This is a genomic window from Roseivivax halotolerans, from assembly GCF_900115815.1.
GTDB lineage: Bacteria > Pseudomonadota > Alphaproteobacteria > Rhodobacterales > Rhodobacteraceae > Roseivivax > Roseivivax halotolerans.
Genome location: NZ_FOXV01000012.1, coordinates 56,881 through 102,984, shown reverse-complemented (window position 1 = coordinate 102,984; position 46,104 = coordinate 56,881). Strand labels below are relative to the sequence as shown.

Here is a 46,104-nt window from a genome sequence, read left to right as displayed (position 1 = left end):
CGGGCTTGTCTCGCTTTCCAGCCATCTCTCTGGTCCTCCTGACATCGGGATAAAACTATCCCAGTTCGTGGACCACTTCAGTGGGGGCACTCCAGTAGTGCCGCATCGAATGGGCGCAAAGCTTTTGGGGGTTGCCGTCCAGCGTGATTTTCAGGGATTTCGACCACTGGTAATCGATGCTCTCGCCAAACTTTTCGACAGCCAACGCGGGGTCGAGAAGTTCAGAACGGGGCGAATCCTTTCGCGGTTTGGGGACCACGTCGGGAAACAGCAAGCCGTCTCCACATTTCATATGCCTCGCCGCATGTTCGAGCAGCCTGAGCTCGATCAGATGCGAGTGGATCGACACGGTGCGCGTCTTCTTCGGCCGCTCGTCCGTCTCGTTCGGCTTTTCACCTTTAATTCCGCGATCCCCGCCCGCCGCGTGCCGGTGTACCCCAGATGTTACCCTGCCCGTTTTGTTGCTAGGCGCAAGAAACAAAAAAGCCCTCTAGGTCACTGACCTAGAGGGCTTTTTATGGCTCCGGCGGTAGGGATCGAACCTACGACCAATTGATTAACAGTCAACTGCTCTACCGCTGAGCTACGCCGGAACACGTGGGCGCGTATAGCAAGTGCGATTCCGGGCGTCCAGAGGGTCGGGAAGAAAATGTATCGGTTTCACGAAAGCTCGAAGATGGCTCCGGCGGTGAGGGGGCCGCGGGGCTGCGCCTCAAAGGTTTCGTGCAGCTCGATGAGGTGGGCGAGGACATTGCGGGCCGCGGCGGGCAGGAGCGCGGGCGGGATATCGGTGTAGAGGCGGCGGGCGAGGTCTTCGGCGGTTCCAGGCGCATCGGCCAAGGCCGTGCGAATCTGGTCGTGGCGCATCCGGCGGTGGGCGATCAGCTCCGCCATGCGGGCGCGGGGCTCCTCGATCGCTGCGCCGTGACCTGGGTGGAGGCGGGTCCAGTCGGTGCGAGAGAGACGCTCAAGCGAGGCGAGGAAAGCCGACAGCTCGCCATCGGGCGGTGAGACGAGAGAGCTCGCCCAGCCCATGACCAGATCCCCGACGATCAGCTCATCCCCGACCGCGAAGGCCAGATGATTTGCCGTATGGCCCGGCGTGTGAAGGCTCGTGATCTCTTGCCCGTCGATCCTGAGACACGCGCCCTCCGTCAAAACCCCGTCCGGCTCGAAGCCCGCATCCTGTCCTTCGCCGCCGCCCAAGGCGCCCTCGGCGGCAAGACGCGCCATGACGGGGCTGCGGCCGGCTTCGGCACCCCCGAAGGCGAGCACCTCGGCGCCGGTGCGCCGCTTCAACTCGGGCACCAGCGCGGTGTGGTCAATATGCGTATGGGTGAGAAGAATGGTCGAGACATGCCCGCCCTCGGGCACAGCGGCCAGGATCGCCTCGAGATGTTCGGGCGCTGCGGGTCCGGGATCGACCACGGCGATCTCGCGCTCCCCGATGAGATAGGTGTTCGTTCCGTGATAGGTCATCGGCGAGGGGTTCGGTGCGAGGATGCGCCGCAGCCCGGGCGAGAGCTCGATGATCCGGCCGTAATCGGGCGAGGGCGCGTTCATGTCCATTTCCTTTGCTCTCCGCAAGCGCCGTGCCACCATATCAGCAGAGGCGCGCCGGGTCATGACGGGGCGGGCCGCAGCCAGCCCGGCTCAAGGCGCAGATCATCCGCGCCGACAAGCTGAGACAGCCGGCGCAGTTCCGCCATGATCCCTTGCTCACGGGTCTTGCCCAACGCGATCCCGGTCTCGGGCCAGAAGGCGCGCACGGCGATACAGGATCCATCGCGACGCGCATCGAGCCGGCCGATCAGCCGGTCGCCCTGCATCACCGGGAAGACGTAGTAGCCGTATCGCCGCTTGGCCTCGGGCACGAAGATCTCGATCCTGTAGTGAAAGCCGAACAAGCCCTCTGCGCGCGCCCGATCCCTCAGTGCCGGGTCGAACGGGCTGAGGATGCGGATCCGCGAGGAGGGCTGCGGCAGATCGCGGAGGCCCTCCAGCGCCGCCTCGCTCGAGAAGACGCGCCGGGTGCGCCCATCGGCCATCTCGACATCGACCTCGATGAGGTGGCCCTCTTCGAGCGCGGCGGTGCACCACGCTTTCGCTTCGTCACGTCTGACGATTTCGAAGAAGGCCGCGATCTCTCCGCTCGTGCCGAAGCCGAGGCGGTCCAGCGCGGCGGACATGGCCCAATCGACGATTTCCCCGTCGCTCCGCCGGGCGTTCAGGTATTCGGGCGGGATGACCCGTTCGGCGAGATCGTATTGCTTGCGGAACCCCTGCCGGTGACAGATGGCGAGCCGCCCGGAGCGCCACAGGAATTCAAGCGCGGTCTTGGAGGGGTGCCAATCCCACCAGCCCGAAGAGCCTTTGGCTTCGCCGGCGCCAACATCCAGTGACGAGGTCGGGCCACGCTCCGCGACATGGGACAGCACGGTGTCAAGTTCGTCCCGCCATCCCTCGCGTCGGCAGGCAGGCCAGCGGGCCTGCATCCGGGCTTCGTCCCGTTCGAATTTCAGCCGCCACATCGGGTAGAACTTCATCGGGATCACGGCGGCATCGTGGGTCCAGTGCTCAAAGGCGCTTCGCCTTTTGGCAACCAGGCGTTCGAGTGCGGATGGGCGGTAGCGGCCACGCCTGGACCAGAGGATCAGATCATGCGCGCGGGCCAGCGTATTGACGCTGTCGACCTGAACGAAGCCAAGCTGCCCGAGGACGTGTTCCAGATCCTCACTCCGGCCCGAACCCGTGCCAGGCGCGAGCAGAAGATGCCGGTCGAGGAAGAGACGCCGGGCGGTCTTGTTGTCGAGGCGCGGGCGGGACATGCGCAGACCCTAGAGGCCCACGTCGCAAAGGGCACGTTCGAAATGCGCGGTGCGGCCTGGACCCAGGACGAGCGCGCGGTCTGCGTCACTCCACCGTGATGGTCACGGGATCGCTCGTCACCGGCGGGTCGTGCGGCACGTGGTTCGCATCGCCGAGCAGAAGCTGCAGCCTGTGCTCGCCCGTCGGGAGTTCGGTTGTGACCTGCGTTTGCCCACCGCCGAAATGCACGATCTGATCCGTGGCCGGCAGGTTCGCGTCAAGATCGACGCTGTCCAGTTCGGTGTTGATCAGTAAATGGTGGTGGCCGGTATTCTCGGCCTCGGTTCCAGCCGGGGCGATGCCCATCCCCTCGAGGCCAAAGACGATCGTGACCGGGTTGGATACGGTTTCCCCGTCCGAAGGCGAGATGATGTAGGCGCGGGCATCCTCGGGTGCGGGTGTGCGGTGGTCCGATGCGTGCGCGGCACTTGCAAGTGCAAGCCCGGCTCCGAGCATGAGAGCATGCGGTTTCATGAAAGCCTCCCTGATTGGTCAGGCTTCCATCCTAGCACGGTGACGGCCGAGTTGCTGTGACGCTTGCGCGAGCGATGAGAGGACGCGCCTCCACGACTGTGTGTGCACCCGCCACGCAATTTGATGACGGATGCACGGGATGGTTGAGATCAAGCCGCTTTCTTGCGGCGCGGGCGACGCGCTCGACCACGCCCACCCGGCGCCTGCGCGCTCGGTTTACCAGCGCCGCCGCCCTTGCCACGCCGCGAACGGCCCGGTTTGCTGCCGCCCGGCGCGCGCCCGTCGATGAGCGGGGATGTGCCGCTTGCGACAGGTACCTCGATTTTCATCAGGCGCTGGATCTGCGCCAGAAGGTCGGCCTCGTCGCTCGCGCAGAACGAAATCGCTTCGCCTTCACGGCCCGCACGCGCCGTCCGCCCGATCCGGTGCACGTAATTGTCCGGCACTTCCGGCAGATCGTAGTTGATGACATAGGCGACGCCCGGAATGTCGATGCCGCGTGCCGCAACGTCGGTCGCGACGAGCACGGTGATGTCTCCGTCCCGGAAGCCCTTGATCGCGCGGTCGCGTTGACCCTGGCTCTTGTTGCCGTGGATCGAGGCGGCATTGAAACCGTCGGCGCGAAGTCCCTTCATCAGCTTCTCTGCGCCATGCTTGGTGCGTGCGAAGACCAGTGTCAGCGCGTTCGGATCCTGGCTCAGGATCTCGCGCAGCTTGCGGGGTTTCTCGGGCTTTTCAAGGAAATGCACCGATTGGGTGATCTTGTCGGCAGCCTTGCCCGGAGGCGAGACCTCGACCCGGCGAGGATCGGTGAGATAGGCGCGCGACAGCTCTTCCATCTGTTTCGGCATCGTCGCCGAGAAGAGCATGGTCTGACGCGGCGTACCGAGCTTCGGCGCGATCTTCCGCAAGGCGTGGATGAAGCCCATGTCGAGCATCTGGTCGGCCTCGTCGAGCACGAGATGCCGGACCTGGCCAAGATCGACCGCGCCGCGATCCATCAGGTCCATCAGGCGGCCCGGCGTTGCAACGAGGATATCCGTGCCGCGCGACAGGATCGAGATCTGCTTGCCGATGGATTGGCCGCCGACGACGGTCGTTACTTTCAGTTTCGTGCCTTCGGTGAGACCGCGCAAGCTCTCGGCGATCTGGTTCACCAGCTCACGCGTCGGTGCGAGGATCAGCGCCTTGGAGGTCTTCGGCAGCGGTTTGCCCGGCTGCGCCAGGAGGTGGTCGATGAGGGGCAGGCCGAAAGCCAGCGTCTTGCCGGTGCCGGTCTGGGCGAGCCCCATGATGTCGTGACCGTCAAGCGCAAGCGGAATCGCCTGGTTCTGGATCGGTGTGGGTTCGGAAAAGCCCGCGCGCTCGAGGGCCGTATTGAGTGCCGGCGCAAGGCCGAGCATGTCGAAATCGAACAATGTATATCCTTTACCAGCCACGCGCGGAAGAAACCCGGCACGGCCGTGATGACAGCCGCATCCTGCGCGGCCAGAGGGTTGACGAAGGCCAATGCGAGTCCGGGCGTATCCCGGGCCAACCGGCCGTCGCGTCAGGAACCCTGCGTGATGGGGAACTGAAATTCGGTATCGCTGATGGCCCGAACGGGCGCGGCATGCTCACGCGGCAGCGCAGCGATAACAGGCAGATGGGCGAGCGGAGGTGCAAAGTCAATGAAAAAGCTTTGCGGCACCGCTCGGCCGCAGGTGAATCACGTCGAGATGAAGCGCACCTCGCCATCCGCCACGATGCCCGCAGTCAGGCGCCCGGTAGCGTACGCGCCGGTATCGAGCGCAATCCGTCCGTCCTCGGCCGAAGGCGCGTCGACGATGGTGTGACCATGCACGACCCAGATGCCGTCGCGCCGGGGCGTCTGCAGGAAGTCGCGATGCCCCCAGATCAGTGTCTTTTCCGGTGCGCTGGCGATTGGCTCGGAGGGATCTGCGCCGGCATGAAGAACCGCGACATTCCCGGTCTCATGCAGCACGGGCAGGGCGCGCAGCCACGCGACGAGGTCGTCGCCCATCGCGGTTTTCATCTCGTTGCGCGCCTCGCGCAGCTTCATGCCCCGCGTCATCTCGTTGAGGCCCGTGATGCCGATATCGGCAAGCGTCTGAAGGCCGCCATTGCGGAGCCAGCGCGGCCCCTTTTCCTCGGGATTGTCGAGAAAGCCCACGAGCATGTCCTCGTGGTTGCCCTTGAGGCTAAGGATCTCCGGGCGCGCCACGAGAAAACGCAACGTGTTTACCGACGAGGGCCCGCGATCAACGTAATCGCCAACGCAGATGACACGCAGATCCGCGGGCAGTTTCGCGAGCAACTCTTCAAGAAGATCCAGCCGTCCGTGAACATCCCCAATCGCCGCGAAAGGTTCATCCGGAGCGGGAGGAGCGAATTCAGGTTTTGATGGTTTGCGAAGCTTCTCGATCAGCGACTTGAACAACAGGGACCTCGGATCTGGAAAGGTTGCCGATGCTCCTACCAAGATCGGCTGACCTTGGCCACGTGGCGCGTCACACGTCTCTGTCACCCTGCATCTGTGGATAAGTGCCGTATTCAGTGCAGCCTGTGGCCGACGCGCCACATCATGCCCCGTGCTTGGCGGTTGTGCGCCGACCGCGGGATGCTGTGCTCACGCGAATGATCTATGCATCCCTGAGAATCCGGGGGAGTTCTTGAGTGAAACGTATCGCGGTCATCGCGTTTGTCTCGCTTGCTGCAGGCAGTGCCGTCGAAGCGCAGGACAGCTTCGCCGTTCGCTACTCGACCTATGGTTTGCCGGGCATGGTCGACATGCCGACGGCGCTCAGCTTTCCGGACTCCGATCTCTCGGTGACGGTATCGGACTTCGGCGGCACGAGCCGGATCACCGGCAGTTTCCAGGTGTTGCCACGGGTCACTGGCTCGTTTCGCTACTCGCGGATTCGGAACGATTTGGGTCCGAATAACGATCGATTTGATCGCAGCTTCTCTCTGCATGTCCGCCTGCTCGAGGAAACGCGCCGTCGCCCGGCACTGACGCTCGGCATAAACGATCTTATCGGCACGGGCGTCTACGCATCCGAGTATCTCGTTGCGACGAAGCATCTGACGCCGCGTCTTCGGGTCACGGGCGGCCTGGGATGGGGACGGCTGGGATCGAATAACGGCTTCACCAACCCCTTGGGCTTCCTGAGCGAGACGTTCGAGACGCGGCCCAGCCGCGATACAGGGCTTGGCGGCGAAGCCGAACTCGACCAGTTCTTCCGGGGAGACGCCGCTTTCTTTGGCGGCGTCGAGGTAAAGGCCACCGACAAGCTCAGCTTCGCCATCGAATATTCCTCCGACTCCTATGCGCGGGAAGACGGTCCGACCTTCGATTATCGCTCGCCGTGGAACTTCGGTCTGACCTACAAGCTGCGCGAGAACGTGAATGTCTCGGCCGCTTATCTTTACGGGTCCGCGCTGGGGGTTCAGGTCACGTTTACCACCAACCCGACCGAGCCGCCTTATGATGGCGGCGGCGATCCTGCGCCATTCCCCGTCACGCCGCGCGCGGATGTCGATGTCGCCGCGCTCGGCTGGACGCAGCCCAACGGGGGAGCAACTGCGGTGGGGCAGCTCGAAGAGGTGCTAGAGGCGGAAGGCGTGCCGCTCCACGGCTTTTCGATCGAGGGTTCCGTTGCGCGTGTCGAGATCGAGAATACCCGCTGGCGCGCCAACGCCCAGGCGATCGGACGCACGGCGCGCGTTCTGACCGGCGCGATGCCGCCGCAAGTGGATACCTTTGTTATTCGTCCGGTCTCCAACGGCATCGCGGGCGCCGAGGTCACCATCCGCAGGGCGGATATGGAGGAGCTGGCCTCCTCCCTCGACAATTCGTGGTCGAGCTATGCGCGCGCGCAGATCGAACCGACGACGACACCGTCGCAGCCACTCGCGCGGGTCTATCCGCGGTTCGACTTCGGTCTCGCGCCCTACGCCCAGCCGAGCCTATTCGACCCAGATGCCCCGGTCCGCGCGGATTTCGGCGTTCAGCTCAACGCACAGTTCGAGCCCGCGCCCGGATTCTTGTTTCGGGGTTCAGTCCGCCAAAAAGTCTTCGGAAATCTAGACGAATCCGATCGTGTTTCAGACTCGGTGCTGCCGCGGGTTCGCAGCGAGACCAACATTTACGAGCGGACAGGTCCGACGGACCTAATGAACCTGACTGGGAGCTATTTCTTCAAGCCAGGGCGTGATCTTTATGGTCGCGTGACTGTTGGCTATCTTGAACGTCATTTCGGTGGGGTTTCGACCGAAGTGCTGTGGAAGCCGGTGGACAGCAATCTCGGGATTGGGGTTGAGGCAAACTACGTCAAGCAGCGCGCGTTCGATCAGGGCTTCGGCTTCCGCGACTACGAAGTCGCGACGGGGCACGCCTCGCTCTACTACGATTTCAACAACGGCTTCGAGGCTCAAGTCGACGCTGGTCGCTACCTTGCCGGTGATTGGGGCGCGACACTGACGATCAACAGGACCTTCAAGAATGGCTGGAAGATTGGTGCGTTCGCCACGCTCACCGACGTGCCTTTCGAGGAGTTCGGCGAAGGATCATTCGACAAGGGGCTCCTGCTGACCATCCCGCTCGATTGGGCTCGCGGCGATCCGACCCGTCAGAATTTTGGCTACGCGCTCCGGCCCATTTTGCGAGACGGCGGCGCGCGGTTGTCGATCCGCGACCGGCTCTATGAGAAGGTCAATCAGTCGCATGAGCAAGAGCTTCGCGACGGTTGGGGGAGGTTCTGGAAGTGATCCGTGTTCTCCCCATCTGCGCTTTGGCTGCGCTCGCCGCCTGTGCCAGCACGCCGCCCTTCGGGTCTTTTCGGGCCGGGCTGACGCCAGAACTCGTGGCCACCGTGGACGCGCCGCTCCTCTATGTCGGCGTTGAAGGGCTCGGCCGTGAATCCACCGTCCAGCCGATTGAGACACTGGACGGGGTCACCACATGGCGCACGCCGGACGGCACCTCGGCGATTTCGACCCGCGACGGGCTTGTCGTCGCGACTCGCTCGCTCGGCGACGATTTGATGTCGGCCGATCTGGCGGGCTCCATTGCCGCTTCGAAGGGGCAGGGGGGAGACGGGTATTACCCGCGCTTCCACACAACCCTGGACGGTGAATACCAGACGGAATTCCGGAGCTTCCAGTGCATCGTGACGGCGCGAGAGCCGGAAACCCTGAATATCCTGGGAACAGCGCTCGCCACGATTCGCACCGACGAGACATGCGCCACGCCAAGTTTCGACGTCACGAACAGCTATTGGCGCGGGACGGATGGGGAACTCGTGCGGTCCGAGCAGTGGATCAGCGAAGGCACTGGTGTCATCATTACCGAACGACTGAATTGATCCGCAGGCGGCGCCATGCGGGAGGAAAGGGAACAGCTATGAGGAAAGCGCTCATCGGATCGGCGTTGATCGTCGCCGCAATGACGCTCGGTGCGTGCGGAGTGAGTTACAATAGTCCGTCCGTCAGCCAGCAGGCTGGCGGAGCGGATGTGCGGGTGGTGGATATCGATCCGCAAACGCTGCTCGTTGCCAACCGCGCGCCTTACACGCCCAAATCCCTGCCGGAAGTCTTCTATGCCGCGGCCGGTGGTGGCCAGCTGCGAGGCGTTGGCGCGTTGCCCGAAGAGCCGTTCCTGCCCGACGAGCGGCGCCAGCCGCTGGAGTTGCGCGTGCCGCCGCAAATCCCGACCGAGCCCTACCGCATCGGCGTTGGCGATGTTCTTCTCCTCGCGACGAAATCCGCCGGGTCGACGGTCGAGGAATTGTCCGGTCTTCTTGCCGCCCAGAACGCGCGGCAGGGCTACACTGTTCGCGACGACGGTGCGATCGCCATACCTGATATCGGCCCGGTGCAGGTCGCTGGCATGACCATCGAGGAAGCTGAAGCGATGCTGTTCGACGCGCTCGTGTCGAACCAGATCGACCCGGCCTTCTCGCTTGAGGTGGCCGAGTTCAACTCCAAGCGCGTCGCGGTCGGCGGGGCTGTGGGTGATCCGACAATCGTGCCGATCACGCTCAATACCCTGGATCTCGGTGAGGCGATCACCGCCGCCGGCGGCATTCAGGTCTCCAACGAGGAATTCGCCTCGATCCGCATCTACCGCGATGGATCGCTCTACCAGATCCCGTTCGAGGACTTTCTCTCGCGGCCGGACCTTCAGCGCATCCGCCTGACGAACGGCGACGCGGTCTACGTCGATACGAGCTACGATCTCCAGCAAGCGCTCGAGTTCTATCGCGCCCGAATTGACGTCATCAACATTCGCCGCGATGCGCGCCAGTCGGCTATTCAGGAACTTCAAGCTGAAGTCGGCCTGCGCCGCGCTCAGCTGAACGAGCTGAGAGACAACTTCAGATCGCGGCTGGAGCTGGATGCCGAGGATCGTGACTATGTCTATCTTGCCGGCGAGGTAACCGAGCAGAGCCGCTTCGTCATGCCGTTCAACCAGCAGACAACCTTGGCGGATGTCATTTACGGCAATGGCGGGTTCCCGACGACAACCGGCGATCCTTCGGAAATCTACATCTTGCGGTCGTCCTCCAACCCGGCAGAGTTCGGCGCCGTCACGGCTTGGCACCTGAACGCGCGGAATGCGGCGAACCTCACGCTCGCGACGCGCTTCGAGATGCGCCCGAACGACGTGGTGTTCATCGAGGAGCAGCCGATCACCAAGTGGAACCGTGCCTTGCAGCAGGCCCTCCCGACGCTGATCAACACCGCCGCATCTGCCGCGCGGCAGGGGTTGGCGAACTAGGCTGACGCTTGGAAATCAAGGCCGCGCCGACCTCGTTGGCGCGGCTTTATTACTTGCATAACTGCAATCCCGAATTTTACGAGTTGGGCGGAATCGGGCGCCTCTGACCCGATTATCGCCTTAATTGCATCACGATTGAGCTCGACACTCACAGGGCATGAGACGGGGATCCGTCCCTCAATAGCCTGGGAGAGCCTGATGCGTATTCTTGCGGTAGACGACGATCCGATCATCCTCGAACTGGTGACCACGGTTCTGAGCGATGCCGGTTACGAGGATGTCGTGACCGCTGGCTCGGCGGAGCAGGCGATGACGGTGATTTCCACGGTCGAGCGCCCGTTCGAATGCTTCCTTCTGGATATCTTGATGCCGGGCATCGACGGCGTCGCGCTTTGCGGCGAGATCCGTGCGAACCCGCTCTACAGGGCAACGCCGATCCTGATGGTCTCGCGTCTCGATGAGAAACACCATTTCGACCGTGCTTTCGCAGCGGGGGCGAGCGACTATGTCACCAAGCCGTTCGACGCGACCGAGTTCCGCGTGCGCCTTGGCCTGGCCGAGCAGATGCAGCGCCAGCAAGCGCAGCTGGCCGCGGCGCAGCACGGCAAGCCGGACCGCGAGAAGCCGCGCCTCTCCGAGGCCTTCATGCTGGATGACGTGCCCTTTTCCATCGCGAACCATGCGCTGGAAAGCTACCTGCAAGGTGTCCCGGGCGGTGTCGGCGGCATGCAGTGCTTCGCGCTCAAGCTCGCCAACGCGGTCGAAATCCATCGGAAGGCTTCGGGCAACGATTATGAATTCGTGATCAACTCGCTGGCCGATGCGGTCACCGAAGTGCTGGCGGGCGCGAACTACTTCATTTCCCATTCCGGCAACGGGGTCATCAGCTTCGTCGTTCATGGCGCGATCGACATGACCGAGGAGGAAGTGGCCCGGGCCGTGATGACCGAAGTCGGGATGCTTGATCTGCGTCTTGCCGATGGATCGCAGGTCAGCCCCGATGTCGTCGTCGGCTCCAGCAGCGTCTCGCGTCTCACCTCGCGGTCCGCGCGCATCGCCACGATGCGCGAGGCGGTGATGAACGCGGAAGGCATCGCCGACGCGGTTGCGGGAGGCAAGATCGTTCTTCAGGAACAGCCGCGCGACTCGCTGCTTGATCGCCTCTTCGGAGGTCTGGCAGCGTGAGTTCCATGGCCAGTGAACGAAACCTTCAGCCCGCCCTCGACGCGATCCGCGTGAAATTCCTCGCAAGCCTCGAAACCCGGCTTGCGGAGCTCGATGCGCTCACGACCATGATAAAGTCTGGCGACAAGGGCTCGCGTGTCTGGGAAGAAGTGCGCCTTCGCGTTCACCGTATCGCGGGTGTCGCGGGATCATTGGGCTTTCCCGCGCTCGGGGCACGTTCTGCGCGTCTCGATACCGCGATCGAGCAGTACATCGCCGAGCCGAGCAGCGCCGACGAGGCGACGATCCTCGCCGCTCTCGATGATCTTCTCGACGATATAGACGCGATCCTCGAAGACGGAAACTAGGTGTCATGCTCCGCCAGCATGTCCCGCAGCTGGTCGGTCAACGTCATCGGATCGAAGGGTTTGGTCACGAATCCGATCGCATCCGTGCGCGCCATCAGGGCGTGCGAGCTGTCCTCTGTCTGCGCCGTCATGAAGATCGCCGGCACGGTTTTCAGATGGTCGAATTCTCGCAATTTGCCGAGCGTCTCTTCCCCGCTCATCTCCGGCATCATCTGATCGAGAAGCAGAAGATCGGGCGTCAGCGACGGGGCCGCGTCGAGGGCGGCCTTGCCGCCGGCATATTGATCGACCTGCAGGCCGCCGATCATTTCGAGCGCCAAGCGCGCGATCTCTCGAATGTCGGCATCGTCCTCTACGTGAAGGATGCTGGAAAGCTGCGTCACGCCGTGCCCCTTTTGCCAAAGTCGTGGGATGCTGCAACCACCCTGACGGGCAAATGCGGCAGAAATTCGTTGTATGCCGGCAACATTCGAGCTTCCATCGCACGACACAGGACTGTTTCGGAGCTGTCCTCGTCACACAATCTACCGAAGCGGGCAAGTCGCAACGAAAAAACACTATCAGGCAGGCGACAGTGAACCTTCGGAACTTGATCTGGCATCGGCGGCACATCGTGCTTGCGGTCGCGATCATCGCCGCAGTGGGCGTTGCGAGCAGTTTTTCCGTGTATCTCATGGCCAAGCAGGAACGCGCGGAAGCGATCCTTGAGACGCATGAGCGCGCCGAGACGATCTCTGCCGAGCTGGAAAAGGGATTCCAACAGGTTCTGCTTGTCGCCCGCGGCGTCGCCGCTGCACTCGCGCGGGATACGAGGGTTGATGAGACGCTTTACGCCGATATCGTCGCGCGGGTGGCTCCGAACTCCGACGATGCGGTCGTCGAGTTCCTCAACATCGCCTTTTCGCGCGACCTCATCGTGCAGCAGGTTTATCCCCGGGCAGCAAATGCGGAGGTTCTTGGCCTCGACTACCGCGATTATCCCGATCAGCTGAGCCATGTCCGGCAGGCGCTGGACAATGCGGATGCCGTGATGATTGCACCGGTGGATCTCGTCCAGGGCGCGAAGGGCGCGATTGCGCGGATGCGTGTGGAGGATGTCCGGACGGAGGAGATCACGGGCGTGGTCTCGGTGGTGGCGACACTGGATTCGCTCTTTACGAAGGCGAACGACATCGCAGAACGGGACGGCCTCAATTTGCAGGTCATTAAGACCGGCCCGACCAGTGAGCCGATGATTGTCTTCGGTGACGCGCCGCGAACGAATGCAGAGCCGGTCGTGATCGACTTCGATGTCCTGGATGAAACCTGGCAAATGCGGCTCGTCCCGCAGGAGGGCTGGGCGATCGCGCCTGCCGATGCGGCCTTCGTGTTCATTTTCTTCGGTGCGCTCGGCGGGTCGGTGTTTCTGCTTTTTTTGTATATCGACCGGACCGAAAGCATCCGCAGAAGTGCCGAGGAGAACCTGCATACCGCGATTGATGCCATCAATGACGGCTTTGCGCTCTACGACAAGGACGACCGTCTCGTTCTGTGCAACGATACGTACAAGAGCTTCTATCCCCGCAGCGCCGACGCGATCGTGCCGGGCGCTACCTTCGCCGAAATACTCGAAAAGGGGCTGCGGAACGGCGAGTACCGCGATGCCTATGGCCGCGAAGGTGAATACACGGCAGAGCGCATGGCCGCCCATACCGGCAGCAATTCCACCTTCGTCGAAGAGCTCGATGACGGTCGCTGGCTGAAGATCTCGGAGCGTAAGCTCTCTGATGGAAGCCGGGTCGGGTTCCGGGTCGATATCACCGAACTCATGGAGGCGCGCCGCGCCGCCGAAGCGGGAAGCCGGGCCAAATCGGCTTTTCTCGACCGGATGAGCCACGAATTACGCACGCCGCTTTCCGTTCTCATGGGCTACGCGGCCTTCCTTTCGAAGCCCGAGCGACTGGCGGGCCGCCGCGCCCTGGAAGACCACGCCCCGGACGCGGAGCTTGCCGCCTATGATGCCGAGATCACGTCCCACGCGGAACACATCACGCGCTCGTCGCGCCAGCTTCTGTCGCTGATCGACCGCGTTCTTCAAGTAAGCCGGGCCGAGCAGGAGAGCTTCGAAGCTGGAGGGCAGCTGTCTCTCGATCTGATTCTCGACGATCTCGTGCGTGCGTTCGAAGTGCGTGCCGGGGATCGGTGCACCCTTGAGCTGCACAAGGCCGGATCGATTGCGACGGTCGATCACGGCGACACGGTACGCAAGGCGCTTAGTGAGATCTTGCGCCATTGCGTCGACGGGTTCCTCTCGGCGCATGTCGAAATGAGCGTCGCTGCACAGCCCGATACGATCAAGATCGCAGTCGAGATTGCCGGCGAACGGAACGCGCAAACGCCAGACGAAACTATCGTCGAGCCGTTTCCGAAGCAGAAGAGTCCATCGAGCCATCGCGACATGATGAGCCTCGAGCTGGCCATCGCCGAGCGTCTGGTCCTGCGACTCGGGGGGCGCTTCGAGTATCGCCGCGATAGTGCCGTGCGCGATCTTGTCGATGTGACGCTGCCAAAGCCGAAAGATCGGGAGGTCGAGAATGCGGCATGAGGTCGAAAACGGGTCAGGCCTCTGCCCAAGTCTTGTCAGAATTCGCCTGTAACAAAGTCACTGCATCCGGGAGAGCGCAAGTAAGGGGTTGTAATGATTAAATTTTCAAAGCGTATTGGCGCGCTAGGTCAGCGCAGGAATCTCGGTCTTGCGCTGGTTTTGGGCGGTATTTTCGGCGCCTTCGCCGCGCTCAGCCTGGCGGAATTCGGCTATGATGGCGGCCTTCCGCTCGATCTCTACCTACTGATGACCGCGACGCTGATCGTCTCGGCCGGGGCGTTCTTCCAGCTCCATCTCTACAACCGTCAGCAGGAACGGAAACTCGAGCTCGAGCGCAAGGAAAACGCCGTTATGCGTATGGCGCTCGACACCCACGCGATTGTCTCGGTAACGGATTCGCAAGGGCGTATAATCGATGTGAATTCCCGCTTCACGGAACTGACTGGCTACGAGCGCAACGAAATCATCGGTCGCACGCCCCGCTTCCTGCACGAAAGCGAAGAGGGCACGCAGACCTTCCACATGATCCGCGCTGCTCTCGATCAGGGCAGGACGTGGCATGGCGAGCATTGCTCGATCAGCAAAACCGGCGAGAAGCGCTGGTTCGAGGTGACTGTCGTTCCGATGATGAGCCAGCGCCGCGAATTGGTGAAGGCGATCTCCGTTCGAACCGACGTGACCGAACAACGTGCCGCGGAAGCCGACCGCCAGATGAGCGCGATTCTCGACAACATGCAGGACGAGGTGTTCATCTACCGGGCCCGCGATCTGCGTATGCACTATATGAACGAGGCTGCCTGTGCGCGGTTCGGCTGGAAAACGGCCGATGTGAAGTCCAAAACCATGACGGACATTCGCGGCGATTTCGACGAGGCGCGCTTCCGGCGTCACCTTGCCCCGCTTTTTTCCGGGTCGGTCACGACCACCTATCTTCAGGGCCAGCATTCCGGCGATCCGGTCGAGGTGTCGACCAGTCTTTTCGAGGCCGTCGACGGCGAGAAGCTGCTGATCTCGGTCCTGCGCGACATCCGGGAACGCGAAGCGCTCGCGCGGGCGAAACTGTCCTCGGTGTCGGTCGTCAGCCACGAGCTCCGCACGCCGCTCACCGCGATTTCCGGCGCGATCAAGATGCTCAAGGGCCGGTTCAGCGACGAATATAGCAAGCAGGTCGGCGGCATTGTCGATATCGCCGAGCGGAATTGCGAACGTCTTCTGTTCATCGTGAACGACATTCTCGATCTGGAGAAGATCGAGGCCGGCAAGATGTCCTTCGACAAGAAACCCCTCGCGATCGATGCCCTGGCGAGCGAGGCGATCAGCAGCCTGCAGCCTTATGCGTCGGAGCTGGGTGTGCGGCTTTCGCTCGAGACGCAGGTCGAGGACGCGATGGTCGAGGCGGATGCCTCCCGCATGATGCAGGTCATGTCCAATCTTCTGTCGAACGCGGCGAAGTATTCGTCCGAAGGCGATGTCGTGAACGTCGCCGTCACGGCAACCGACGGCGGCTGGCGCGTTGCGGTCAAAGATCATGGGCCCGGTATCGGTCCCGAAGATCAGGCGAAACTCTTCAACACGTTCGCGCAGATCAATGCGGCCGACGGCAAGAAGCGTCTCGGCACCGGGCTCGGGCTCGCGATCACCCGGCGCATTCTCGACAATCACGGGGCGCGGATCGGGGTGGACAGCGTCGTCGGCAAAGGCTCTACGTTCTACTTCGAAATCCCGAAATACGTCGAAAATGCCGAGGCCGAGACGGTAATCGCCGCCTGATCGGACCTGCGCCACCTGTGGCCGTGGACCAGCGGCGCGCGTTCTTGTAGAGGTCGGCCGACTGACCGCAAAGGACGAAGGCCATGACCGAAAACGCGTATCCGGATATTGTGTATACAAAGGTAGACGAAGCGCCGGAGCTTGCCTCCCACTCGCTTCTGCCGATCATCCGCAGCTTCACTGATGCCGCTGGCGTTACCGTCGGAATGAAGGACATCTCGCTCGCCGGCCGTATCCTCGCCGCCTTCCCCGAGCGGCTCTCGGACGACCAGAAGCAGAGCGACGATCTGGCCGAGCTTGGCCGAATCGTGAAGCAGCCGGACGCCAACGTCATCAAGCTGCCCAACATCTCGGCCTCCGTGCCGCAGCTCGTCGCCGCCGTGCGCGAGCTTCAGGGGCAGGGCTACGACATTCCCGACTATCCCGAAGAGCCGGGCACCGATGCCGAGAAGGACATCCGCGCACGATATGACGCGATCAAGGGTTCGGCCGTGAACCCGGTCCTGCGCGAAGGCAATTCGGATCGCCGCGCTGCGGCCGCCGTCAAGAAATACGCAATGGCGAACCCGCATTCGATGGGTGAATGGTCGTCTGACAGCAAGACGCATGTCTCCTCGATGTCGGAAGGCGACTTCTACTCGAACGAGAAATCCGCAACGCTCAGCGCCGCGCAGGCGGGCAAAGCGACGATCGAGCACGTCGCCGAGGATGGCTCCGTGACCGTGCTGAAAGAGGGCGTCGATTTCCCCGAAGGCACCGTGGTCGACGCGACGTTCATGTCGGCGGCCAAGCTCGATGCGTTCCTGGCTGACCAGATTGCGAAGACCAAGGAGGAGGGCATCCTCTTCTCGCTGCATATGAAGGCGACGATGATGAAGGTCTCCGATCCGATCATCTTCGGCCACGCGGTGAAGGAATTCCTCAAGCCCGTTTTCGAGAAATACGGCGACAAGCTGAAGGCCGCGGGCGTGAACCCGAATTCCGGCATCGGCGACATGATGAACCGCGTCGCCGAGATGGACGAGCGCGCCGAGATCGAAGCCGAGATCAAGCGCGTAATGGACGAGCGTCCGGCCATGTACATGGTCGACAGCGGCAAGGGCATCTCGAACCTGCATGTCCCATCGGACGTCATCATCGACGCGTCCATGCCGGCAGTCATTCGTGCAGGCGGCAAGGGCTGGGGGCCGGACGACGCGCAGCACGACACCAACTGCGTCATCCCCGACAGCTCCTACGCGCCGGTCTACGATGAGACGATTCGCTACTTCAAGGAGACGGGCGCTCTCGATCCGACGACCTCGGGCACGGTGCAGAATATCGGCCTGATGGCACAGAAGGCCGAGGAATACGGCTCGCACCCGACGACCTTCGCGATCCCCGCGAAGGGCACCGTGCGCCTCAAGACCGCCAATGGCGACATCCTGCACGAGCACGCGGTCGAGCCCGGCGATATCTGGCGCTCCGCTTCCGCCAAGAAGGCCCCGATCGAGGATTGGGTGAAGCTCGCCATCGAGCGGCAGAAGGCGGAAGGCTGCGAGGCGATCTTCTGGCTCGATGCGAACCGTGCCCATGACGCGGAGCTCATCTCTTTCGTGAAGCCCATTCTCGAAGCCGAGGGCGTCGCCGACAAGTTCCAGATCATGGCGCCGCGCGAGGCGACCCGCCAGACTCTGGAGACGATCCGCAAAGGCGAGAACTCCATCGCGATCACCGGCAACGTGCTGCGCGACTATCTCACTGACCTCTTCCCGATCCTGGAGCTTGGCACCTCGGCCAAGATGCTCTCCATCGTGAAGCTTATGAATGGCGGCGGCCTCTTCGAGACCGGCGCGGGCGGGTCGGCTCCGAAGCACGTCCAGCAGCTCGTCGAAGAGAACCACCTGCGCTGGGACAGCCTGGGCGAGTTCTGCGCGCTGGCCGAAAGCCTGAAGTTCCTCGCCGATCAGCGCGGAAACGACAAGGCGCGCGTGCTGGGCAAGGGCGTCGAGGTCGCAACCCAAGGCGTGCTCGACCACGACCGGTCGCCTTCGCGGAAGGTCGGCCAGCCCGATAACCGCGACAGCCATTTCTGGTTCGCGCTTTACTGGGCCGACGCATTGGCCGAGCAGACCGAGGATGCCGAGATCGCGCAGCATTTCGCGCCCATCGCCAAGGCGCTGCGCGAGAATGCCGATGCGATCGTGGCCGAGCTTGCCGAAGCGCAGGGTCAAAAGGTCGATCTTGGCGGCTACTATCACACGGACGAGGCCAAGACCTCGGCGGTGATGCGCCCGTCCAGGACGCTGAACGAGATCATCGGCTAACCTCCAGCCCGAATTTGCAAAGTTGCGCCCGCCGGTTTGCAGATCGGCGGGCGTTTTCATGCCCGGCAGCGGTTTTCGCGCCGGCGCGCTGCCGCTAGGCTCGACCCGTCCCACCTTCAGGAGCTGAGATGCGCGCCTTCTTCGACGACCGCCAGATGAAGCACGAACCCAAGGGCCGCCTCGTTGCGGGTGTGATGAAGCCCTCGCCCGAGGAACCCGAACGCGCCGTGCGCCTCAAGCGCGGGGCCGAGGCGGCGGGCTACATTGTCGAAGCGCCCGGCGATTACGGGCTTGGCCCGATCGCCCGGGTTCACGATCCGGCCTATATCCGGTTTCTCGAGACGATTCACGAGCGCTGGGCGCGGCTCGACGGAGCCTCCGAAGAGGTCATGCCGAACGTGCATCCGGCCAACCGCACGGACAGCTATCCGGCCTCGCCGGTCGGACTTGCGGGCTTTCACATGGCCGATACGGCGTGCCCGATCGGCCCCGACACATGGTTCTCGGCCTATTGGTCGGCGCAGGCCGCGCTGTCGGCGGCTGATGCGCTGATGACGGGGGAGCGCGGGGCCTACGCGCTGTGCCGCCCGCCGGGGCATCACGCGTTCGCCGATCTGGCGGGCGGTTTTTGTTATCTGAACAATTCAGCCATCGCGGCAGAGCATCTGACCCGCGCCGGCCGCCGTGTCGCGATCCTCGATGTGGACGTGCACCACGGCAATGGCACGCAAGGCATCTTCTACTCCCGAGGCGACGTGCTGACAGTATCGATCCACGCCGATCCAATGGGGTTCTACCCGTTCTACTGGGGTCACGCGCATGAACGGGGGGAAGGTGCCGGGCGCGGCGCGAACCTCAATCTGCCGCTGGCGCGCGGGCAGGGAGATGCAGAGTTCCTGGACGCGCTCAGCCCGGCACTCGCGCAGATCCGCGCCTTCGGGACGGACGCGCTGGTGATCGCGTTGGGGCTCGACGCATACGAGGGCGATCCGCTCAAGGGGCTTGCGGTGACGACCGAGGGGTTCACCCGCATCGGTGCAGCCATCGCGGAGGCGGGTATGCCCACGCTCTTCGTGCAGGAGGGCGGCTACCTGTCAGAGGCGCTCGAGCACAATCTGACCTCGGTCCTCGGTGGCTTTCACGGGGCCTGATCGCGCCGCGCGAGCAAAACCGAATGATAATCGCAGTCCGGGTCTTCTGCCAAGAAGGACACGACCGACAGTCCCGCCTCCGCAAGGCGCGTGGCATACTCGTCGCGCGACAGGCTCGCATGATAGACGGGATCGGTGCCCACATGCCCGAAGGCCTCACCCGCAGAGGGGCCGACAGTCAACAATAGCGGTGCGCCGGGTTTCAGATGCCGGGCAAGGCGCGGAATGACGGATCGCTGCTCGGCCGCAGTCAGGTGGAAGAACGCGTCCCAGGACAACGCCCCGTCGAACACCTGCCCGAGTTCGAGATCGCGCATATCCGCGACGCGCCAATCGCCCTCCGGCGCGTGGCGCCGCGCGCGTTCGATCATGGGCGCTGCGGCATCGATCCCGGTGACGCACATTCCTTTGTCGCGAAGATAGGCGGCGATCGGCCGGCCTGTCCCGCAGCCGATATCGAGCACCTGACCGCCCTCCGGCACAAGCGCGAGGAAGCGATCGAGCCAAGCCTTCTCGAACAAGACTTGCGGCCGGGTCGCATCGAAGAAGGCCGCCTGACCTTCGTAGACGCGCACGGTATCGCGGGCATCGGCGCGCTTGGGGTGGTTTTCCATATGGCAAGCCTACATCGAAAGGCAGTGGCGCGACATCCGTGCCGCCTCGCATCTGTTGTGCCGCTCTCCGGCAGCACGTATAGGCGCGTCATGTGGGCTTTGTCTTTATAGGTTGCGGGCGATGCGCTTATCACGAACGCAGCTCCGCATCGTCCAGATCCTCGTGAGCCTCACATTGCTCACGCTGCTCTGGCTGGCGGTGGACGGGCAGCAAGCCCTCAGGATTCTGCGTCGCGCGGATTGGAGCTGGATCGTGCTGGCCTGGGGGGTGATGACCCTTCAGACCGTGCTTTCTGCGCTGCGCTGGAAGCTCATCGCGGCCAAGCTCGGGCAAAGCTTTTCCTATATTCACGCCCTGTCCGAATATTACCTCTCGCAATTCGTGAACCAGTCGCTTCCGGGCGGCATGGTAGGAGATGCGGGCCGGGCGTACCGGGCGCGGAAGCAAGCCGGCCTTTTGCGCGCGGCGCAGGGCGTGTTCTTCGAACGTCTCTCGCAGCAGGCGGGGATCTTCGCGGTCTTTGCCGTGACCTATGTGGTGACGATCGTGCAGCCGGGGGGATTGCGCTGGCCGGTATGGCTCACCTCGATCACCGCGCCGTTCCTCCTGATCTGCCTCGGGCTACCGTTCATCCTTTATTTCGGCTGGCTTCTGCCGGGCCCGCAACGACGCGCGCTCGAAGACCTGTGGTCATCACTCGAAGCCTCGCTCGTCAAACCGCGTATCCTGGCCTATCAGGCGCCCCTGGCGCTGGTCACGGCGGCCTGCAACATCTTCGCCTTCTATGCCTGTGCGCGTTCGATCGGGGTCGAATTACCCCTTGTGGCCGTGCTTGGCCTTGTCCCGCTCATCCTTTTCATGATGCTGGTGCCGGTCACGGTTTCGGGCTGGGGGCTGCGCGAAGGGGTGGCGGCCGCGCTCTTCCCGATCGTTGGCGCGAGCGGTTATTCGGGCCTCGCCGCGTCCATCGCCTTCGGGCTCGTGTTTCTTGCGGCGGTGCTGCCCGGCGTTCTTCCGATCCTTTTCCGAAGACGCCGCGTTGAGGAGGAGAGGGGAGCGAGCTAACTCCCTATCCGATAGCCGAAATCGAGAGTGTGATGCCAGTAACCGCCGGTCCCGTCCTGATCTTCCGCCATTTGACTGACCGCGCGCTGGAACTGGCGGCGCTCGTCCTGACGGATGACGCCACACCGCCCGAGCCGCTAGAGACCAGCGAGAGCAGGATCGCGCCGACCGAGCTTGCAATGATCGACGGGCAGGGTGTGTGGCGGTTCGACTTCGCGTTGCCGCGCGGCGGGCAGCACGGCTACAGCTTCGGCGGACAGAGCTACCCGGTCGCGACCGATTTCGAGGGCGATCTTCGGATCGGTTTCGTGTCCTGCAACGGAGAGGAGCATGGCGATCTCGGCCGCGAAGACGGCGAGCGCAACGCGATGTGGCGGCACATGCACGAGGCGCATCGCCGCGAGCCCTTGCACCTTTTGCTACACGGGGGCGATCAGGTCTATGCGGACGAAGTGACGGACGGCCACCCGCTGAGTGACGATTGGCCCGAAGACCTGCGGAGCGATGTCCCCGAGGCGGAGCTCGACGATCTTTCCGCGCATCTGCGCCGTGGCTTCCTCGATCGCTACACACGGACTTATGCGGGCTCGGGCTTTGCCCGGATGACCGCCGAAGTGCCGTCGCTGATGATGTGGGACGATCACGATATCTGCGACGGGTGGGGCTCGCTCGGTCCGGACGTGGAAAAGACGCCGGTGGCAAAACGGCTTTTCGCGGCGGCGCGGGAGGCTTTCCTGCTCTACCAGCACGCCGCGACCGAAGCGGATGTGCCCGACCTGTTTCTCGATCCCGAAGGGCGGAGCCTCGGCTTCCGCCGGGATCTGCCGGGCGTGACGCTGCTCGCCCCGGATCTGCGCTCCGAGCGCACGCTCGACCGGATCATGGGCGAGACGGGCTGGCGGCTCTTCGACGACACCCGCGCGGATGTCGCCGAACGGGTGCTGATGATCTCATCGGTGCCGCTTCTGGGGCCACGTCTGTCGATCCTCGAGAAGATGATGAACGCGATCCCGACGATGCAGAAATACGAGGACGATCTGCGCGATCAGTGGCAAAGCTACGCCCATCGCGAGGAGTGGAAGCGGATGTTGCGCGCCGTGATCGAAATGGAAGCCGCGGGCAGCGACGTGACCGCGCTTTCTGGCGAAATTCACCTTGCCACGCGCGCGACGCTCGCCAGCCCGCGCGGCCCTGTGCACCAGCTCGTCGCATCGGGCATCTCGCATCGCGCGCCGCCAAAGGCCTGGGCCTGGACGCTTGGAACGCTGGCGCGGCTTGGCGAAGCGCCGCTGCCCGAACACCCGATCCGTATCGTGCCGTTGCCGGGGCGGGGCACGAACTACACCGCCGAGCGGAATTATCTCGTGGTGGAGCGCCGAGGCGGTGACTGGCGCGCGCGCTGGGCGCTGGAAGACAGCGGCCTGACGCCGGAACTCTCGCTCTAGAGGCGCCGCGCCGAGGGCGCGGCGGCGAGGGCTCTGCCCTCGCGCTCCCGCGGTATTTCCGCCAACCCAAAGAGGGCGCGCGGTCGCTCAGCCCAGATAGACGCGGCCCTTGGGATAGCGCACGCGCGCGACGGAATGGGTGGCGAGGAAGAAGCCCAGCGTCAGCGGTCCGACGCGCCCCAAGAACATCACCACCATGATCATCGCGCGACCGACCGTGTCGAGGTCTCCGGTCGCGCCCATCGACAGACCGACTGTTCCGAAGGCCGAGACCACCTCGAAGGCGAGGGTCAGGAACGTGCCGTCATGTGTGATCGAGACGACGAACAGGGCGACGAAGACGATCAGGATCGACACCACGGTGAGCGCCAGGACCTTCATCACCTCTTCGAGGCCGAGACTGCGTCCAAAGGCGTTGAGCTCGGTGCTTTTGCGGAAAAAGGCGATGGTGGCGAGGACGAGGACGATGGCCGTCGTCACCTTGATGCCGCCCGCTGTCGAGGTCGAGCCGCCGCCGATCAGCATCAGCGTCATGGTCATGAGCGCGGTCGCGTCATGCATCTCGCCGGTATTGATCGTGTTGAACCCCGCGGTGCGCGGCGTGACCGCCTGGAACCAGCTCGCCGTGATCTTGCCCCAGAGGTTCAATTCTCCCAGCGTGGCGGGATTGGTCCATTCCAGGAGGGCGAAGGTGAGCCATCCGATGAGGATCAGGCAGACCGAACCGTAAAGCATGATCTTCGTATGCAGCGAAAGTTGCCGCCAGTTCCGGCTGTCATAGATATCGGCAAGGACGACGAAGCCGAGCCCGCCGACGATGAACAGGAGCGGGATCACGAAATTGATCAGCGGATGCGCGGCCCAAGGAATGAGGCTCTGGTCATCGAGCCCGAAGCCCGCATTGTTGAAGGCGGAGATCGCGTGAAAGATCGCGTACCAGGTGCCCTCGGCCCAGCCGAGATCGGGCACGAAGACAGCGAGCAGAAGGACCGCGCCGCCTGCCTCGCAGGTCAGCGCGACCACGAGGATCACGCGGACCAGCTTGATCAGGTCACCGATCGAGGATTGGTTGAGGTCCTCGCGCAGGATCAACCGCTGTCCGAGACCGATCTTCACCCCGATCGCCGAAAGGACGAAGACCGCAAAGGTCATGAGGCCAAGCCCGCCGAACTGGATGAGAAGCGCGATCACCACCTGTCCGATGAGAGTGAAGTCCTGTCCCGTCGAGACGACCACGAGCCCCGTCACCGTCACCGCCGATGTCGAAGTGAAAAGCGCATCATAAATCGACACGCCCCCGGTATTGGCAAAGGGCAGGCTCAGGAGAGCCGCGCCAAGAAGGATGACGATCAGGTAAAGGCTGGCCAGAAGTGCCGGCGGAGAGAGCCGGACAAGGCGGTCTAGAAGGCGCGTTCTGACGCCGATATTGGCCATGTCAGAGGCTCGCGGCGAAGCGGCGCAGATCGTTGCGCTGGCCGAGCAGGAGCAACAGATCGTCCGGTTCGAACGTGCAGGCTTCGCCGTCCTGCGCGAGGAACTTCGTGCCGCGCATCACGCCGATGCAGCGCAGATTGAACTCCGAGCGATGTTCGAGGTCATCGAGGCTTTTGCCTTCGAGGCTCTTGGGAATCCTGAAATTGACCACGTAATACCCGTTGCCGAGGCTGATATAGTCGCGGATCAAGGGGTTGTGCAGCACCTGCGCGACGTGCTGACCGACCTCGACCTCCGGATGCACGATCCGGTCGACGCCGAGCCGCGAGAGGATACGGTGATGGGTCTTGGTGCGCGCCTTGGCCCAGATCTTCTCGACACCGACGAGCTTGAGATTGATCGCCGATAGGATCGACGCTTCGAGATCCGAGCCCATGGCGATGAGGGCCACGTCGCAATCGCCCATGCCCGCCTCTTTCAAGGCCGCGTCGTCGCGCGCATCGACGATCATGGCCTGGCTCAGCTTGTCGGCATGGGCTGTCACACGGCCCTCGTCGATATCGATGCCGATCACCTGGTTGCCGAAGCGCGTCAACTCATGCGCGACAGTGGAGCCGAAATTGCCGAGGCCGACGACCCCGAAGATGCGTGCTTTGTCCGCCATGCTGAAGCGAAGTCCTTTCGCGAGGAATAAGATGCCGCGGCGATGAACGATGGCGCGATTTTGCTTCGTGACAAGGCCGGGGAGACAAACCGTTGTCTGGTCAGTTCTCGATTTTCTCGAGATACCGCGAGGACACCGAAACGCGGGCGGTCTGCCCCATGAGCTCCATCAGGAGTTCGATCCGGTCAGCTTCGCCGATCCGCTCGATCTTGCTCACGAGCTCTGCCATGGGCCCGCCGATCACGCGGACCGTGTCTCCGATCTCCAGCGACGGCGGCGCCGTCAAGGTGGCGGAGTCGTCGCAGCGCGCCATCAGCGCTGCCATGAATTCTCCGGGAAGCGGGCGCGGCTTGCGTGGATCGGAGAGGATGACTCGGGTGAGCCCGCGTGTTGCATTGAGCACACGCCAATCTGTCCGCTCCGGCGCTGTCTGTATGAAAATATATCCGGGAAACAATGGCTGCGCCCGATCGACGATCTTGCCCCGAATGCGACGGGCTTCCAAGCGGCGCGGCAGGAACGCCGCGAAACCCTGCCGATCGAGGTTACGCTCCGCGATTGCAGCGGCATTGGGTTTCAGCTGTGCGGCGAACCAGTTCGCCGCATCGGGCATCTCGCGATCAGGCATTCTACCTCGCCTATCGGACGTGAAATCCTGCGTCTTAACTGTTGTAGTAGCTCGCCCCGTAGGCGCCGTAAGAGCCGTACTTGCCACCATACCCGTAGCGTTTCATGCCTTTGGGGTCGATCTGGCTCAGCACGAGGCCGGTCACATGCACGTTGACCGTCGAGAACTGGCGCATCGCTTCGCGGACCTGCGCTTTGGTCGTCCGATCCCACGCGGTGGTGAACACGATGGCATCGGTGTGCTGACCGATCACGCGGGCATCGGGCACGACGAGCACGGGAGGGGTGTCGATAATGATCGTGTCGTAGGTGGCGCGAAGCTGGTCGAGGAAGGCGCGGAACTTCTCGGAGGAGAACACGTCCGCCGCGTTGAGGCCCGATTTGTCGCCCATGATGACATCGACGTTCTTGAGCTTCGGATCGCGAACGATGGCCTCTTCGAGCGTGCATTCTTCCATCATCGCAGCCACGAGGCCGGGATGATCTTGCGGGACATCGAAATATTCCTGGAAGGTCCGGCGCCGGATATCCGCCTCAACCAGCAGAACCTTGCGTCCGAGGCCTGCGAGATTGTGCGACAGCGAGATCGCCTGGGTCGTCTTGCCTTCGCCGGGCAGGGAGGACGTCGACATGATAAGCTGCGGCGGATTGTCGACATCCGACAAGAGGACGGACGTCCGCAGGTTTCGGATGGCTTCCGCCGCTGCCGATGTCGGCTTTTCGTTGAGGTACTGGATGAGGTCGCCGCGGCGCTTGATCGGCATCTTCGGAATCTGACCGAGGATGGTCCGTCCCGTATGGGCTTCAAGGTCTTCGGCGGTGCGGAAGCCTTGATGCAGGAACTGACGTCCGAGGACGATCGCGGCGCCGGCCATCAGGCCGAGGATCAGTGACAGGGCCAGGATCAGGCCTTTGCGCGGCTCGACCAGCCGGCCCGGAGTTGCCTCGGACAGGATCCGGCTGTCGGCGCTCATCAATCCGCGCTGCACGGACGCTTCCTTGAGGCGGGCGAGGAAGGTCTCGTAGAGGGTCTGCGTCGAGGCGATTTCCCGGTTGAGCTGTTCCAGTTGCGACAGATCTTCCGCCTGCGATTGCAGCGCTTCTTCCTGGCGGACCATCGACGCCTCGAGAGCCGCCGCCTGCGAGCGCGAACGGCGCAGGGACGTCTCGATACGCGAGGTCAAAAGATCGGTACGCGACAGGAAGGACTCTACGGCATCGGCGTCACCGTTCTGCACTTGAGGCAAGAGGTTATCGAGCGTCGGATCTCCGAGTTCCTGCGCGATGGTCTGGAAATCGCGGGCCTCGCGCGCGGTCTCAAGAGCGGCCAGACGGTCTTCCTGGGTCGCCACCGAGCTTTGGGTCTCTTCAACGCGATTTCGGACGTCGATCAGCTGGCGGTTCACGGCTTCGAGCGCCTCGGGCGTCACGAGATCCGTCTCCGTGCGAAGCGCCTGCAGGCGTTCCTGACCTTCGTCCAGCTCCGCCTCAAGCTCGGTAACTCTTTCCGAAAGGAAAGTGACGGCGGTTTCCAGGCTGTCGAATTTCGCGTCGATCTGGTCCTGGATATAAATCTGCGCCAACGTGTTCACGAGCTGCTGAGATTTCACCCTGCCAGTTGTCGTGGCGGACACGTTGAATACGAAGGTATCACGCTTGATGCTCGCGGAGATCGCGCTCCGAACGGCATCGACGGTGTCATTCAGCACAGCCGTTTCTTCATCGACCTCGGAGGCAGTTGCTTCACCGGGCGATCCGATCAGCGACCGAACGAGGCCGATCACGGGTGCCAGGGAAATGGCCGGCTCTGGGCGAAGGGACGCATTGAATTCCGGATCCTCAAGCAGATCCATCGTGTCGATCAGGTTCAGAATGACCGTACGCGACTGGAGGATCTCAAGCTCGGTGTTCAAGCTGGCATCTTCGGTAGAGACCCCAGAGACGACCGATTCGATATCGACGATGGAGGGTGCCTGCATCTCGATCGCGACCGTGGCTGTTGCCGTATAGCGCGGCACGGCCACCCCGAACGCGTAGAAGCTACCGATCAGGAGCGCCAGAATTGCCGCGCCCGCGAGCACCAGCTTCCCACGCCAAAGCGTCCCCAGCAATTCGAGGAGATCGATCTCGTCATCATCACTGGCAGGCGGGGCCGATTGTACGGAAACGTGGTTGCCGAGGGTGGAATAGCTTTTGTTCACGTCGCTCACTTAGCCTTAACGGTAGTTGTCACTTTGTATCAGGCTGGACCCCGGAGGAAAGCCTAGAGGGGTCAAGAATCGACGTAAGAGGCATCAATCTCGAGTCAGATACTCAGTGATCGGGACGCCTGAAATAAAAAAAGGTGGCCCAGAGGCCACCTTTTCAACGAAATCAGCCTTGCAGCAGATCAGTTGGTACCGGAGGTTCCGGACGTCGAAGAAGTCGACGATGTCGCAGAGGACGAGGAGCCGTCACCGCCGAGCGATGCGATGATCGCAACGAAGGTCAGGCCGGCCACTGCGGTGCCGGTAGCGCCGAGCGTGCCGCCGAGGTCACCGCCAGCCGCGGGACGCAGGCAAACGACGCGAACGTTGCCATTGGGCAGGAATTCAGCGGACTGAATCGTTGCAGCGGAGCCACAAGCGTTCTGGTTTGCTGCGATCTGAAGCGCTTCGGCATTGGTGCCTTGCGCAGAAGCCGCGCCTGCGGTGAGGGCGAGGGCGAAAGATGCGATGGTTGCACGGAAAGTCATATTTTAACTCCTAAGGTCGACGGGCCGACTAATGGATATTAGCGCTGCTGGATAAGGCATAGCTCAAAACGCCGCAATGTCTCAAGCCTGCAAAGAATTTTCCGAAATTTTTTTGCCCTTGGGTCAAGGCAGGCGGATATTCGCGCGACGTTCAGGTCACTCCGTAAGCAATTTCGCGTATTCGGCGCGCAAGGCCGCCTTCTGGACCTTGCCCATCGTGTTCCGTGGCAGCGCGTCCACCACGACATATCGCTTCGGCTGCTTGTAACGCGCAAGCGAATCGGCTGTCGCGCTTTCAATTTGCGCGAGATCAGGCTCGACGCCGGTTTCGGGAACCAGGATCGCCACCGGGCTTTCGCCGAAATCGGGATGCGGCACGCCGATGACCGCGCTCTCGAGAATGCCGGGCAGTTCATCGAGCACCAGTTCAACCTCCTTGGGATAAACGTTGTAGCCGCCCGAGATGATCAGGTCTTTTTCGCGCCCAACGATACTCACGTAGCCGTCCGCGTCGATCCGGCCGAGATCGCCGGTGATGAAAAAGCCGCTGTCTCGCAGTTCCTCGGCGGTTTTCTCCGGCATCTGCCAATAGCCCTGAAAGACATTCGGTCCCCTGACTTCAATCATGCCTGTTTCACCCTGCGGCACGTCCGCGCCGCTTTCGGGCTCGGTGATCCGCAACTCGACACCGGGGAGGGGCGGACCGACGGTGCCTGGCTTGCGCGCGCCGTTATAGGGGTTGGACGTGTTCATGTTGGTCTCGGTCATCCCGTAACGCTCCAGGATGCGGTGACCGGTGCGCGCCTCGAAGGCGCGATGCGTCTCTTCGAGAAGCGGGGCGGAACCGGAGGTGAAGAGCCGCATATCCGCGACAAGGTCGTGATCGAGGCGGCTATCCGACAGAAGGCGGGTATAGAACGTCGGCACGCCCATCATCGTCGTCGCGCGCGGAAGCCAGTCGATCACTTGATCCAGATCGAACTTCGGCAGGAAGATCATCGCGCCGCCCGCTTTGAGCACGACATTCGTCGCAACGAACAGTCCGTGCGTATGAAAGATCGGAAGCGCGTGAAGAAGGATGTCTGAGGCGTCGAAGCGCCAGGCGTCCGTCAGGATCTCCGCGTTCGACAGGAGGTTCTGGTGGCTCAGCATTGCACCCTTGGATCGGCCGGTTGTGCCAGACGTGTAAAGGAGTGCGGCCAGGTCGCTGTCTTGGCGATCAACCGTGGGGAAGAAGGTGTCCATCCCGACTGCGAGTTCTGGAAGGCTGCCCCCACCATCTGCGTTCAGCGTGTCGAGGCTGGCGCCCAGGCGTTCTGTCATGGGTGCGATCTCGCGACGACGGGCTTCGTCGCAGATCACGAGCGCGGCGCCGGAATTCTCGATGAAATACGCAAGCTCGCTCTGGGTATAGGCGGTGTTGAGCGGCAGGAAGACCACGCCAGCCTGCACCGCGGCTGCGTATAGCGCGAGGCAGGACGCCGATTTTTCGACCTGAACGGCGAGCCGGTCTCCGGGGCCAAGGCCGCGTGCGGTCAGCGCATGGGCGAACTGCGCGGCAAGACCGAGAAAATCGGCGTAGCTGAGAACCTTTCCATCCGGGAGATAGAGAAAGGGCGAGTCGCGGCCTTCATGCACTCCGAACAGCGCATCGAAGAGAGGGTTGGGCATCTGTCGGCTCCGGCGTCTGATCCTGGCGGCAAGGTGCTGCCTTTGGCCCCTGGGGTAAAGCCCGGAGGCGGCTTTCACATCGTGAGAAGATACGCGCCGGCCGCGACGAATATCGCAAGGAACACTGTCTCGACGCAAAGCATCAGCATCGCGGCGCGTCCGACCTGCATGAGTTGCGGCAGCGACGTCTTCATCCCGACTGCCGCGATCGCGGTAATGAGAGCCCAGCGGGAGAGGTCGGAGGCAACCGCATTCACGATATCAGGGACCGCGCCGGTCGAGTTGATCGCGGCGAGGACGAGGAAGCCCAGAACGAAGCCCGGCAGCAGCGGCGGGCGCGCCTCGCCGGGGCTTGCGTGCCGAAAGGCGAGCGCGACAATCAGGACGACAGGTGCGAGGCAACTCACGCGGATGAGCTTTACGAGCGTGGCCACATCGCCCGTCTCGTCACTGACCGAGTAGCCCGCACCGACGACCTGCGCGACATCGTGGATCGTGCCGCCGAGGAACACGCCCGTGACCTGCGGGTCGAATCCGAGGCCGGCGGCCAGCATGGGGTAGGCGATCATCGCGACGGTGGAGAGAACCGTAACCCCGACGACGGTGAAGACCACGTCCTGTTCGGAGCGCGCATCGCGCGGCAGCACCGCCGAGATGGCGAGCGCGGCGGAGGCGCCGCAGATCGCGACCGAGCCGCCGGTGAGCGTGGCAAAGCGGCGGCCGCGCCCGAAAAGCGGGGCGGCCAGAAGCGCGGCGCCGATTGTTGCGGCGGTGGCCAGCACGATGAGCCCCACGAAGGCCGCGCCGAGGTCCGCGACAAGCCCCGCAGAGATCCGCAGACCCAATAGCGCGACGCCGAAACGCAGAACCTCCCGGGCCGCAAAGTCGACGCCGGGTGCAGTGCGCTCCTCTTCGGAAAGAAAATGCAGCGCGATACCGAGGAGGATCGCCATCAACATGGCGGGTGCGCCGTAATGCTCGGACAGGAAGACCGAGGTCACTGCGACGAGGCCGGCCACGGAGAGCCCTGGAAAGATTGTGCGGGCTTTGTCCTGGAAGGTCGCGAGGCGCATCTTATTGGGTCCGTCAGGCAAAAGGATCAGGGGCAGGGCCAACATGGCCCGGCGTCAGGTCCGGATTTGCGGGGAAAAGGGAAGGCCCGCGCGCATCAACCGGCGCGCGGGCCGATCGTCTTACTGGATATCGGCCGCGATCTCGGCGTCGATTTCCTCTTCTGCTGCGGCAACGCTGTCGCGGAGTGCTTGAAGCACTTCGCCGCCGCCATCGACATTGGTCTCGAACCAATCATAGACCGGGGTCACGGCTTCGGAGAATGCGTCCATCTCTTCCGCGGTGGGCACGTAGATCTCGCCGCCCGCCTCGGTGAAGGCCTCGTAGGCCGAGATCTGCTTGCGCTTTGGCGAGGCGAAGGTCGCCTGCTGCAGCTCCTTGAAGCCGTTCACCACGACCGTGCGCATGTCCTCCGGCATCGACATGAAGCGTTCGTTGTTCATCACCCAGATCGCCGCCATGTAGGCGTGCCCGTCGAGCGTCAGGTACTGAAGGCCCGCATCGGTGAATTTCATGTTCATGATGTCGGTGACGCCGTTCTTGGTGCCTTCCACGACGCCCGTCTGAAGCGAGGTGAAGAGCTCGGGCCACGGGATCGGCGTCGGAGATGCGCCGAGCGTCTTCACCAGTTCCTGCGGCAGGTCCGCGACCACGGTACGCATCTTCATGCCTTCGAGGTCCGAGGGCGTTGCGATGCGCTTCTGCGTGTTCGCGAAGTTCCGCCAGCCGCCGGTATTGCCGACGGTCATGATGCGGATCGCGTTGTTCGAATCCTCGAGAGCCATGTCGCGCAGCGTGCGCGTGAATGTGCCGTTGGTCAGGACCGCCTCGGCGATGCGGTCGTCGCGCATCAGGTAGGGCAGATCGAAGACCTGGACGTAAGGGAAGATGCCCGCAGCGCCGCCCGAGGTCGTCACGAAGATGTCGATGGAGCCGTCGGCGATGCCCTGCAGGCACTCTGTGCCGTTCGCGCAGAGCTGGGTGCCGATGAAGAGCTCAACCTCGATGGCCCCGTTCGACGCCTTCTCCACGTAGTCCTTGAAAACGACGAGACCGTCGTAATCCTCGTCCTGGTCGTTCGAATTGGCCGTCGCGCGCAGCGTGTATTCCTGCGCGGAGGCGAGCCCCGCGGACAGCGCGAGCGTTGCCGCGAGCCCGAGGCCGGTAAGGGTGTTTTTCAGCATGGTGTCCTCCCTGGATTGCTTGATGCTGATCAGTTCACGAATCCCGCAAGGCGCGGAACAGTGAGAGAGATCGCGGGGAAATAGGTGATCAGGAAGATCACCAGGACTTCGACCGCGAGAAATGGCAGGATCGCCTTGGAGATGGTCTCGACCTTCTCGCCCGACACGGAAGAGGCGACGAAGAGAACGAGCCCCATCGGCGGCGTCGCAAGGCCGACGGTCAGGTTGACCGACATGATGATCGCGAAATGCACCGGATCGACGCCGAGCGAGGTGAAGACGGGGCCGAGGATCGGCCCGAGAATGATGATCGCGGGGCCTGCATCGAGGAACATCCCCACGATGAACAGCAGGATATTGATGAGGAACAGCAGGATCAGCGGGTTCTCGGAGAGCGCGAGAATGAACTCCGCGAGGATCTCGGGCGCGTGACTGAGGCTGACGACCGTCTTGAACGCCACTGCCGCACCGACGAGCAAGAGCACCGTCGCCGAGGCGATCGCCGAGCGGCGCAGCACGTCGGCAAGGTCCGAGATCTTCATCACGCCGAGAACCCCGTAGGAGATGATCAGCGCATAAAGAACCGCGATGGCCGCCGCTTCGGTCGGGGTGAACACGCCCAGCAGAATACCGCCAAGGATGATGATCGGTGTCTGCAACGGCGCGACGGCCTTCTTGCAGACGGTGCGGAAATCGGGATCGGCGCGCCTCCGCCAGGCCATCAGCAGGAAATGCGCCGGGATCAGCATGGCGAGGTAGACGGCCAGCCCGCCCACGGCCATCCCCTCGGGCAGCATCAGGGCAAACAGGTAGAAGACGCCGGCAAGGTTGAGGCGCAGGAGCACGAAGCTCACCCAGTATTCCACCGGGCCAATGGCCGCGCCTCGCTCCACGATGCGCTCGGCCTTGGGCAGATCGTAGCGGTCGGCCATGAGCCGCACCATGACCATGAGGCCAAGCCCCACCAGAATGCCGGGCACGATGCCTGCGAGGAACAGCGCGGCGACGGATTGGCCCATCACGTAGGCGTAGATGATCATGATGCCCGAGGGCGGAATGATCGGGCCGATGACCGACGACGCAGCCGTGATCGCCGCGGCGAAGCGGCGGGTATAGCCCTGTTTCTCCATCGCCGGAATGAGCGTGGAGCCGAGCGCCGAGGTATCCGCGACGGCCGAGCCAGAAAGTCCCGCGAAAAGGATCGAGGATAGGATGTTCACATGCGCGAGCCCGCCGCGCAGATGGCCCATGAACGCCTGCGAAAACTGCACCAGCCGCTCGGTGATGCCGCCCCGGTTCATGATCTCGCCCGCGAGCAGGAAGAAGGGCAGGGCCATCAGCGGGAAGCTGTCCATGCCGTTGTAGAGATTGCGGTAGAGAAGCGCGAGATCGCGCTCCTGGCCGTTGAGCCACAAAAGGGCGCCCGGCGCGAACAGGAGCGCGAAGAAGACCGGCAGGCCGATCATCAGAAGTACGAGGAAGACGGGCAGGAACCAGACCAGCATCTATTCGGCCTCCGCCAGCTCGACCGGGGAGAGCGGCTTCAGACCCTCCGCGCGCCCGCCGATGATAAGGATGCGGCGCAGGATCAGCTCGATGTTGACGATGCTCAGAAGCACCATGCCGACGAAGACCGACATGTACATCCAGGCGAGCTTGATCTTCACGGAAGCGCCCCCGACGAGATCGAGCGGCAGGCGCAGCGAAGACGACGCGAAAAGCCAGCCGGAATTGACGTGGGTCCAGCCAAGCTGCACGCCCATCACGAGGACGATCATCGCGATGAAGAGCAGCACCAGGATCAGGATATCGGCGAGACGGCGGGGCAGGGCCTCGCTCAGCATGTCGATGGCCACGAAACCGCCCCGGCGCAGGCCCGACGGCGCGGCGAGCCCGGTCATCCAGAGCATCAGGAAGCGGGCAGCTTCATCGGGCCAGGGCAGCGCGTTGTTGAGAACGTAGCGAAACCAGACCTGCGCCAGGATGACGGCGACCATCAAGCCCAGCGCGAGCAGCGCCAACCAGCGGCCGAGCGCCAGCGCCCAGTCGTTCCAGATCTCGATCGGCACGAGCATTGCCCGGATCAGACCCATCTTTCCTCCCTCTCCGGTGCGCGCTCACGGCGGCACCGCTCCTCGGCCGTAGCCGGCGTTTTCGCGATCAGCCGAGCGCCTGGAAGCCCCCGTACTGACCGTTCAGGAACAGAAGCGGGTCCCCCTCCCGCATCCGCACCCGTTCCACGCGCCCCACGACGATGACGTGATCGCCGCCGTCATGCACCGCGTCGCGGCGGCATTCGAAATGCGCCAGCGCCGTCTCGATGAGTGGCACGCCGTTCTCGTTCTCGGTCAGATCCCCCGGCCGGAAGCGGCGCGCGTCCTTGGCGACCTCGGTGCAGAGCGCGGCCTGGTCGGCGGCAAGGACGTGAATGGCGAAATGCTCGGCCTCGGCGAAGGGCTTGAACCGGCTCGACGCTTTCGCGGGCGACCACAGCACCAGGGGCGGGTCGAGCGATAGGGACGCAAAGCTGTTCGCCGTGATCGCGATCGGCCCGTCCTCGGTCTGCGTGGTGACGATTGTCACGCCTGTCGCGAAGCGACCCAGCGCATCCCGGAAGGCCCGTGCATTGTCGGGGCCGGGCTCGAATATCTCGTGGTTCATGCTCATGCCACCGTCCATGTCAGGGCACCTCGTGGCCGAGCGCAAGCGTATAAAGCTCGAACCAGGTCTGGCGGTCGATTTCGACGCTTTCCGCCTGGGCCAGCGCCCCGATCCGGTCGAGGTTGTTGGTGCCCATCACGGGCATGATCCGGGCAGGATGCGTAAGGAGCCACGCGACGGCAACCGCAGCGGCATCGACGCCTTGCGCCTTCGCGATCTCATCAAGCTTGCCGCGCAGATTGGCCGAGCTCTCGGCAAAGAGCGACCCGCCCCCGAGCGGCGACCACGCCATCGGCGCGATGCCGCGCTCCTGCAGGAAGGCCACATCGCCGTTGGTCAAGCCCTCATGGGCCAGGAGCGACAGCTCGATCTGGTTCGTCACCAGCGGCGTCTTCATCGCCGATTGCAGCAGCGTCCAGTCATGCGGCTTGAAGTTCGAGACGCCCACATGGCGGGCCTTGCCGCTTTTCACGATCTCGTCGAGCGCCGCGCCGGTCTCGTGGTGATCCATCAAGGGATCGGGCCGGTGGATCAGCAGAAGATCGATATGCTCGATCCCCATCAGGTCCAGCGACTGGTCGACCGAAGCGCGGATATGCGCGGCGGACGTGTCGTAATGCTTCACCCGCGCGTCCGAGTAACGGCCCGCGGGCGCGACGATATCGCATTTCGTGACGATCTCGATCCGGTCCCGCAAGTCGCTGCCGCGCAGCGCATGGCCGAGCACCCCCTCTGCCTCGTAGCCGCCATAGATGTCGGCCTGGTCCATCGTGGTGATGCCCTGTTCGAGGCATGCCTCGATCTTGGCGCGGACATGAGCGGGCGAGACGTCGTTATCGTCGGAAAGGCGCCACATTCCGTAGACGATGCGGCTCAGCTCCAAAGTGTCGCTCAGGGTGACGCGGGATACTGTCACTTGCGGTCTCCTTCGCCGAGAGGCGTGTTCGGGGTTTCGGACGGGACGCGCCCGTATGCGTGCGGCAGCGAGCAGGTCTTCAACTCGGGAAGCACCTTCTCGCCGAAGATGCGGCATTCGTCGAGATGCGGATAGCCCGAGAAGATGAAGGCGCGGATGCCCATCTGCTTATAGCGCTCGATCTTCGACATGACCTGATCGACCGAGCCGACAAGGGCCGCGCCGCAGCCCGATCGTGCCCGTCCGACGCCGGTCCAGAGCCCCGGCTCGACATAGCCGTATTGATCCGCGAGCTCGCGTGCCCGGGCCTGGTGGCTGACGCCAAGGGAGGAGGCGTCATGCGCGCGCTCGCGGATCAACTGGCCGAGCTCGTCTTCGAGCTTGGAGACGATGTGGTCGGCATATTCGCGGGCTTCCTGTTCGGTGTCCCGCACGATCATGTGCACCCGGAGCCCGTAATCGAGCGTCCTGCCGTAGCGCTCGGCGACGGCATTCACGTCGCGCATCCGCTGCGCGAGTTGCTCTTCTGGCTCGGGCCACATGAGATAGACGTCGCAATGCTGCCCGCAAAGCTCGAGCGCGTGGGGGCTGTAGCCGCCGAAATAGAGGAGCGGGCCGCCATTCTGCTGGTAGGGCTTGGCAGGATCGGTCCAGAGGTTCTTGAAGGTGTAGACCTCGCCCTCGTAATTGATCTCGTCCTGCGTCCAGGCCTGTTTGAGGATCTCCACGACCTCGCGGCTGCGCTGGTAGCGGAAGGCGCTGTCCGCCTTCTCGCCCGGGAAATCGGACGAGATGACGTTGAGCGTCAGCCGCCCCTTCATCATGTGGTCGATGGTCGCGATCGTGCGGGCGAGCATGATCGGCTGCATCTCGCCGCAGCGGATCGCCGCGAGCATGTTGATGTCGGAGGTGACCTGGCTGCCGGCGGCGACGAAGGACAGAACGTCCTGACCCACCTGGTAGGACGAGGGGCAGAGGATGTTCCGAAATCCCTGCCGCTCCGCTTCCTTGAGGATATTGGAGCAGTGATCCCAGCTCGACCTCAGGCGACCCTCCGGCACACCTAGATATTCGTAATCGTCCGAGCAGAGCGCGGCGAACCAGGAGACTTCGGCAGCGTCTAGATCGGCGGAGGTAACGGGGACGATGCTCATGTGATTCCTTCGGATCGCGCTTCGGATTTCCTCTTGCGTAGCATCGTCATTGGTGTGCATCAATAGTGTATCAATTTTTTCCAGCCGTGGATTCGATGCCAGACGAAACCGCCCTTCCACGCTACTTGCAGGTGGCCGAAACCCTGATCCGAGAAATCGCGGCAGGGCGGCTCGCGGACGGCGCGCGCATGCCACCCGAGCGGGAGATGGCGGCGAGTTACGACATATCGGTCGGAACGCTCCGCAAGGCTTTGGGGCGGCTCGCGGACGCGGGGCTTCTCGAACGTATCCAGGGCTCGGGCAACTACGTGCGCCGCGCCCCGCAGGAGCTTGGTCTTTACGCCTTCTTCCGGCTGGAGCTGGTGGAAGGCGGCGGCCTGCCCACGGCGGAACTTCTCTCCGTCGAGCGCTTGCCGAAAGAGCCGGACATGCCCGAATTCGGCCCCTCCAGCGAAGGGCACCGCATCCGCCGGCTTCGGCGTATCGGCGGCGTTCCGGCGGTGCTCGAGGAGATCTGGCTCGACGGGGATGCCACGGCGCGGATCGATCGCGCGGCGATGTCGGAATCTCTGTATCTTTACTATCGCGAGGCGCTGGGCCTCGTCATCACCCGCGCCGAAGATCGCATTGGCGTCGCCGCCGTGCCGGGCTGGGTCGCGCCCGAGGCCACGCTCGACGCCGGCGAGAGCGCGGGCTTCATCGAACGCACGAGCCAGGCCGCGGACGGCGCGCGCGTCGAATATTCCCGAACATGGTTCGACAGCCGCCACGTCCGCTACGTGGCGCGCCTCAGATAAGCAACGAAGGAGCCTTCACGGCATGATAAACTACGGCATCATCGGCGCCGGAATGATGGGGCAGGAGCATATCCGCAATATCCAGCTTCTGGGCGGGGCGCGCGTCGATGCGATCCTCGAGCCCGATGCGGAAATGCGCGGACGTGCCGGGGCGCTCGCCCCCGACGCGGTGCAGGTGGACAGCATTCCCGAGATGCTGAAGCGCAATACGCTCGATTGTCTGCTGATCGCCTCGCCGAACCACCACCATGTCCGCCAGATGGAAGAGGTGGCCGCGATCCGGCCCTTGCCCATGATCGTCGAAAAGCCGCTTTTCACGACGAGCGGAGAGGCGGAGCGCGTTGCGAAGCTTGCCCGCGACTATCCCGCCCCGATCTGGGTCGCGATGGAATACCGCTACATGCCGCCCATCGCGATGATGCTGGAGCGTGCCGAGGCGGAGACGGGGGGCATCCGGATGCTGACGATCCGTGAACATCGCTTCCCCTTCCTCGACAAGGTCGGTTCCTGGAATCGGTTCAACGCCACTTCCGGCGGCACGCTCGTCGAGAAATGCTGCCATTTCTTCGACCTGATGCGCCTTGCCACCGGAGCTGAGCCGGTGCGGATCATGGCCTCGGGCGGGCAGGCGGTGAACCATCTGAACGAACGCTACGACGACAAGGCCCCAGACATCTGGGACAATGCCTACACGATCGTCGATTTCGACAACGGCGCGCGGGCGATGCTGGAATTGTGCATGTTCGCCGAAGGATCGAAGTACCAGGAGCACCTGAGCGCCGTCGGTCCGCGCGGCAAGATCGAGGCGCTGGTGCCCGGCCCGACGCGCTTCTGGCCCGAGCGCCTCGGCCCCGCGCCCGTGCCGAAAGTGGTGCTGAGCCCGCGCGATCCTTCGGGCGAAGAGGTGCTGGACGTGCCGGTTGACCCCGCCCTTCTCGATGCGGGGGATCACAACGGATCGACCTTCTACCAGCACCGCCGGTTTCTCGACGTGGTGCAATCGGGCGGACGGGTCGAGGTCACGCTCGAGGACGGTGCGCGCGCCGTCGCGATGGGCCTTGCCGCGCAGCGTTCGGCCGAGACCGGCGAGGCGGTGCGGCTTTGAGACGAGTTTTCGCTTAGCACCTTGGAGGCATGGTCAAATCCCGAACACGCGCTAGTGTAGCGATTACGAGAATCGGAGGAGGGACGATCCGATCGTACGAGGCTCACACGTCGGGGCCGAGAAAGACGTGCCATCGGACTCCCGTCGAATGAACGAGGAATAAAGATCCATGCTGAACAAACTTCTTGCCGCAAGTGCTCTTGTCATCCTGCCCGCGGGTTTTGCGCTCGCTCAGGATGATGCAGCGGGCGGAGATCAGGAATACGAGATCACCGGCGATGCCGAAGCGGGCGAGCGCGTTTACCGCAAGTGCCAAGCCTGCCACATGGTCGGCGAGGACGCACAGAACCGTGTCGGCCCGCAGCAAAACGGCATCATCGGCCGTGAGATCGCCGCGCTCGAGGACTTCAATTACTCAGATGCACTGGTGGAGAAGGGCGAAGCTGGCGAAGTCTGGACGCCCGAGAACCTCAACGCGTTCCTCGAGAACCCGCGCGAATGGGCTCCGGGCACCAAGATGTCCTTTGCCGGTCTTCGCAAGGAAGAAGAGCGCGCCGATGTGATCGCCTATCTCGCGCAATACAACGCGGATGGCACGACCTCCGAATAAGCGCCTGATCTGTCAGGTCTTTCGCGCCCGGTTGCCGTTCGGCAGCCGGGCGTTTCCTTTATGGGCGCTCCGATCTCTCACCCGAAAGTAGCGGTTCCACGGCTCCCGCCCTCTGCCACACTGTGGCGGAGACCGGCGCTAAGTGTCGGAATGGGAGGAACATCATGATCTATCACGTCACCCGCCTCGCGGCGGCGGTGGCCGTTACCGTTACGGCATCGGCCAGCCTCGCTCAGGATCTGCCCACCGTCCGCGCAGCCGTTCTCGAGATCGGCACGGTCAATTGGGAACTCGCGACGATCGCCGAGAACGGCCTCGACGAGAAGCATGGCTTCGTCCTCGATGTTCAGGGCTATGCCGATAACGGCGCGACCCGCGTCGCGGTGGAAGGCGCCGAGGCAGATATGGCCGTGGCGGACTGGATCTGGGTCGCGCGGCAACGTGCGGCGGGCAAGGATTACGTCGTCGTCCCCTACTCGAAAGCCGTGGGCAGCCTGGTTGTCCCGGAAGGCTCGAACGCCGAGACGCTTCAGGATCTCGCGGGGGGCAGCATCGGAATCGCCGGTGGCCCGCTCGACAAGTCCTGGCTGATCCTGAGGGCCTATGCGTCGCAGGAATACGGACTCGACCTCGCCGCGGAGACCGAACAGGTCTACGGCGCGCCGCCGCTCATCTTCAAATCCGGGCTCGGCGGCGATTATGCCGGCGCGATCAACTTCTGGCACTTCCTGGCGAAGATGAAGGCCGGCGGCATGCGCGAGCTCATCTCGGTCGAGACCGCCGCGACCGAGCTTGGTCTCGACCCCGAAACGCCGCTCCTGGGCTATTATTTCAAGGCGGACTTCCTTGAGGATAATCCCGGGCTGGCGCAGGCTTTCTACGACGCGTCGCGCGATGCGAAGGACCTTCTGGCCAGCGATCCCGCAGCCTGGGAGACGATCCGCCCGATGATGAACGCGTCAACGGACGCGCAATTCGAGCTTCTGAAAGCCGATTGGCTGGCCGGCACGCCCGAGCGCGGACCTGTCGACCCCGAAGGCGCGAGCGTGTTTCTCGCGCTGATGAACGATCTCGGCGGTGCGGAGCTTGTGGGCGAAGCAACGAGCGTGCCGGACGGGCTCTTCGCCGAGGTCGAGTAAGATAGGGGCGGGTCCGATGACCGACAGCCGCGTTGTCACCGGCATATCGCTCGCGGGCCTCATCCTGTTCTGGTGGGCGGCGGCGCTCCTGACCGCCGATCCGACGATCTTGCCGGAGCCGGGCGCATTGATCGCGCCATTCCTGCGGGAACTGGCCTCCGGTGATCTGCTTTACCACCTCGGTCAGACGCTGGTGCGCGTCGCCTGGGCCTTTCTGCTGGCGATGGGTCTGGGCCTGGCGCTCGGTCTCGCGATGGGGCGGTCAGAACGGCTTAACCGTTGGCTCGATCCCTGGCTTGTCGTGTTCCTGAACCTGCCGGCGCTCGTTCTGATCGTGCTGTGCTATCTCTGGATCGGCCTCAACGAGACCGCGGCGATCCTCGCTGTCACGCTCAACAAGGTGCCGAATGTCACCACGGTCATACGCGAAGGCGCACGGGCGGTCTCGCCCGAGCTTGACGCGATGGCGCGGGTCTACCGGATGTCCTGGTGGACGCGGCTCACCCATGTGACCCTGCCCCAGCTTGCGCCCTTTATCGCTGGCGCGGCGCGATCGGGCGTCGCGGTGATCTGGAAGATTGTCCTCGTGGTGGAGTTTCTGGGCCGCTCGTCGGGCATTGGCTTCAAGATCCACATGTATTTCCAGCTTTTCGACGTGACGATGGTGCTGGTCTACGCGCTCTCGTTCATCGCGATCATGCTGGCCGTGGAATGGGCGATCCTGCAACCCTGGGAACGGCGCGTGCGCCGCTGGCGGACGGCATGATCCGCGTCGAGATCAAAGAGAAGCGCTTCGGACGCCTGCCGGTTCTCTCGCACGTCGCCTTCGAGGTGGCGCCCGCAGAGACCGTTGCGATCACCGGCCCCTCGGGCATCGGCAAGTCGACGCTCCTGCGGATCGTCGCGGGAATCGACAAGGAATTCGCGGGCCGCGTCGATACCCCCGCCCGCATCGCGATGGTCTTTCAGGAGCCGACCCTTCTGCCGTGGCGCAGCGCGCGCGAGAACCTGACGCTTGTCCATCCGGGTCTTACACGCGCTGAAGCCGACGCTGCGCTCGCCAGGGTGGGGTTGGCTGAAAAGGCGGGCGACTTTCCGGGCCAACTGTCCCTCGGCCAGCAGCGGCGTCTGGCGCTCGCCCGTGCGTTCGCCGGACGGCCCGAGCTTCTGATCCTCGACGAGCCGTTCGTCTCTCTCGATCCCGAGACAGCCGAAACGATGATCGCGCTGACCGAGGCTCTCATCAAGGAGGCGCGCCCGGCGACGCTCTTCGTGACCCATTCGGAAACCGAGGCACGGCGCCTTGCGACCCGGATTCTCAGCCTGCGGGGCAGTCCCGCAACCCTCGCGCCGCATGCGGTGCCCATCAAAGGAGTGAACCCTTGAAACACATTCTGACGGCTACGGCCCTGTGCCTCACCGCGAGCGCGGGCTTCGCACAGAACTATGGTTTTGCCGGCATTCTTTCCAATGACAACAGAGGCGAGATGCCCGAGTTGCAACTCGTTGTTGGCGAGCCCATCGCGGAAGGTCCGATCACGCTGAATTCCGGCATGGTCTACGAGATGGAGATCGAGGCGGATGGCTCTGCCGAGCTGGCGCTGACGGGGGCCGAGTTCTTCCGTGCGGTCTGGGTCAACGAGGTCGTGGTGAACGGGCTCGAGATCCGGCCCTTCGGGATCGAATCCGTCGAGTTCGATGAGGCCGGCACGATGGAAATCGAGTTCGTCGCGATCAAGCCCGGCACCTATGAGCTGAAGATCCCCGGCTCGACGGAAGACAGCCAGCGCGTCCAGATCACGATCCAGTAGACGTCGCTCAGAAGAGCAGGCCCACGACAAGCGGAGCCAGGAGCGCGGTCAGGATCGCGTTGAGGCCCATGCCGATTCCCGAGAACGCCCCTGCCGTGGAGTTCACGCGGAACGCATGGGCCGTCCCGATCCCGTGCGCGGCAAGCCCGACGGCGAAGCCCCGCGCGCGCCAGTCGGTGATCCGAAGCGCGTTCAGCATCGGCGTTGCGACGATGGCCCCGGTGATGCCCGTGAGGATCACCAGGACCGCCGTCAGCGTCGGCTCGCCGCCCACCGCCTCCGACACACCAAGCGCGACGGGCGCGGTCGCCGATTTTGGCGCAAGGGACAGCAGCGTCTCGCCCCTGACCCCCATCGCCCAGGCGATGCCGAGTGCCGACAGGATCGCCGTCAGCGATCCCGCGACAAGCGCCACCATCATTGGCAGAAGCGTGCGCTTCACCCGCCCGAGATTGGCGTGAAGCGGGACCGCAAGCGCAACCGTGGCCGGACCAAGCATGAAATGCACGAACTGCGCGCCTTCGAAATAGGTGGGGTAGGGCGTCCCGCTGAGGCCGAGCACGACCGCGATCAGCACGATGGCGATCAGCACGGGATTGGCGAGCGGGTGGCGATGCGCGGCCTCGGCGATCCGGTCGGCTGCCACGTAAGCGACCAGCGTCACGGTGAGCCACAGAAGGGGCTCTTGCGCGAGATACGACCAGAGCTCGAACGGGTCATTCATCGACATCGCCCCCGGTGAGCCGCGCGGTCAGACGGAAGGCGCCGACGCCTGCGAGGATCGCCAGCACCGTCGAGCCGACAAGCGCCGTGGCAAGCGCGAGCCCGTTCTCGGCGAAGGTCGCGAGGTGAGCGGTGACGCCGACGCCGGCGGGCACGAAGAGCAGCGACAGATGCGCCAGCAATCCCTCTGCGGTTGGCCGCATCGCCTCTGCCAGCTTCGGCAGGAACAGGAGCGCGGCGAACAGCCCGCCGAGGCCGATCACCGGGCCCGGCACCGCGAGACCGAAGCCACGGGCGAGCGTTTCGCCGGCCAGTTGAAAGGCGAGCAGGATCGCGATGTTGCGGATCATGGCGTGAGGCTCCGGTCGTGTCGGAAGACGCTACGCGCGGGCTCCGAGCTCGACAACCCGTCCGCGCGCCGCCTCTGCATCGGCGCGATCATGGGTGACCATGAGAACCGGGAGGCGACACCGCTCCGCCCGCTCGAAGACGAGCTTGCGCATCTGGTCGCGACGTTCGGCATCGAGGCCCGAGAACGCCTCGTCGAGCAATAATGCGCGCGGCTCGGCCAGCAGCATCCGCATCAGCGCGACCCGCGCTTTCTGTCCGCCCGAGAGCGTCGCGGGATCGCGATTGGCGAAACCCTCAAGTCCGATCTCCGCCAGCCCCTCCTCGATCCGTGCGCGACGCTCTGTCCGGCTGCCACCGCGGGAGAGGCCGAAGGCCAGGTTCTCGCCGACCGAAAGGTGTGGGAAGAGGAGGTCGTCCTGGAAAAGAATGCCGATCCGCCGGGCCTCGGGCGCAACGCGCGTGATGTCCTGCCCGTCGAGCCGCACGCGGCCCTTGTGCCTGAACGCGGGCGCGAGCGTGCCGGTCACGAGCGACAGCAGCGTCGACTTGCCGATACCAGACGGCCCCATGACGCTCAGCACCTCGCCGGGGCCGATATGCGCGTCGAGCGCGACAAGCGGCGCGTCTCCATGCAGGATCTCGACCTTATCGAGTGTCAGGCCCTCAGCCATGCATCCCCCGCCGATTGCGCCACAAGACGGCAGGTATCAGGAGAGCGCCCGCAAAGGGAACCATCACCGCCAGCGTTTGCGCCACGCCGAAGACGCCGATGGCCCGCCGGTCCCCGCCCGAGGCGAGCGCGACGGCTTCGGTGGTCAGCGTCGAAACGCGGCCGCCCCCGATCAGCAGGGTCGGCAGGTATTGCCCGACGCTGACCGCGATGCCAACAGCGGCGGCCGTCAGCAACGGGCGCGTCAGCATCGGCAGGCGGACCCGGAGCAGAACGCCAAGCGGGCTCGCCCCGAGCGCCCGCGCGACGATTCCCGCCCGCGGATCCCAGGCGCGCCACGTATCGCCGAGCGACAGGAAGACGTATGGCAGGACGAAGACGAGATGCCCGATGATGACCGGCCCGGTGCCCGCACCGTAACCGAGGATCAGAAGGAGCGTCTGCAGACCCGGCAGGAACGCGATTTGCGGCACCAGGAGCGGCAGGTACACCAGCCAGAGCCCGGTCGGGCTGATCGCGCGGCCCCTGCGGTATTCGGCCTCGAGGCAGCCCACGGACAGAAGAAGGGCGATCCCGGTCGCGATCAGAGCCACGAGCGCGGTGATCCCGGTCGCCTCCCACGCGCTTGGGCCGTGCCGCATCCAGTTCTGCGCGGTAAATCCCTGTGGCAGCGCGTCGGGAAAGCCCCAGAAGCCGGCAAAGGACCAGACCGCGAGGCAGGCCAGGCCGCCAAGGATCACGGCCGCCGAAAAGCTGCCCGCGAAGACGCCGAGCGGTCGGAACAGCCGGTCCGCCGCGCGGCCTCTCCCGCCGCGCATGACCCAGCGCCGCCCGAGGACAGCCACCAGCGCCTCGCCTGCGCGCCAGAGCGCCAGCGCCCCGATGACGAGACCTAGCTGCAACAGCGCGCCAGCGGACGCCACGAGCCGCATAGAGAGATCGGGATCGCTCATCCAGCGGACGATCTGAACCGATAGTGGCGAGGGTGTCGACGGGCCGAGGATCAGCGCGACATCCACGACGCTCATGGAGTAGGCGAGGACGACATAGACCGGCAGCCGGATCTGCGCGTAGATGCTCGGAAAGACGGCCTTCAACCATCCCGTCACCCGTCCGTATCCGGCCGCCTGCACCACGCGCATCCGCCGCGCCGCATCGCTCTGGCCCATCGCGGCAAGGCCCATCAGCAGCAGGAACGGCATCTCTTTCGCGACGAGCCCGAGTGTCATCGTGATGCCGAGGGAGTCCTGGACGATCAGGATGTCGGGTGGTCGTTCCCATCCCGTCGCCCAAGGTGAGAGACCGCGCGCGATCCAGCCCGACGGCGCGATCAGGAACGCGAGACCGAAAGCCATCGCGGCGTGCGGAACGGAGAGAAGGGGCGACAGGAGACGCTCGAGCGCACGGAAGGCGCGCGTGCCCGACCAGCCCGCGAAAAGCAGCGTGACCCCCGCCAGCGCAAGCGCGGTCGCGAAAAGCCCGGTCGTGACCGACAGCCGCATCGCCTGACCGAGGCCGGGCCAATCGAAGAGATCCACGAAAGGCGCAAGAGAGAACCCGGAGATCCCCGCCGCCGGCAGATAGCCGAAGGCGGGAAGAAGCGTGCCTGCGAGCCCCGCTGCGACGGGGCCAAGCATCGCCAGCATGGTGAGCGCGGGCGCGGCGGCGAAAAGACCCGCTTCGGAGGGAGTGCCGCCGCGCACTTTTAGCCTATTGGACGACGCCGTAGCGCTCGATCCATTCCTCGGTGATGCGCGTCATCCAGCTCGGATGCGGCTCGGGCTGAACGGTGCCGAGTTCTTCGGGCGAAAGCGTCGCGATGCCGAGATCGAGCGCGTCGAAGGCGGCGCGCTGCTCCTCGCTCAGCTTGTCCATCGCGAGAACCGTATTGTAGCCCAGAACCTCGGGATCCTGCGCGCGCGCCTGCGCTTCGGGCGACATCAGGTAATTCGCGACGACCATCGCGCCCGCCTTGGAGCCCGAATTATACGGGATCGCCACGAAGGAGGCATTGCCGAGCGTGCCGTCCTCCAGCACGAAGGTGCGGATCGTGTCGGGCAATTGGTTCTGCGCGATGTTGCGCGAGGCCTCGTTGGGGCTGAAGGACACCGCGAGGTCGATCTCGTTATCGGCCAGAAGCTGGATCTGCGCCGGGCCGGAGGCCGGGTAGGCGCGGCCCTGCCGCCAGAGG

Annotated in this window: 44 protein-coding genes and 1 tRNA gene (1 of these 45 only partly in view); 18 read left to right on the top strand and 27 right to left on the bottom strand. The window is 63.9% G+C overall.

The window, feature by feature from the left end; translation table 11 throughout:
- Positions 1-55: 55 nt before the first annotated feature.
- The 7 genes from BM171_RS15185 to BM171_RS15155 form a co-directional block, all read right to left on the bottom strand.
- Positions 56-481 carry a site-specific integrase gene (locus BM171_RS15185; RefSeq protein WP_139218719.1) on the bottom strand — a complete coding sequence of 142 codons (426 nt, stop codon included), beginning with the start codon at positions 479-481 and terminating at the stop codon, positions 56-58.
- A gap of 37 nt (positions 482-518) precedes the next feature.
- A tRNA-Asn gene (locus BM171_RS15180) sits at positions 519-593 on the bottom strand.
- Positions 594-660: 67 nt separating this feature from the next.
- A complete protein-coding gene (locus BM171_RS15175; protein WP_093014328.1) occupies positions 661-1,563 on the bottom strand; it encodes an MBL fold metallo-hydrolase in 903 nt (300 codons plus the stop codon).
- Between the two features lie 59 nt (positions 1,564-1,622).
- Positions 1,623-2,828: a winged helix-turn-helix domain-containing protein gene (locus BM171_RS15170; RefSeq protein ID WP_093014278.1), complete on the bottom strand. Its 1,206-nt coding sequence runs from the start codon at positions 2,826-2,828 to the stop codon at positions 1,623-1,625.
- 85 nt (positions 2,829-2,913) lie between these two features.
- Positions 2,914-3,342 (bottom strand): DUF4399 domain-containing protein, encoded by a 429-nt coding sequence (locus BM171_RS15165; RefSeq protein ID WP_093014275.1) that lies wholly within the window; start codon positions 3,340-3,342, stop codon positions 2,914-2,916.
- 149 nt (positions 3,343-3,491) lie between these two features.
- Positions 3,492-4,760, bottom strand: coding sequence for a DEAD/DEAH box helicase (locus BM171_RS15160; protein WP_093014272.1), 1,269 nt, complete (start codon positions 4,758-4,760; stop codon positions 3,492-3,494).
- Positions 4,761-5,050: 290 nt separating this feature from the next.
- Entirely contained in the window at positions 5,051-5,782 is a 732-nt protein-coding gene (locus BM171_RS15155) for a metallophosphoesterase (protein WP_245760286.1), read from the bottom strand.
- Between the two features lie 236 nt (positions 5,783-6,018).
- Here BM171_RS15155 and BM171_RS15150 point away from each other — a divergent pair, with 236 nt between their 5' ends.
- The 5 genes from BM171_RS15150 to BM171_RS15130 all read left to right on the top strand — a co-directional run bounded on the left by BM171_RS15150 (position 6,019) and on the right by BM171_RS15130 (position 11,655).
- Positions 6,019-8,112 carry a YjbH domain-containing protein gene (locus BM171_RS15150; RefSeq protein ID WP_093014269.1) on the top strand — a complete coding sequence of 698 codons (2,094 nt, stop codon included), beginning with the start codon at positions 6,019-6,021 and terminating at the stop codon, positions 8,110-8,112.
- Positions 8,109-8,708 carry a YjbF family lipoprotein gene (locus tag BM171_RS15145; protein WP_175497582.1) on the top strand — a complete coding sequence of 200 codons (600 nt, stop codon included), beginning with the start codon at positions 8,109-8,111 and terminating at the stop codon, positions 8,706-8,708. The genes BM171_RS15150 and BM171_RS15145 overlap by 4 nt, the downstream gene beginning before the upstream one ends.
- Before the next feature lie 38 nt (positions 8,709-8,746).
- On the top strand, positions 8,747-10,123 hold the full coding sequence (locus BM171_RS15140) for a polysaccharide biosynthesis/export family protein (protein ID WP_175497581.1): 1,377 nt from the start codon (positions 8,747-8,749) through the stop codon (positions 10,121-10,123).
- Positions 10,124-10,321: 198 nt separating this feature from the next.
- Positions 10,322-11,308: a response regulator gene (locus tag BM171_RS15135; RefSeq protein ID WP_093014263.1), complete on the top strand. Its 987-nt coding sequence runs from the start codon at positions 10,322-10,324 to the stop codon at positions 11,306-11,308.
- A gap of 5 nt (positions 11,309-11,313) precedes the next feature.
- The gene (locus BM171_RS15130; protein ID WP_093014260.1) at positions 11,314-11,655 is read left to right on the top strand and encodes an Hpt domain-containing protein; all 342 of its coding nucleotides are present in this window, start codon (positions 11,314-11,316) and stop codon (positions 11,653-11,655) included.
- On the opposite strand, the gene BM171_RS15125 is transcribed toward BM171_RS15130, so the two are convergent.
- The gene (locus tag BM171_RS15125) at positions 11,652-12,038 is read right to left on the bottom strand and encodes a response regulator (protein ID WP_093014257.1); all 387 of its coding nucleotides are present in this window, start codon (positions 12,036-12,038) and stop codon (positions 11,652-11,654) included. The genes BM171_RS15130 and BM171_RS15125 overlap by 4 nt on opposite strands.
- Positions 12,039-12,229: 191 nt before the next feature.
- Between BM171_RS15125 and BM171_RS15120 the strand changes: the two genes are divergently transcribed.
- From BM171_RS15120 to BM171_RS15105, 4 genes are all read left to right on the top strand, one after another.
- Positions 12,230-14,239: a PAS-domain containing protein gene (locus BM171_RS15120; RefSeq protein ID WP_175497580.1), complete on the top strand. Its 2,010-nt coding sequence runs from the start codon at positions 12,230-12,232 to the stop codon at positions 14,237-14,239.
- A 93-nt stretch (positions 14,240-14,332) separates the two neighbouring features.
- Positions 14,333-16,009: a PAS domain-containing sensor histidine kinase gene (locus BM171_RS15115; protein ID WP_093014251.1), complete on the top strand. Its 1,677-nt coding sequence runs from the start codon at positions 14,333-14,335 to the stop codon at positions 16,007-16,009.
- Positions 16,010-16,092: 83 nt separating this feature from the next.
- Positions 16,093-18,315 (top strand): NADP-dependent isocitrate dehydrogenase, encoded by a 2,223-nt coding sequence (locus BM171_RS15110; protein WP_093014248.1) that lies wholly within the window; start codon positions 16,093-16,095, stop codon positions 18,313-18,315.
- 128 nt (positions 18,316-18,443) lie between these two features.
- Positions 18,444-19,466 (top strand): histone deacetylase family protein, encoded by a 1,023-nt coding sequence (locus BM171_RS15105; protein ID WP_093014245.1) that lies wholly within the window; start codon positions 18,444-18,446, stop codon positions 19,464-19,466.
- On the opposite strand, the gene BM171_RS15100 is transcribed toward BM171_RS15105, so the two are convergent.
- Positions 19,454-20,080 carry a class I SAM-dependent DNA methyltransferase gene (locus BM171_RS15100; protein ID WP_093014242.1) on the bottom strand — a complete coding sequence of 209 codons (627 nt, stop codon included), beginning with the start codon at positions 20,078-20,080 and terminating at the stop codon, positions 19,454-19,456. The genes BM171_RS15105 and BM171_RS15100 overlap by 13 nt on opposite strands.
- A gap of 121 nt (positions 20,081-20,201) precedes the next feature.
- Between BM171_RS15100 and BM171_RS15095 the strand changes: the two genes are divergently transcribed.
- Together BM171_RS15095 and BM171_RS15090 are read left to right on the top strand one after the other, a co-directional pair.
- Positions 20,202-21,146 carry a lysylphosphatidylglycerol synthase transmembrane domain-containing protein gene (locus tag BM171_RS15095; RefSeq protein WP_093014239.1) on the top strand — a complete coding sequence of 315 codons (945 nt, stop codon included), beginning with the start codon at positions 20,202-20,204 and terminating at the stop codon, positions 21,144-21,146.
- 32 nt (positions 21,147-21,178) lie between these two features.
- On the top strand, positions 21,179-22,591 hold the full coding sequence (locus tag BM171_RS15090) for an alkaline phosphatase D family protein (protein ID WP_093014236.1): 1,413 nt from the start codon (positions 21,179-21,181) through the stop codon (positions 22,589-22,591).
- An 87-nt stretch (positions 22,592-22,678) separates the two neighbouring features.
- On the opposite strand, the gene BM171_RS15085 is transcribed toward BM171_RS15090, so the two are convergent.
- The 13 genes from BM171_RS15085 to BM171_RS15025 form a co-directional block, all read right to left on the bottom strand.
- Positions 22,679-24,025: a TrkH family potassium uptake protein gene (locus tag BM171_RS15085; RefSeq protein WP_093014233.1), complete on the bottom strand. Its 1,347-nt coding sequence runs from the start codon at positions 24,023-24,025 to the stop codon at positions 22,679-22,681.
- A gap of 1 nt (position 24,026) precedes the next feature.
- Positions 24,027-24,689 carry a potassium channel family protein gene (locus BM171_RS15080; RefSeq protein ID WP_093014230.1) on the bottom strand — a complete coding sequence of 221 codons (663 nt, stop codon included), beginning with the start codon at positions 24,687-24,689 and terminating at the stop codon, positions 24,027-24,029.
- Between the two features lie 100 nt (positions 24,690-24,789).
- The gene (gene nusG / locus BM171_RS15075) at positions 24,790-25,317 is read right to left on the bottom strand and encodes a transcription termination/antitermination protein NusG (RefSeq protein ID WP_175497579.1); all 528 of its coding nucleotides are present in this window, start codon (positions 25,315-25,317) and stop codon (positions 24,790-24,792) included.
- A 34-nt stretch (positions 25,318-25,351) separates the two neighbouring features.
- On the bottom strand, positions 25,352-27,526 hold the full coding sequence (locus BM171_RS15070) for a GumC family protein (protein ID WP_245760285.1): 2,175 nt from the start codon (positions 27,524-27,526) through the stop codon (positions 25,352-25,354).
- A 179-nt stretch (positions 27,527-27,705) separates the two neighbouring features.
- Positions 27,706-28,050 (bottom strand): hypothetical protein, encoded by a 345-nt coding sequence (locus BM171_RS15065; protein ID WP_093014224.1) that lies wholly within the window; start codon positions 28,048-28,050, stop codon positions 27,706-27,708.
- Between the two features lie 156 nt (positions 28,051-28,206).
- Positions 28,207-29,721 carry a malonate--CoA ligase gene (locus BM171_RS15060; RefSeq protein ID WP_093014221.1) on the bottom strand — a complete coding sequence of 505 codons (1,515 nt, stop codon included), beginning with the start codon at positions 29,719-29,721 and terminating at the stop codon, positions 28,207-28,209.
- 74 nt (positions 29,722-29,795) lie between these two features.
- A complete protein-coding gene (locus tag BM171_RS15055; RefSeq protein WP_093014218.1) occupies positions 29,796-30,794 on the bottom strand; it encodes a YeiH family protein in 999 nt (332 codons plus the stop codon).
- Positions 30,795-30,914: 120 nt separating this feature from the next.
- A complete protein-coding gene (locus BM171_RS15050; protein ID WP_093014215.1) occupies positions 30,915-31,976 on the bottom strand; it encodes a TRAP transporter substrate-binding protein in 1,062 nt (353 codons plus the stop codon).
- Positions 31,977-32,005: 29 nt separating this feature from the next.
- Positions 32,006-33,481, bottom strand: a complete 1,476-nt coding sequence (locus BM171_RS15045; RefSeq protein ID WP_093014212.1) for a TRAP transporter large permease — start codon at positions 33,479-33,481, stop codon at positions 32,006-32,008.
- Entirely contained in the window at positions 33,482-34,069 is a 588-nt protein-coding gene (locus BM171_RS15040) for a TRAP transporter small permease (RefSeq protein WP_093014209.1), read from the bottom strand.
- Positions 34,070-34,136: 67 nt separating this feature from the next.
- Complete coding sequence (locus BM171_RS15035) at positions 34,137-34,637, bottom strand: flavin reductase family protein (RefSeq protein WP_371418283.1); 501 nt, start codon at positions 34,635-34,637, stop codon at positions 34,137-34,139.
- Between the two features lie 19 nt (positions 34,638-34,656).
- Complete coding sequence (locus BM171_RS15030; protein WP_175497572.1) at positions 34,657-35,553, bottom strand: aldo/keto reductase; 897 nt, start codon at positions 35,551-35,553, stop codon at positions 34,657-34,659.
- On the bottom strand, positions 35,550-36,707 hold the full coding sequence (locus tag BM171_RS15025) for an LLM class flavin-dependent oxidoreductase (RefSeq protein ID WP_093014206.1): 1,158 nt from the start codon (positions 36,705-36,707) through the stop codon (positions 35,550-35,552). Before BM171_RS15025 ends, BM171_RS15030 begins: the two co-directional genes overlap by 4 nt.
- A 95-nt stretch (positions 36,708-36,802) precedes the next feature.
- Here BM171_RS15025 and BM171_RS15020 point away from each other — a divergent pair, with 95 nt between their 5' ends.
- The 7 genes from BM171_RS15020 (at position 36,803) to BM171_RS14990 (ending at position 42,169) form a co-directional block, all read left to right on the top strand.
- Positions 36,803-37,504, top strand: coding sequence for a GntR family transcriptional regulator (locus BM171_RS15020; RefSeq protein WP_093014203.1), 702 nt, complete (start codon positions 36,803-36,805; stop codon positions 37,502-37,504).
- Between the two features lie 22 nt (positions 37,505-37,526).
- Positions 37,527-38,609, top strand: coding sequence for a Gfo/Idh/MocA family protein (locus BM171_RS15015; protein WP_093014200.1), 1,083 nt, complete (start codon positions 37,527-37,529; stop codon positions 38,607-38,609).
- A 169-nt stretch (positions 38,610-38,778) separates the two neighbouring features.
- The gene (locus BM171_RS15010; protein WP_093014196.1) at positions 38,779-39,219 is read left to right on the top strand and encodes a c-type cytochrome; all 441 of its coding nucleotides are present in this window, start codon (positions 38,779-38,781) and stop codon (positions 39,217-39,219) included.
- 164 nt (positions 39,220-39,383) lie between these two features.
- Positions 39,384-40,358, top strand: a complete 975-nt coding sequence (locus tag BM171_RS15005) for an ABC transporter substrate-binding protein (protein WP_093014193.1) — start codon at positions 39,384-39,386, stop codon at positions 40,356-40,358.
- Positions 40,359-40,374: 16 nt separating this feature from the next.
- A complete protein-coding gene (locus tag BM171_RS15000; protein ID WP_093014190.1) occupies positions 40,375-41,124 on the top strand; it encodes an ABC transporter permease in 750 nt (249 codons plus the stop codon).
- A complete protein-coding gene (locus BM171_RS14995; RefSeq protein ID WP_093014311.1) occupies positions 41,121-41,744 on the top strand; it encodes an ABC transporter ATP-binding protein in 624 nt (207 codons plus the stop codon). The genes BM171_RS15000 and BM171_RS14995 overlap by 4 nt, the downstream gene beginning before the upstream one ends.
- Positions 41,741-42,169: a cupredoxin domain-containing protein gene (locus BM171_RS14990; protein ID WP_093014187.1), complete on the top strand. Its 429-nt coding sequence runs from the start codon at positions 41,741-41,743 to the stop codon at positions 42,167-42,169. Before BM171_RS14995 ends, BM171_RS14990 begins: the two co-directional genes overlap by 4 nt.
- A gap of 7 nt (positions 42,170-42,176) precedes the next feature.
- Here the strand turns inward: BM171_RS14990 and BM171_RS14985 are convergent, their stop codons facing one another.
- The 5 genes from BM171_RS14985 to BM171_RS14965 form a co-directional block, all read right to left on the bottom strand.
- A complete protein-coding gene (locus BM171_RS14985; protein ID WP_093014184.1) occupies positions 42,177-42,893 on the bottom strand; it encodes an LrgB family protein in 717 nt (238 codons plus the stop codon).
- Positions 42,886-43,242 (bottom strand): CidA/LrgA family protein, encoded by a 357-nt coding sequence (locus BM171_RS14980; RefSeq protein WP_093014182.1) that lies wholly within the window; start codon positions 43,240-43,242, stop codon positions 42,886-42,888. Before BM171_RS14980 ends, BM171_RS14985 begins: the two co-directional genes overlap by 8 nt.
- A gap of 30 nt (positions 43,243-43,272) precedes the next feature.
- Positions 43,273-43,914 (bottom strand): ATP-binding cassette domain-containing protein, encoded by a 642-nt coding sequence (locus tag BM171_RS14975; protein ID WP_093014179.1) that lies wholly within the window; start codon positions 43,912-43,914, stop codon positions 43,273-43,275.
- Positions 43,907-45,559, bottom strand: a complete 1,653-nt coding sequence (locus BM171_RS14970) for an ABC transporter permease (protein ID WP_093014308.1) — start codon at positions 45,557-45,559, stop codon at positions 43,907-43,909. Before BM171_RS14970 ends, BM171_RS14975 begins: the two co-directional genes overlap by 8 nt.
- A gap of 64 nt (positions 45,560-45,623) precedes the next feature.
- A protein-coding gene (locus tag BM171_RS14965; protein WP_093014176.1) for an ABC transporter substrate-binding protein crosses the window boundary here: on the bottom strand, positions 45,624-46,104 show its 3' portion. It continues 734 nt past the right edge of the window; only the last 481 of its 1,215 coding nucleotides appear in the window; its start codon lies beyond the right edge, outside the window; it ends in the stop codon at positions 45,624-45,626.

Bases quoted from the DNA above. Each gene is read 5' to 3' on its own strand.
- BM171_RS15025 (WP_093014206.1), bottom strand. From the start codon at position 36,707: ATGAGCATCGTCCCCGTTACCTCCGCCGATCTAGACGCTGCCGAAGTC.
- BM171_RS15165 (WP_093014275.1), bottom strand. From the start codon at position 3,342: ATGAAACCGCATGCTCTCATGCTCGGAGCCGGGCTTGCACTTGCAAGT.
- BM171_RS15095 (WP_093014239.1), top strand. From the start codon at position 20,202: ATGCGCTTATCACGAACGCAGCTCCGCATCGTCCAGATCCTCGTGAGC.
- BM171_RS15135 (WP_093014263.1), top strand. From the start codon at position 10,322: ATGCGTATTCTTGCGGTAGACGACGATCCGATCATCCTCGAACTGGTG.
- BM171_RS14985 (WP_093014184.1), bottom strand. From the start codon at position 42,893: ATGAATGACCCGTTCGAGCTCTGGTCGTATCTCGCGCAAGAGCCCCTT.
- BM171_RS14970 (WP_093014308.1), bottom strand. From the start codon at position 45,559: ATGCTGGCGATGCTTGGCCCCGTCGCAGCGGGGCTCGCAGGCACGCTT.
- BM171_RS15000 (WP_093014190.1), top strand. From the start codon at position 40,375: ATGACCGACAGCCGCGTTGTCACCGGCATATCGCTCGCGGGCCTCATC.
- BM171_RS15015 (WP_093014200.1), top strand. From the start codon at position 37,527: ATGATAAACTACGGCATCATCGGCGCCGGAATGATGGGGCAGGAGCAT.
- BM171_RS15105 (WP_093014245.1), top strand. From the start codon at position 18,444: ATGCGCGCCTTCTTCGACGACCGCCAGATGAAGCACGAACCCAAGGGC.
- BM171_RS15110 (WP_093014248.1), top strand. From the start codon at position 16,093: ATGACCGAAAACGCGTATCCGGATATTGTGTATACAAAGGTAGACGAA.
- BM171_RS15040 (WP_093014209.1), bottom strand. From the start codon at position 34,069: ATGGGTCTGATCCGGGCAATGCTCGTGCCGATCGAGATCTGGAACGAC.
- BM171_RS15055 (WP_093014218.1), bottom strand. From the start codon at position 30,794: ATGCGCCTCGCGACCTTCCAGGACAAAGCCCGCACAATCTTTCCAGGG.
- BM171_RS15115 (WP_093014251.1), top strand. From the start codon at position 14,333: ATGATTAAATTTTCAAAGCGTATTGGCGCGCTAGGTCAGCGCAGGAAT.
- BM171_RS15170 (WP_093014278.1), bottom strand. From the start codon at position 2,828: ATGTCCCGCCCGCGCCTCGACAACAAGACCGCCCGGCGTCTCTTCCTC.
- BM171_RS15085 (WP_093014233.1), bottom strand. From the start codon at position 24,025: ATGGCCAATATCGGCGTCAGAACGCGCCTTCTAGACCGCCTTGTCCGG.
- BM171_RS15010 (WP_093014196.1), top strand. From the start codon at position 38,779: ATGCTGAACAAACTTCTTGCCGCAAGTGCTCTTGTCATCCTGCCCGCG.
- BM171_RS14975 (WP_093014179.1), bottom strand. From the start codon at position 43,914: ATGGCTGAGGGCCTGACACTCGATAAGGTCGAGATCCTGCATGGAGAC.
- BM171_RS15020 (WP_093014203.1), top strand. From the start codon at position 36,803: ATGCCAGACGAAACCGCCCTTCCACGCTACTTGCAGGTGGCCGAAACC.
- BM171_RS15065 (WP_093014224.1), bottom strand. From the start codon at position 28,050: ATGACTTTCCGTGCAACCATCGCATCTTTCGCCCTCGCCCTCACCGCA.
- nusG (WP_175497579.1), bottom strand. From the start codon at position 25,317: ATGCCTGATCGCGAGATGCCCGATGCGGCGAACTGGTTCGCCGCACAG.
- BM171_RS15050 (WP_093014215.1), bottom strand. From the start codon at position 31,976: ATGCTGAAAAACACCCTTACCGGCCTCGGGCTCGCGGCAACGCTCGCG.
- BM171_RS14995 (WP_093014311.1), top strand. From the start codon at position 41,121: ATGATCCGCGTCGAGATCAAAGAGAAGCGCTTCGGACGCCTGCCGGTT.
- BM171_RS15045 (WP_093014212.1), bottom strand. From the start codon at position 33,481: ATGCTGGTCTGGTTCCTGCCCGTCTTCCTCGTACTTCTGATGATCGGC.
- BM171_RS15140 (WP_175497581.1), top strand. From the start codon at position 8,747: ATGAGGAAAGCGCTCATCGGATCGGCGTTGATCGTCGCCGCAATGACG.
- BM171_RS15035 (WP_371418283.1), bottom strand. From the start codon at position 34,637: ATGAACCACGAGATATTCGAGCCCGGCCCCGACAATGCACGGGCCTTC.
- BM171_RS14980 (WP_093014182.1), bottom strand. From the start codon at position 43,242: ATGATCCGCAACATCGCGATCCTGCTCGCCTTTCAACTGGCCGGCGAA.
- BM171_RS15005 (WP_093014193.1), top strand. From the start codon at position 39,384: ATGATCTATCACGTCACCCGCCTCGCGGCGGCGGTGGCCGTTACCGTT.
- BM171_RS15080 (WP_093014230.1), bottom strand. From the start codon at position 24,689: ATGGCGGACAAAGCACGCATCTTCGGGGTCGTCGGCCTCGGCAATTTC.
- BM171_RS15175 (WP_093014328.1), bottom strand. From the start codon at position 1,563: ATGAACGCGCCCTCGCCCGATTACGGCCGGATCATCGAGCTCTCGCCC.
- BM171_RS15090 (WP_093014236.1), top strand. From the start codon at position 21,179: ATGCCAGTAACCGCCGGTCCCGTCCTGATCTTCCGCCATTTGACTGAC.
- BM171_RS15130 (WP_093014260.1), top strand. From the start codon at position 11,314: ATGGCCAGTGAACGAAACCTTCAGCCCGCCCTCGACGCGATCCGCGTG.
- BM171_RS15100 (WP_093014242.1), bottom strand. From the start codon at position 20,080: ATGGAAAACCACCCCAAGCGCGCCGATGCCCGCGATACCGTGCGCGTC.
- BM171_RS15060 (WP_093014221.1), bottom strand. From the start codon at position 29,721: ATGCCCAACCCTCTCTTCGATGCGCTGTTCGGAGTGCATGAAGGCCGC.